General features: G+C 66.5%; 61 protein-coding genes and 1 tRNA gene (2 of these 62 running past the window's edge). 33 read left to right on the top strand and 29 right to left on the bottom strand.

Annotated elements, in window-relative coordinates:
• Positions 1–193, bottom strand: partial view of a type IV pilus twitching motility protein PilT gene (locus CR919_RS06090; protein ID WP_004147099.1) — the beginning only. It extends 845 nt beyond the left edge of the window; only the first 193 of its 1038 coding nucleotides appear in the window; the start codon lies at positions 191–193; its stop codon lies off the left edge, out of view.
• An 87-nt stretch (positions 194–280) separates the two neighbouring features.
• Here CR919_RS06090 and CR919_RS06085 point away from each other — a divergent pair, with 87 nt between their 5' ends.
• Positions 281–958, top strand: a complete 678-nt coding sequence (locus tag CR919_RS06085; protein ID WP_099819389.1) for a YggS family pyridoxal phosphate-dependent enzyme — start codon at positions 281–283, stop codon at positions 956–958.
• A 16-nt stretch (positions 959–974) separates the two neighbouring features.
• Positions 975–1796 (top strand): pyrroline-5-carboxylate reductase, encoded by an 822-nt coding sequence (gene proC / locus CR919_RS06080; RefSeq protein ID WP_099819248.1) that lies wholly within the window; start codon positions 975–977, stop codon positions 1794–1796.
• 121 nt (positions 1797–1917) lie between these two features.
• Here the strand turns inward: proC and CR919_RS06075 are convergent, their stop codons facing one another.
• Positions 1918–2793: a LysR family transcriptional regulator gene (locus tag CR919_RS06075; RefSeq protein ID WP_099819247.1), complete on the bottom strand. Its 876-nt coding sequence runs from the start codon at positions 2791–2793 to the stop codon at positions 1918–1920.
• A 98-nt stretch (positions 2794–2891) separates the two neighbouring features.
• On the opposite strand from CR919_RS06075, the gene CR919_RS06070 reads away from it, so the two are divergent.
• A complete protein-coding gene (locus tag CR919_RS06070; protein WP_099819246.1) occupies positions 2892–3494 on the top strand; it encodes a short chain dehydrogenase in 603 nt (200 codons plus the stop codon).
• A 37-nt stretch (positions 3495–3531) separates the two neighbouring features.
• Here CR919_RS06070 and soxR read toward each other — a convergent pair whose 3' ends face one another.
• On the bottom strand, positions 3532–3966 hold the full coding sequence (gene soxR / locus CR919_RS06065) for a redox-sensitive transcriptional activator SoxR (RefSeq protein WP_032951587.1): 435 nt from the start codon (positions 3964–3966) through the stop codon (positions 3532–3534).
• Positions 3967–3995: 29 nt separating this feature from the next.
• Here soxR and CR919_RS06060 point away from each other — a divergent pair, with 29 nt between their 5' ends.
• On the top strand, positions 3996–5417 hold the full coding sequence (locus tag CR919_RS06060) for an MFS transporter (RefSeq protein ID WP_099819245.1): 1422 nt from the start codon (positions 3996–3998) through the stop codon (positions 5415–5417).
• Between the two features lie 20 nt (positions 5418–5437).
• On the opposite strand, the gene CR919_RS06055 is transcribed toward CR919_RS06060, so the two are convergent.
• Together CR919_RS06055 and CR919_RS06050 are read right to left on the bottom strand one after the other, a co-directional pair.
• A complete protein-coding gene (locus CR919_RS06055; protein ID WP_099819244.1) occupies positions 5438–7480 on the bottom strand; it encodes an alpha/beta hydrolase in 2043 nt (680 codons plus the stop codon).
• The gene (locus tag CR919_RS06050) at positions 7477–8454 is read right to left on the bottom strand and encodes a DUF4105 domain-containing protein (RefSeq protein WP_099819243.1); all 978 of its coding nucleotides are present in this window, start codon (positions 8452–8454) and stop codon (positions 7477–7479) included. Before CR919_RS06050 ends, CR919_RS06055 begins: the two co-directional genes overlap by 4 nt.
• Before the next feature lie 165 nt (positions 8455–8619).
• Here CR919_RS06050 and CR919_RS06045 point away from each other — a divergent pair, with 165 nt between their 5' ends.
• On the top strand, positions 8620–9024 hold the full coding sequence (locus CR919_RS06045) for a GFA family protein (RefSeq protein WP_099819242.1): 405 nt from the start codon (positions 8620–8622) through the stop codon (positions 9022–9024).
• A 443-nt stretch (positions 9025–9467) separates the two neighbouring features.
• Here CR919_RS06045 and CR919_RS06040 read toward each other — a convergent pair whose 3' ends face one another.
• Positions 9468–10982: an MFS transporter gene (locus CR919_RS06040; RefSeq protein ID WP_243379938.1), complete on the bottom strand. Its 1515-nt coding sequence runs from the start codon at positions 10980–10982 to the stop codon at positions 9468–9470.
• Positions 10983–11087: 105 nt separating this feature from the next.
• Between CR919_RS06040 and CR919_RS06035 the strand changes: the two genes are divergently transcribed.
• Entirely contained in the window at positions 11088–11984 is an 897-nt protein-coding gene (locus CR919_RS06035) for a LysR substrate-binding domain-containing protein (protein ID WP_099819241.1), read from the top strand.
• A gap of 464 nt (positions 11985–12448) precedes the next feature.
• Here the strand turns inward: CR919_RS06035 and CR919_RS06030 are convergent, their stop codons facing one another.
• The 3 genes from CR919_RS06030 to CR919_RS06020 all read right to left on the bottom strand — a co-directional run bounded on the left by CR919_RS06030 (position 12449) and on the right by CR919_RS06020 (position 15217).
• Positions 12449–13336 carry a LysR family transcriptional regulator gene (locus CR919_RS06030; RefSeq protein WP_099819240.1) on the bottom strand — a complete coding sequence of 296 codons (888 nt, stop codon included), beginning with the start codon at positions 13334–13336 and terminating at the stop codon, positions 12449–12451.
• A gap of 39 nt (positions 13337–13375) precedes the next feature.
• Positions 13376–14257, bottom strand: a complete 882-nt coding sequence (locus tag CR919_RS06025; RefSeq protein ID WP_099819239.1) for an SDR family oxidoreductase — start codon at positions 14255–14257, stop codon at positions 13376–13378.
• A gap of 96 nt (positions 14258–14353) precedes the next feature.
• Complete coding sequence (locus CR919_RS06020; protein WP_099819238.1) at positions 14354–15217, bottom strand: DMT family transporter; 864 nt, start codon at positions 15215–15217, stop codon at positions 14354–14356.
• Between the two features lie 133 nt (positions 15218–15350).
• Between CR919_RS06020 and CR919_RS06015 the strand changes: the two genes are divergently transcribed.
• Positions 15351–16730 carry a PLP-dependent aminotransferase family protein gene (locus CR919_RS06015; protein WP_099819237.1) on the top strand — a complete coding sequence of 460 codons (1380 nt, stop codon included), beginning with the start codon at positions 15351–15353 and terminating at the stop codon, positions 16728–16730.
• 82 nt (positions 16731–16812) lie between these two features.
• Positions 16813–17514 (top strand): hypothetical protein, encoded by a 702-nt coding sequence (locus CR919_RS06010; protein WP_133119591.1) that lies wholly within the window; start codon positions 16813–16815, stop codon positions 17512–17514.
• Between the two features lie 11 nt (positions 17515–17525).
• On the opposite strand, the gene CR919_RS06005 is transcribed toward CR919_RS06010, so the two are convergent.
• Positions 17526–17999, bottom strand: coding sequence for a hypothetical protein (locus CR919_RS06005; RefSeq protein ID WP_133119590.1), 474 nt, complete (start codon positions 17997–17999; stop codon positions 17526–17528).
• Between the two features lie 117 nt (positions 18000–18116).
• Here CR919_RS06005 and CR919_RS06000 point away from each other — a divergent pair, with 117 nt between their 5' ends.
• On the top strand, positions 18117–18800 hold the full coding sequence (locus CR919_RS06000; RefSeq protein WP_099819234.1) for a class I SAM-dependent methyltransferase: 684 nt from the start codon (positions 18117–18119) through the stop codon (positions 18798–18800).
• A gap of 15 nt (positions 18801–18815) precedes the next feature.
• Here CR919_RS06000 and smqnr read toward each other — a convergent pair whose 3' ends face one another.
• From smqnr to CR919_RS05970, 6 genes are all read right to left on the bottom strand, one after another.
• The gene (smqnr, locus tag CR919_RS05995) at positions 18816–19463 is read right to left on the bottom strand and encodes a SmQnr family pentapeptide repeat protein (protein ID WP_099819233.1); all 648 of its coding nucleotides are present in this window, start codon (positions 19461–19463) and stop codon (positions 18816–18818) included.
• 214 nt (positions 19464–19677) lie between these two features.
• Complete coding sequence (locus tag CR919_RS05990) at positions 19678–21231, bottom strand: PepSY-associated TM helix domain-containing protein (RefSeq protein ID WP_099819232.1); 1554 nt, start codon at positions 21229–21231, stop codon at positions 19678–19680.
• 11 nt (positions 21232–21242) lie between these two features.
• Positions 21243–23381 carry a TonB-dependent receptor gene (locus tag CR919_RS05985; protein ID WP_099819231.1) on the bottom strand — a complete coding sequence of 713 codons (2139 nt, stop codon included), beginning with the start codon at positions 23379–23381 and terminating at the stop codon, positions 21243–21245.
• 120 nt (positions 23382–23501) lie between these two features.
• Positions 23502–23888 carry a DUF2946 family protein gene (locus CR919_RS05980; RefSeq protein ID WP_099819230.1) on the bottom strand — a complete coding sequence of 129 codons (387 nt, stop codon included), beginning with the start codon at positions 23886–23888 and terminating at the stop codon, positions 23502–23504.
• Between the two features lie 226 nt (positions 23889–24114).
• On the bottom strand, positions 24115–24369 hold the full coding sequence (locus tag CR919_RS05975) for a hypothetical protein (RefSeq protein ID WP_099819229.1): 255 nt from the start codon (positions 24367–24369) through the stop codon (positions 24115–24117).
• 11 nt (positions 24370–24380) lie between these two features.
• Entirely contained in the window at positions 24381–24605 is a 225-nt protein-coding gene (locus tag CR919_RS05970; RefSeq protein ID WP_089239225.1) for a hypothetical protein, read from the bottom strand.
• A gap of 487 nt (positions 24606–25092) precedes the next feature.
• Here CR919_RS05970 and CR919_RS05965 point away from each other — a divergent pair, with 487 nt between their 5' ends.
• The 23 genes from CR919_RS05965 (at position 25093) to CR919_RS05855 (ending at position 43837) form a co-directional block, all read left to right on the top strand.
• Positions 25093–27429, top strand: a complete 2337-nt coding sequence (locus CR919_RS05965) for a VapE domain-containing protein (RefSeq protein WP_099819228.1) — start codon at positions 25093–25095, stop codon at positions 27427–27429.
• A gap of 346 nt (positions 27430–27775) precedes the next feature.
• The gene (locus CR919_RS05955; protein WP_099819227.1) at positions 27776–28003 is read left to right on the top strand and encodes a hypothetical protein; all 228 of its coding nucleotides are present in this window, start codon (positions 27776–27778) and stop codon (positions 28001–28003) included.
• A 41-nt stretch (positions 28004–28044) separates the two neighbouring features.
• Complete coding sequence (locus CR919_RS05950; protein ID WP_099819226.1) at positions 28045–28581, top strand: hypothetical protein; 537 nt, start codon at positions 28045–28047, stop codon at positions 28579–28581.
• Positions 28582–28749: 168 nt separating this feature from the next.
• Positions 28750–29133, top strand: coding sequence for a hypothetical protein (locus CR919_RS05945; protein ID WP_099819225.1), 384 nt, complete (start codon positions 28750–28752; stop codon positions 29131–29133).
• 361 nt (positions 29134–29494) lie between these two features.
• Positions 29495–29923, top strand: a complete 429-nt coding sequence (locus CR919_RS05940; protein ID WP_243379935.1) for a Mor transcription activator family protein — start codon at positions 29495–29497, stop codon at positions 29921–29923.
• Positions 29920–30270: a hypothetical protein gene (locus CR919_RS05935; protein WP_099819223.1), complete on the top strand. Its 351-nt coding sequence runs from the start codon at positions 29920–29922 to the stop codon at positions 30268–30270. Before CR919_RS05940 ends, CR919_RS05935 begins: the two co-directional genes overlap by 4 nt.
• Positions 30267–30752: a glycoside hydrolase family 104 protein gene (locus CR919_RS05930; RefSeq protein WP_099819222.1), complete on the top strand. Its 486-nt coding sequence runs from the start codon at positions 30267–30269 to the stop codon at positions 30750–30752. The genes CR919_RS05935 and CR919_RS05930 overlap by 4 nt, the downstream gene beginning before the upstream one ends.
• An 11-nt stretch (positions 30753–30763) precedes the next feature.
• Positions 30764–31126, top strand: a complete 363-nt coding sequence (locus tag CR919_RS05925; protein WP_243379933.1) for a hypothetical protein — start codon at positions 30764–30766, stop codon at positions 31124–31126.
• Positions 31101–31379 carry a hypothetical protein gene (locus CR919_RS21180; RefSeq protein ID WP_165787243.1) on the top strand — a complete coding sequence of 93 codons (279 nt, stop codon included), beginning with the start codon at positions 31101–31103 and terminating at the stop codon, positions 31377–31379. The genes CR919_RS05925 and CR919_RS21180 overlap by 26 nt, the downstream gene beginning before the upstream one ends.
• Before the next feature lie 119 nt (positions 31380–31498).
• Complete coding sequence (locus tag CR919_RS05920; RefSeq protein WP_099819220.1) at positions 31499–32053, top strand: hypothetical protein; 555 nt, start codon at positions 31499–31501, stop codon at positions 32051–32053.
• Positions 32050–32640, top strand: coding sequence for a phage baseplate assembly protein V (locus tag CR919_RS05915; RefSeq protein ID WP_099819219.1), 591 nt, complete (start codon positions 32050–32052; stop codon positions 32638–32640). Before CR919_RS05920 ends, CR919_RS05915 begins: the two co-directional genes overlap by 4 nt.
• A 52-nt stretch (positions 32641–32692) precedes the next feature.
• Positions 32693–33031 (top strand): GPW/gp25 family protein, encoded by a 339-nt coding sequence (locus CR919_RS05910; RefSeq protein WP_099819218.1) that lies wholly within the window; start codon positions 32693–32695, stop codon positions 33029–33031.
• A 2-nt stretch (positions 33032–33033) separates the two neighbouring features.
• The gene (locus CR919_RS05905) at positions 33034–33930 is read left to right on the top strand and encodes a baseplate J/gp47 family protein (protein ID WP_099819217.1); all 897 of its coding nucleotides are present in this window, start codon (positions 33034–33036) and stop codon (positions 33928–33930) included.
• The gene (locus CR919_RS05900) at positions 33923–34702 is read left to right on the top strand and encodes a phage tail protein I (protein WP_099819216.1); all 780 of its coding nucleotides are present in this window, start codon (positions 33923–33925) and stop codon (positions 34700–34702) included. Before CR919_RS05905 ends, CR919_RS05900 begins: the two co-directional genes overlap by 8 nt.
• 7 nt (positions 34703–34709) lie before the next feature.
• Positions 34710–36680, top strand: coding sequence for a tail fiber domain-containing protein (locus tag CR919_RS21175; RefSeq protein ID WP_099819215.1), 1971 nt, complete (start codon positions 34710–34712; stop codon positions 36678–36680).
• 1 nt (position 36681) lies between these two features.
• Positions 36682–37341, top strand: a complete 660-nt coding sequence (locus CR919_RS05890) for a hypothetical protein (protein WP_099819214.1) — start codon at positions 36682–36684, stop codon at positions 37339–37341.
• 106 nt (positions 37342–37447) lie between these two features.
• Complete coding sequence (locus CR919_RS05885; RefSeq protein ID WP_099819213.1) at positions 37448–38650, top strand: phage tail sheath C-terminal domain-containing protein; 1203 nt, start codon at positions 37448–37450, stop codon at positions 38648–38650.
• Between the two features lie 2 nt (positions 38651–38652).
• On the top strand, positions 38653–39156 hold the full coding sequence (locus CR919_RS05880) for a phage major tail tube protein (RefSeq protein ID WP_093817501.1): 504 nt from the start codon (positions 38653–38655) through the stop codon (positions 39154–39156).
• An 83-nt stretch (positions 39157–39239) separates the two neighbouring features.
• The gene (locus tag CR919_RS05875) at positions 39240–39530 is read left to right on the top strand and encodes a phage tail assembly protein (RefSeq protein WP_089239186.1); all 291 of its coding nucleotides are present in this window, start codon (positions 39240–39242) and stop codon (positions 39528–39530) included.
• 120 nt (positions 39531–39650) lie between these two features.
• The gene (locus tag CR919_RS05870) at positions 39651–42104 is read left to right on the top strand and encodes a phage tail tape measure protein (RefSeq protein WP_099819212.1); all 2454 of its coding nucleotides are present in this window, start codon (positions 39651–39653) and stop codon (positions 42102–42104) included.
• Positions 42105–42106: 2 nt separating this feature from the next.
• The gene (locus CR919_RS05865; RefSeq protein ID WP_099819211.1) at positions 42107–42574 is read left to right on the top strand and encodes a phage tail protein; all 468 of its coding nucleotides are present in this window, start codon (positions 42107–42109) and stop codon (positions 42572–42574) included.
• The gene (locus CR919_RS05860) at positions 42558–42773 is read left to right on the top strand and encodes a tail protein X (protein WP_089239180.1); all 216 of its coding nucleotides are present in this window, start codon (positions 42558–42560) and stop codon (positions 42771–42773) included. The genes CR919_RS05865 and CR919_RS05860 overlap by 17 nt, the downstream gene beginning before the upstream one ends.
• The gene (locus CR919_RS05855; RefSeq protein WP_099819210.1) at positions 42764–43837 is read left to right on the top strand and encodes a contractile injection system protein, VgrG/Pvc8 family; all 1074 of its coding nucleotides are present in this window, start codon (positions 42764–42766) and stop codon (positions 43835–43837) included. Before CR919_RS05860 ends, CR919_RS05855 begins: the two co-directional genes overlap by 10 nt.
• A gap of 82 nt (positions 43838–43919) precedes the next feature.
• Here CR919_RS05855 and CR919_RS05850 read toward each other — a convergent pair whose 3' ends face one another.
• On the bottom strand, positions 43920–44300 hold the full coding sequence (locus tag CR919_RS05850; RefSeq protein ID WP_099819209.1) for a tautomerase family protein: 381 nt from the start codon (positions 44298–44300) through the stop codon (positions 43920–43922).
• A gap of 566 nt (positions 44301–44866) precedes the next feature.
• On the opposite strand from CR919_RS05850, the gene CR919_RS05845 reads away from it, so the two are divergent.
• Positions 44867–45295 carry a hypothetical protein gene (locus tag CR919_RS05845; RefSeq protein WP_099819208.1) on the top strand — a complete coding sequence of 143 codons (429 nt, stop codon included), beginning with the start codon at positions 44867–44869 and terminating at the stop codon, positions 45293–45295.
• 54 nt (positions 45296–45349) lie between these two features.
• Here the strand turns inward: CR919_RS05845 and CR919_RS05840 are convergent.
• The 12 genes from CR919_RS05840 to CR919_RS05785 form a co-directional block, all read right to left on the bottom strand.
• Positions 45350–45424: transfer RNA gene (locus CR919_RS05840), tRNA-Val, on the bottom strand.
• A 134-nt stretch (positions 45425–45558) separates the two neighbouring features.
• Positions 45559–45912, bottom strand: a complete 354-nt coding sequence (locus CR919_RS05835) for a PilZ domain-containing protein (RefSeq protein ID WP_099819207.1) — start codon at positions 45910–45912, stop codon at positions 45559–45561.
• Positions 45909–46865, bottom strand: coding sequence for a DNA polymerase III subunit delta' (locus CR919_RS05830; RefSeq protein ID WP_099819206.1), 957 nt, complete (start codon positions 46863–46865; stop codon positions 45909–45911). Before CR919_RS05830 ends, CR919_RS05835 begins: the two co-directional genes overlap by 4 nt.
• Positions 46862–47527: a dTMP kinase gene (gene tmk / locus CR919_RS05825; protein WP_099819205.1), complete on the bottom strand. Its 666-nt coding sequence runs from the start codon at positions 47525–47527 to the stop codon at positions 46862–46864. The genes CR919_RS05830 and tmk overlap by 4 nt, the downstream gene beginning before the upstream one ends.
• A complete protein-coding gene (mltG, locus tag CR919_RS05820) occupies positions 47524–48585 on the bottom strand; it encodes an endolytic transglycosylase MltG (protein WP_099819204.1) in 1062 nt (353 codons plus the stop codon). The genes tmk and mltG overlap by 4 nt, the downstream gene beginning before the upstream one ends.
• 227 nt (positions 48586–48812) lie before the next feature.
• Positions 48813–50177, bottom strand: coding sequence for an aminodeoxychorismate synthase component I (locus CR919_RS05815; RefSeq protein ID WP_099819203.1), 1365 nt, complete (start codon positions 50175–50177; stop codon positions 48813–48815).
• A 92-nt stretch (positions 50178–50269) separates the two neighbouring features.
• Positions 50270–51532 carry a beta-ketoacyl-ACP synthase II gene (gene fabF / locus CR919_RS05810; RefSeq protein ID WP_099819202.1) on the bottom strand — a complete coding sequence of 421 codons (1263 nt, stop codon included), beginning with the start codon at positions 51530–51532 and terminating at the stop codon, positions 50270–50272.
• A gap of 145 nt (positions 51533–51677) precedes the next feature.
• Positions 51678–51917, bottom strand: coding sequence for an acyl carrier protein (acpP, locus tag CR919_RS05805; RefSeq protein ID WP_025874077.1), 240 nt, complete (start codon positions 51915–51917; stop codon positions 51678–51680).
• 152 nt (positions 51918–52069) lie between these two features.
• Positions 52070–52813, bottom strand: coding sequence for a 3-oxoacyl-ACP reductase FabG (gene fabG, locus CR919_RS05800; RefSeq protein WP_025874078.1), 744 nt, complete (start codon positions 52811–52813; stop codon positions 52070–52072).
• Between the two features lie 82 nt (positions 52814–52895).
• Positions 52896–53840: an ACP S-malonyltransferase gene (gene fabD, locus CR919_RS05795; RefSeq protein WP_099819201.1), complete on the bottom strand. Its 945-nt coding sequence runs from the start codon at positions 53838–53840 to the stop codon at positions 52896–52898.
• Between the two features lie 148 nt (positions 53841–53988).
• Positions 53989–54771 (bottom strand): hypothetical protein, encoded by a 783-nt coding sequence (locus CR919_RS05790; RefSeq protein ID WP_032977357.1) that lies wholly within the window; start codon positions 54769–54771, stop codon positions 53989–53991.
• Between the two features lie 73 nt (positions 54772–54844).
• Positions 54845–55490 carry the 3' portion of a beta-ketoacyl-ACP synthase III gene (locus CR919_RS05785; RefSeq protein WP_099819200.1) on the bottom strand. Its footprint extends 332 nt past the window's final position, so 646 of the gene's 978 nt are visible here — the last part of the coding sequence; its start codon lies beyond the right edge, outside the window — the gene reads right to left on this strand; its stop codon occupies positions 54845–54847.

Raw genomic sequence — 55490 nt, 5'->3', positions numbered from 1 at the left:
CCTCGTAATCGCGGCGCTGCTTGTCGGACATGATGTCGTACACCAGCGCGTGGACCTGCTTGTGGTCCAGGGCTGGAATGTTGATCCGGCGAACGTCGCCGTCCACGCGGATCATCGGCGGCAGGCCTGCGGACAGATGCAGGTCGGACGCTTTGTTCTTTACGGAAAACGCCAACAGCTCGGCGATATCCATGAGCGGCTACTCCCCAATAACGGCTTCGACTGGAAGGATCTTTCCCCGGGCGGCAGTATAGCCTCCTGATTGAACGGAACGCGTTACGTGGCCACTCCCCTGCCCCAGATCCTGAGCAACCTGCACAACGCCGCCGATGCCGCCGGGCGGCCACCGCCGCGCCTGCTGGCGGTGTCCAAGACCCAGCCGGCCGAGGCCGTCGCCGCCCTTGCCGCGCAGGGCCAGACCGCCTTCGGCGAGAACTACGTGCAGGAGGCGCTGGCCAAGATGCAGGAACTGCAGCAGTTGGGCCTGGAATGGCATCTGATCGGCCACCTGCAGTCGAACAAGGCCGAGCCGGTGGCCACGCACTTCGACTGGGTGCAGAGCGTGGACCGGCCCAAGCTGGTCACCGCCCTGGCCCGCTACCGACCCGCTGAACGTGGCCCGCTGAACGTGCTCATCCAGGTCAACATCGATGACGAATCGAGCAAGCACGGCTGCGTGCCGGAGGACGTGGAGGCACTGGCCGCAGCCATCGCCGCCGAACCGAAGCTGCGGTTGCGCGGCCTGATGGCGATTCCTGCGCCGTGGCCCGAAGCCGAGCGCCGACGCGATGCGTTCGTGCGCATGCGCACACTTTTCGAGGCGCTAGCGGCCCGTCATCCGCAGGTGGACACCCTGTCGATGGGCATGAGCAGCGACTACGCTGACGCCATTGCCGAAGGTGCCACCCTGGTGCGCATCGGCACCGCCCTGTTCGGCGCGCGTCCGCGCCCGGCCTGATTCCAAGGAGATTCCCATGGCAGCTGATTCCATCACCTTCATCGGCGGCGGCAACATGGCCCGCAGCCTGATCGCCGGCCTGATCCGGCAGGGCGTGCCGGCCACGCACATCCACGTGGCCGAACCGGTGGCCGGACTGCGGGAAGCACTCGCTGCCGATTTCGGCGTGCAGACCCATGACAACGCGGCCGACGCGGCGGCACACGGCGACACGTGGCTGCTGGCGGTGAAGCCGCAGGTGCTGCGCGATGTCTGCCAGTCACTGCAGGTGCTGGCGCAGGCGAGCAAGCCCTTGGTGATCTCGATCGCCGCCGGCATCACCAGCGCGCAGCTGCAGCGCTGGTTGGGTGGCGCGCTGCCGGTGGTGCGCGCGATGCCCAATACCCCGGCGCTGCTCGGTGCCGGGGTTACCGGTCTGTATGCAACGCCGGCGGTGGATGCGCAGCAGCATGCGCAGGCCGAACGGGTTCTGGCCAGCGCGGGACGCACGGTGTGGATCGACGACGAAGCGCAGATGGATTCGGTCACCGCCGTATCCGGCAGTGGCCCGGCCTATGTGTTCCTGCTGGCCGAAGCGATGGAAGCGGCGGGGATCGCACAGGGCCTGCCTGCAGAGGCGGCGCGCACGCTGGTGGTGCAGACGCTGCTGGGCGCCTCGCGCATGCTGGACGAAGCCGGTGAAAGCCCGGCCGAACTGCGTCGCCGGGTGACCTCGCCCAATGGCACCACGCAGGCGGCGATCGAGAGCTTCCAGGCAGGCGGGTTTGAAGCGCTGGTGGAAAAGGCACTGCGTGCGGCGCAGGTGCGCGGGCAGGAATTGTCAGCGGCCAATGATTGAAACAGGTGTGCCGACCAACGGTCGGCACCCACCGCCATCCACGCATGGCGTGGATCTACTGACACCTGTCGCCGCTGGAATGCATGGTGCTCTTCAGTAGATCCACGCCATGCGTGGATGCTCATTGCCCCAATGTGGCCATGACGAAATCGACGAAACACTGCAGCCGCGGTCGAGGGCGACGATCGGGCAGATAGATCAGGTGCATCGGCCGTGGCTCGGGCAGATGGTCGCGCAATAGTGGCTTCAATCGTCCTGCCGCGATTTCACCGGCAAGCAGCGCGGTCGGCTGCAGCACCAGGCCCGCACCCGCCACGGCTGCTTCGCGCAGCGCGTAACCGTCATTGCTGGTCAGCCGCGCTTCCCAGTCCACCTGTTCGCCGTTGGCCAACTGCCAACCGTGGCCACCGCGCCAGGCCAGGTGGCTCAGGCAATCATGTCCTTCAAGATCGGCCGGCGTGCGCGGCGTGCCGCGGCGGCGCAGGTACGACGGTGACGCGCACAGGCTCATCGCATACGGCGGCAGCGGCCGCGCCACCAGTTCCTGCGACGGCAGCGGACCGACGCGGATCGCTGCATCGAAGCCATCCTCGATCAGATCGATGCGGCGATTGCTCAGGTCCAGTTCGAGGTTCAGCAGCGGCTGTGCCCGCAGCAGCTCGGCCAGCAGCGGTGCGAGTACACAGCTGCCCCAGGTGGTCGGCGCACTGACCCGCAACAGTCCGCGTGGCTGCACCTGCAGCCCGGCCACGTCCGCCTCGGCCTGCTGAACCTGTTCCAGCACCTGCCGGCACCCGGCCAGATAGGCGTTGCCGGCCTCGGTCAGGCGTTGGCGCCGGGTGTTCCGCTGCAGCAGCGCGGTGCCCAGGTGCGTTTCCAGCTGCTGGATGTACTTGCCGACCATCACCCCCGAGACATGCAGCTGGCTGGCGGCGGCGGAAAAACTGCCGTGTTCGGCTACGGCGACGAAGGCCTGCATGCAGCGCAAGGTATCCATTGCAAACCCATGGTTAGGAATATGCGAATCATACGCCCCTTACCAAACTGCCCAATGACGGCGCAGACTGCGTCCATTCCCTCTCGCAAGGAGCTGTCATGAAGATTCTTCTCGTCGGTGCCAGCGGCACCCTCGGCCAGGCCGTTGCCCGCCACCTGGGCCAGCAGCACGACATCCTCGCTGCCGGTCGCCGCAGCGGCAGCCTGCGCGTGGACCTCACCGACGACGCCAGCGTGCGCGAGCTGTTCGCACAGACCGGCCCGGTCGATGCAGTGATTTCCACCACCGGCAAACTGCATTTCGGCCCCCTGCAGCAGATGACACCCGAACAGTTCAACATCGGCCTGCAGGACAAACTGCTCGGTCAGGTGCGCCTTGCACTGGCCGCGCAGCACCACCTCAATGCTGGCGGTTCGATCACCCTGACCAGTGGCATCGTCAGCGCGCAGCCGATCCGCGATGGTGCCAACGCCACCGCCGTCAACCATGCACTGGAAGGTTTCGTGCGCGCGGCGGCGCTGGAACTGCTGCCGCGCGGGCTGCGCATCAACGTGGTCAGCCCGAACGTGCTGGTGGAATCGATGGAGGCCTACGCTCCGTACTTCCCCGGCTTTGAAGCAGTAACCGCACAGCGCGCGGCGCTGGCCTTCCAGCGCGCGGTGGAAGGCATCCAGAGCGGCGAAACGATCACCGTCTGGTAACGAGCGTGCCGACCAGGGGCGGCACCCACCAGCACGGTCAGCCCCAGCGCATCGGGCCGTCGCCGCGCTCGCCGAGCACGTCATCCGGGTTGGCCAGGCGGCAACGCTTCAGTGACAGGCAGCCGCAGCCGATGCAACCGGTCAGCTCGTCGCGCAGCAACTGCAGCATGTGGATGCGTTCTTCGAGCTCCACCTGCCAGCGTGCCGACAGCTTGGCCCAGTCGGCCTTGGTCGGCGCCCGCCCCTGCGGCAGGCTCTCGAACGCACGCGCCACCGCCTCCAGCGGCATGCCCACGCGTTGCGCCACGCGGATCACCGCCAGCCGCCGCAGCACATCGCGGGCGTAGCGGCGCTGGTTGCCCGACGTGCGCAGGCTGCTGATCAACCCCTTGCGCTCGTAGAAATGCAGCGCAGAAACCGCTACGCCACTGCGGCGGGCGACATCGCCGACGCTCATGTCCTGTGCCAGCATCGATTGACCTCAACTTTGGTTGAGGTGGCATGCTGCTACCATCGCCGCCAGATGACAAGCGCGGCCCGTCCGCCACCCGCAGGAACCCGATGCCCTCCCCCGCTGCCACGGCCGATCCGGTCGACGCCTCCATCCTGTCCGCGCGCTACCGCGCCACCACCGTGGGCATGGTCGCCCTGGTCTCCCTGCATGCCTTCGAGGCGCTCGCAGTGGCCGCCGCGATGCCGACCGTGGCCGAGGCCCTGGACGGCCTGCGCCTGTATGCACTTGCCTTCGGTGGCACCTTGGCCACCAGCGTGATCGGCATGACCCTGGCCGGCCGCTGGGCCGACCGCCACGGGCCGGCACGGCCGCTGTGGTGGGGCCTGGCATGCTTCGTGCTGGGCCTGCTGCTGGCTGGCTTCGCGATGCGCATGGGCATGCTGGTGGCCGGCCGTCTGCTGCAGGGCCTCGGCGCCGGTGCCATCTCGGTCTCGCTGTATGTGATGGTCGGCCGCACCTATCCCGAGCATCTGCGGCCGAAGGTATTCGCCGCGTTCTCTGCCGGTTGGGTGGTGCCCTCGATGATCGGCCCGGCATTGAGCGGGGTGATCGTGCAGCACCTGGGCTGGCGCTGGGTGTTCCTGGCGGTGCCGCTGCTGGCGATACCGGCCGGCCTGCTGCTGCGACCGGCGCTGGCGCGCATGCAGGCGCCAGCGACCGATATTGCCGATGATGGCCGCGGCAGCATCGTGCGCTGGGCCACCGGCGCGTCCCTGGCTGCCCTGCTGCTGTATCTGGGTGGGCAGCAACAGGGCGTGCCGGCGCTGGTGTGCATCGGCGTGGCAATGCTGGCGCTGTTGTTCTGCGTACATCGCCTGTTGCCCGCCGGCACCCTGCGCCTGCGCCGCGGCCTGCCCAGCGTGATCGCGTTGCGCGGTGTGGCCGCTGCTGCATTCTTCGCCTGCGAGGCCTACCTGCCCCTGCTGCTGCAGCGCGAGCGCGGGCTGTCGCCCAGCTGGGCCGGTGCCGTGCTGAGCCTGGGCGCACTGGGCTGGTTCACCGGCTCGTGGCTGCAGGGTCACCAGCAGCGCGGCTGGTCGCGGCAGCAACTGCTGCGCGTTGGCACGCCGCTGATGACCGTGGGCATCGCCGCAACGCTGGCGGTGCTGTTCACTGCGGTGCCACTGCCGGTCGCCCTGGTCGGCTGGACGCTGACCGGTTTCGGCATGGGCATGATCTACGCCAGCCTGTCGGTGCTGACGTTGTCGTTGTCACCGCCGCACGAACAGGGCGCGAACACCTCGGCCCTGCAGTTGAGCGAAGCGCTGTCGGTGACCACCGCACTGGCGGTATCCGGCGCGCTGTTCGCGTTGTTCGTGGAACGCGCCCCGCATACCGGTTACATCCTGTGCCTGGCCATCACCCTGGGCCTGGCCGCGTTCGCCACGGTGATCGCCAGGCGGGTGTAGGCGCCGCGGAGAGCATCCCGTTATGGCCGCGCCACCGTGCCCACTTCATCGATGTCCTGGTGCAGGATGCGGCGTACTTCCAGCACCGCCTGCGGGGTTTCCTGCACGCTGTGGCCGGAGATGATCACCTTCTCCGACAGCGCGCCGGGCAGGTGCGAGCTCCAGTACGGCACCAGCCCATCGTCGGACTTCTCCACCGGCAGTTCCGGTTTGCGCTGGGCGATGATCGAGTGGTACTTCAGGCCCGGCGTGATCGGCAGCTGTGCAGCGGCTTTCACGAACGGGTCGCTGGCCTTGAGGTTGTCGATGCTGTTGGGGATCTTCGGCTTGGCCGTGCCGTCCACCTGCTGCTCGGCCTGCGCCAGCGCCAGGAACACATCCTCGAACTTGCCGAGGATGGTCAGCGGCAGGCGAACGAGGCGGCCGATCAGGCGGCCGACCTTGTTGCCGGCGATGTCCGTGCCCTGGTGCGGGGCGGCGATGAAGATCGCACGCTCCACGTTCGGTTCGGCCTTGAAGTGCAGCAGCGGACCGAGCTTGGACTGCACCCGCTTCAGGCGTTCGCCCTTCAGGTTGTAGTTGGCCAGCAGATCGTTCCACAGCACGTCGCCGGAGTCGCTGACCAGCAGCCGCGCCAGCACGCCGCCCATGCTGTGGCCGATGTAGACCATGTCCCTGGAGGCACGGGTGCTGCCGTTCGGGTCGAAATGCTTCAGCGTGTCGTTGAATGCGTTGGCAATCTCATAGCGGTTCAGCGCAATCGGCGCATTGGTAGGGTAGTACACCTGCCACACCTGGAACTGCTGGCGCAGTTCGGGGTCACCCATGATCTCGTTGGCCAGGTTCACCCACGCTTCCGGGCTGCTGCCCAGGCCATGCAGCATGAAGATGATGCGGCGGTTCGGATCCCACGGCTGCATGAGGTAGATGTGCGGCTCTCCGATGCCCTCGCTCATGCCGAACAGGGTACGCAGCGACTGCGTGGCGAACCCGCTCTGCGCCAGCCACAGGCCGTAGGCGGCAGTGAAGTTGCCCGCCAGCGGCACCTCTTCGCCATGCAGGCTGATGCGCTCGGTCGCCTCAGGCGAATAGCCATCCAGCAGCACCTGGCGGGTGCGCATCACGTCTTCCAGCGTGTTGCCTTCAAAACGCAGCAATGCGGTGACGTTGATCGAGGACATCTCGCTGTACTCGGGCACCGAATCGTCGTGCTGGTGGCGGCGTCCGCGACGGACGCCCTCCTCCTGCTCGTCCTTGATGGCCTGCGCCTGTGCCGTTTCGGCCTTGGCCCCCTCCGCGGCGACTGCCGGCACCACCAGTTTCGGCGGGTCCATCACCATCACCAGCTCGGCACCGAAACCATCGCGGCGATAGGTGCTGCGCATGCCGACGAAGCTGACGGTACCGGCCGGCACCAGCTGCTTGGGAATGCTCTTCAGCGACAGCCGCTGGAAATCGGAAGCCAGCGTCCAGCTGCCTGCCGACACCGGCTTGGTGTAGTCCTCGCCGGCCAATGCGGCGGCGCGCGCGCGCGCGAACAACACCACGGCGGCCTTCTCCGCAGCGTAGTTGTAGTAATCGCGCACCTGCGTCTGCCGGTCCTCGAACGCGCGATCGGAGGGCGAGCGTCCGCTGTAGAACAGATAGGCGTAGCCATAGCGCGCCGCCTCCAGCCACGCATCCAGCGCTGCATCGCTCATCGGCGGTTCGTTGGCCGCCTGCTTCTTCGGCGTCAGTGCCAGAGCGGCCTTCACCCACAGCTCGGACAACGTCGACAAGCGCTGCTCGACGTTGAGGTCATCGGTCATCAACAGCGTGCTGCGGCAGACCAGGAAGTCCTTCTCGCACTGCGATTCGTCCAGCCCGGCCGCACTCAGCGTCTCGCGCGAGGCGGGGCTGAGCTTGCCGGTGTTGAGCACGTCGGCACGCTTGTTGACCAGGTAATCGCTGGACGCCACCTGCTTGACGGTGACCATCGCGCAGCCGCTGCCACCCAGCAGCAGGAAGGCAGCAAACAGCGCCGGCAGCACGCGCTGCCAGCGGAACAGGATCATCGGGGTCATTGCTGCGGGTCCTGCTCGGTGCCCGGGATGCCCTGGCGGATCACGGTGGAGAAATCATCGTCGGATGCCATCTTCAGCGCGCGCTCAGTGATGCGGCCCTTGGCATGCAGTTCGGCGTACGCCACGCCAGGCGTGAGCGCGCCCACCTCCTGCGCGTACTCGGCCAGGTAGCCCGAAGCCAGCAACCGGTAGTCCAGCGGCAGGCGCGGGGCGATATGCCGTGCCAGATCGAAGACGATCGTGGTGCAGTTGCTGGTCAGCGTGTTGTAGAAACCGGGCGCGGCATCGAGCTGATGCGCCTGGTCGATGTAGGCAGCGAACAGGGTCTTGAGCTGGTTGCGGTCCATGCCGTGCAGGCGGTACAGGTAGACATCCTCGCCGCGGGCGTTGGTGCGGGTGCGGATGATGTCGGTTTCTTCGGACGCGACCAGCGTCATCTCGAACTTGCGGAAGAAGCCGCCCAGTGCCGAGAACGATTCACCACGCTCCTTGCGGATTTCCAGCGAGAACACCAGATGGCGCCCGTCCTCGAATCCAAACGAGACCAGGGTGTGGGCGATCGCCGGCCCCATCCAGTACGACAGCACCAGGTCGGCCGAACGCAGCTGGTCCAGGTCGTAGCTGCGGCGCACCCAGCGCGCGTCGTAGTCGGTCTCGGTGCGCCAGGTGAAATCGCGCACGTTGTCCAGCACCACGTGGCGGCCATCGAAGGATTGCACGTGCAGGCGCTGCGCCACGTCATCGGCCCAGTCGCGGTCCTGGCGCGGGGTCAGCAGCAGCCACCACAGCCCCGCAAGCGCCAGAGCGCCGGCAAAGGCCGCCCACAGCCTGCGCGTGCCACGGCCGCGCGCCACCTGCCAGGCCGCCCAACCGGCCCCCAGCAACCACAGCAACGCCGCAGCACCGCCCAGCCAGCCCGGCCCGGGCATCTGGTAGGTCAACAGACCGGCCACCCACAGCGCCAGCAGCACCATCACACATCCTGTCATCCATCGTCCTGCGGCTTTCACTGGCATCCTGTCGGGGTCCCGGGGCGGCATAGTTAGCCACAAGCCGCCTCACGGCGACATCTACAACCGGTTCAGGCTGGCGCGGCCGGGGGCATACTGGCACCCACCAAGGGCGCGCAGGGAGCAGAGATGGGCATCACCACCGTGGCCGGCGTCGCCGTGCAGGCGCAGCATCGGGCCAGCTGTCATTGCGGCACGGTCGAGCTGCTGCTGGACCTGCCCGAGGGCATCGTCGACCCGCGCCGCTGCGATTGTTCGATGTGCCGGCGCCGCGGCGCCATCGCCGCCAGCGTGGCGCGGCACGGGCTGCAGATCGTGCGCGGGCAGGACCATCTGCGCCTGTACCAGTTCAACACCCACGTCGCCGAGCACTACTTCTGCGGGATCTGTGGCATCTACACGCACCACCGCCGCCGCTCCAACCCGGACCAGTACGGCTACAACGTGGCCTGCCTGGAAGGCATCGATCCGTTCGCGCTGGGAACGATTCCGGTCAATGACGGAGTGAACCACCCCGCCGACCGTACCGGTTAGTGCCGGCTGCGCCGGGGCGGCGGCGCGATCTTCTGCCACGGCGCCATGCTGGCCCGGCCGACGCGCAACGGGCGCTTCAACGGCGCTCGACGCGCGGGAGTGTCCGCTGCAGACGGCAGCGTCTCAGCGGGCAGCACAGGGCGCGAGGGCCAGAGTCGGTCGAGCAACCACATGGCAGGTCTCCGTGGGGGACGGGGACGCTCTACCCTACCGATGCCCGGGCCAAGACCGGGTGACGGCGCTGCGGCAGGCAGGTGACCGCCAGACACATTGTCCATGTGGCGGCCGCGCACCTCACCGTCACTGCGGCTTTCACGCGCAACGAAGCTGAAGTCAGCGCAGCAACATTGGAAGTGGGCGAACACCTGAATGACGAGCTGCCACACCTTGCCGCGCCTTCGGCGATTGTTTCGCCGGCTCCCCCCGTGCGGTCACCGCCACCATCAGCTACCGGCTCCGGGCACGGCAACGGCCGTTGAGCGCCGCAGCAGCACATGCAGCAGCAGGGCGCTGCCGGCTGTCAGCGCTGACAGCATGTGCAGCAGTTGCGCCAGCGCCTCGCCGCTGGCGCGCTGCAACTGCAGGGCCGTTGCTCCGGGCAGCAGCGGTTGGGCCGAATGCAACGCACCGGTAGCCAGATAGGCCGCCGCCCTGCCCAGTGCTGGAGCAGATGTGCCCTGCAGGCGGTGGCCGATGAGCGTCGCCAGCAATGCGGTCACTGCCGCCAGTGCGATGCCCTCGCCCGCTACCCGCACCGTGCCGAAGATCCCCGCCGCCATGCCCGCGCGTTGCACCGGCACCACACTGACCGACAACCCGTCCATCAACCCCCAGGGCAATGCGGTGCCTGCACCGATCAGCAGCAGCGGCGGTATCCATTGCGCAGGCAGCGGATGTACCGCCTGCCGCGACAGCAGATACAGCCCCAACGCGCAGAGCAGCAACCCAGCCACGCACAGGCGCGTGCTTCCCATCCGGCCGGCCCAGCGCGCGGCCAGCAGTGGCAGCACCAGCATCGGCGCGGACAGCGCCAGCATCTGCACGCCGACGGTGGCGACGCCCTGGCCATGCACGCCCAGCAGCTGCAGCGGCAGCAGCACCAGCAGCACCACGTAGCCGAAGCAGGTTGCCACCGGCAGCAGCTGCACACCGACGAATGCCCGCTGCGCGAACAGCGAAAGATCCAGCAACGGCGCCGGCTGCCTGCGCTCGATCAGTACGAACGATGCCGCCAGCAGCACGGTCGCCAGCGATGCCCACCGTACCCGCGCTGCGGGCAGGCCGAATTCGCCCAACCACAACAGCGCCAGGGTCAGCATGCTCAGCGTCAGGCTGAAAGCCAGCATGCCCGGCACGTCCAGCCGCCCGGCCTGCCCGCGGCTCTCTGGCAGCACGCGCACTGCCAGCATGCATGCCAGCAGAGCCAGCACACCACCGGCGGCAAACACGCTTCGCCAACCCATCGCCTCGAGCAGCGCGCCCGCAAGCAGCGGCCCCAGCGCCAGGCCGGCGCCAAAGGTGGTGCCCAGCAGGGCAAACGCACGCATACGGGCCTGGCCGTGCCACGCCTGCGCCAGCGCCGCGCTGCCCGATGCCAATGCCGCGGCAGCGCCCACGCCTTGCAGACCGCGCGCCAGGTCCAGCCAGAACAGATCCGGCGCCATGCAGACGAAGAACGTCGCCAACGCGAAACTGCCGCTGCCCAGCAGGAACAGCCGGCGTCGCCCATAGCGGTCCGCCAGTCCCCCTGCCGCCAGCAGCAGGCTGCCGAAGCTGAGCATGAAGGCATTGGTCACCCAGGCCAACGAAGCGGGCGAGCTGGCCAACTGGATGGCCAGCACCGGCACCGCTACCGCGCCGGCCGAGAACGACAACGGCAACGCGAGCGCCGCCAGGCACACCGACACCAGGGCCCAACGCCCTTGCACGGGCCGGGAATCCATCAAGAAACGGGCCATCGGGGCCTCCTGCAATCGGGGCATTGATGATGAACAGGCCGCGATCGGGTAAAAACCGGCTCACAGGCGTTTGATTACGGCCAGATGTTCCGCAATCATCCCGCCATGGATTCCATTTCCGCACTACTGGCTTTCGTCCGCACCGCCGAGGCCGGCAGCATTGTCGGTGCCGCGCGCGTACTGGGCCTGTCCGCTTCGGCGGTGGGCAAGCGGATCGCCCGCCTGGAACAGGACCTGGGTACGCGACTGTTCCACCGCACCACGCGGCGCATGCACCTCACCGACGAAGGCGACCTGCTGCTGCAGCGCTGCCGCCGTGCATTGGATGAACTGTCCGAGGCCCAGGCCGACCTTGCGCAGCGTCAACTCGCTCCCCGCGGGCTGCTGCGGATTGGCCTGCCCACCATCGGCTACCGTTTTCTGCTGCCGGTGCTGCCCGGCTTCCAGCAGCGCTACCCGCAGGTGCAGTTGGAACTTGATTTCAATGACCGCCTGGTCGATGTCGTCAGCGAAGGACTGGATGCGGTGATACGCAGCGGTGAACTGGCCGACTCCAGCCTGATGTCTCGGCGCCTCGGCAGCTTCCACTTCGTGCTGTGCGCAGCGCCGGTCTACCTGCGAACACACGGCTGGCCACAGTCGCTGCCGGAACTGCGTACGCTGCAGGCGGTGCGTTTCCGCTTCCCGACCACCGGCATGCTGCAACCCTGGAGCCTGCCCGGCGTCGATGGCGACGCCGGCGCCGCTCTGACTACAGCAATGACCTGCAACAACATGGAAGCGCTGCTGGCCGCTGCAATCGGCGCCATGGGCGTCGCCTGGATGCCCGACTTCCTGGCGGCCGAAGCACTGGCCGATGGCCGGTTGCAGCAGGTGTTGCCGATGATGGAGCCGCAGCGCGGGCAATTCTCACTGCTCTGGCCCGGCAATCGTCACCCCAGCGCCCGCCTGCGGGTGTTCATCGATTACGTGGCCGACCATCTGTTCGCCCGTCCTTGTTGAGCAGACAGATGCACCGCCCGCCGCCGCTCCCCATGCACGACGCGCATTGCCACCCCCGAGGCAAGCGCGATCAACGCATTCGTGCCTGACCACGCACAGGCGGCGGGCGATGCGGGTTGGCGTACCGGACAACTCTGGGACTGACCGGCGGATCATGGTGATCCCCACACATCGCCCACCACGGACAGCGGGTCACGTGATCGGCAGGCGCCATCCGTGCGCCTGCCGATCACGTGCCAGAGTTGATTGTGGGACGCCAATCCCAGCCGGCCGATGATGGCCGACGGGGACATGCTGGTCGTTGCCGCCGAGGCGGTATGTAGGAGTTACCCGCGCCCGTGCCTCAGGCTTGCTGCAGGCGCGATTCCCCAGCGCTGAACTGCGAGCCGAATCACATTCCAGAGGCGCGCACGACGTGGGCCAACTCCCTTCCCGCGCCTGCAGCAGGGATACTCAACCGGCAATCACGACACTGCCGGTTGTGCAGCCATCGCCAGGAAATTCTGCAGCACCGGCGTAGGCGATTCCGGGCGCATGCAGAACTGCAGTTCGAACGCCGCATTGCCTCCGTCCAGCGGTCGATAGACGATTTCTTCGGGACGGAACCCGCTCATGCTGGCCGGCACGATTGCCACGCCCGCTTCCACGGCCACCAGCGACAACACCGCGTGCATGCCCTGCGCTTCCTGCACGACCCGTGGCGTGAAGCCGGCAGCCGTACACAGGCCCAGTACCTGTGCATGGAAGCCGACACCTTCGGCCGATGGCCATGAAACGAAAGGCTCGTCCATCAGGTCTGCGACGTCCAGCCGTTGCCGTGCGACCAGCCGATGCGCGCGCGGCAGGGCAATGGCCAGTCGATCATGGTCGAACGCCTGCAGATGCAGTTCTGCGGAAATGATCGGTGGAATCAGGATACCCAGGTCGATGCGCCCCTCGCGCAGCCACTGTTGCTGCTGCCGCGAGGTGGCTTCGTGCAGATGCAGCTGCACCTGCGCAAACGCATGGCGGAACTGGCGGATCAGTGCCGGCAGGCGCCCATACAGTGCGCTGCCGACGTAGCCTACGCGCAGGCTGCCGGTCTGCCCTGCCGCCGATTCGCGCGTGCGCTGCAGCGCCTGTTCGGCCTGTTGCAGCGTCGCGCGCGCCTCCACCAGCAGCGTCTGCCCCGCCGCGGTCAGGCCCAGCGTACGGTTGCCACGCACGATCAAGCCCGTGCCCACTTCGTCTTCCAGGCGCCGCATCGCCGCCGTCAATGGCGGCTGCGACATGTGCAGGCGCGCAGCGGCGCGATGGAAGTGCAGTTCTTCGGCCACCGCCACGAACTGGCGGAGCAGGCGCAGATCGATCATTTCATCGCAGGCAGGTGGAGACCCGCCTAGGGTACGCGCTCAGCCGCGCGCGTCGACACTCGGCCGTGCAATGACCGGCCACTGCAGCGCCACCGATTCGATGCTGTCGGCGGCCACGGCGCGCAGGTCGCGTGGATAGTCCACGTTCTCTGCTTCCTGCAGCCGCAGTGCATGGAACTGGCCATTGCTGGCACGCAGAATCCAGCCACCCTGCCGGCAGCGCGTGGAAACCAGGAAGGCAACACCGGTAGCCACGGCATCGGGATGCAGTTCATCCGGCTCCCCGTCGATGCCCCACATGCGGGTCTTGGCCACCGGCGATACCGCGTTGACCACGATGCCGTGCTCGGCGCCTTCCAACGCCAGCACATTGACCAGCCCCTGTGCGGCCAGCTTGGCCATCGCGTAGCCACACAGGCCGCGCTGCGCATACTGCGGGTACAGCGCGCGATCGGAGGTGGTCAGCACGATGCGGCCGCCGCCGGCAGCACGCATCGCCGGCCATGCCGCCTGTGCCAGCCACAGCGGTGTCTTCGCGGCCAGGCACAGCATCTGCTCCAGCGCATCATCCTCCACCGCTTCGATAGCGGCGTAGGCCACCCAGCCGGCGTTGTGGATGATGAAGTCCAGGCGACCATGGCGCTGCAGAATGTCCTGCACGAGCGCATGGCAACCGCTGCGCTGGTTGATGGGGCCGCTGGCGGCCTCGACCGGCAGGCTCTGGGCACGCAGTGCCGCCACCGCCGTGGCGATGCGCTGCGGATCGGCGCCCGTGCCATCCGTTGCAGCGCCCACGTCATGCATCACTACATGCGCGCCACGCTGGGCGAGCAGGCGGCTGTAGGCCAGGCCCAGGCCACCGGCGGCACCGGTCACCAGGCCCACCTGGCCTTCGAACGAGATACTGGAATTGGGTTTCATCCGGCCAGCATCGGCGAGCGCCATCGTCCTCGGCCAATACTGTTTGCACACCCGCGTGATACGCCAACGGTATCGCGCGGCGATGGCGCTGCGCGGTCAGCGGCTGAAGCGACGGGCTCCGGCCACGCAGATCACCGCCGCCACGGTCACCAGCAGCATGCCCGCGCTGACGGTCTCGTGCAGCAACATTGCCGCCAGTGCCAGGCCGAAGAACGGCTGCAGCAGCTGCAGCTGGCCGACTGCGGCGATGCCGCCCTGGGCCAGACCGCGATACCAGAACAGAAACCCGATCAGCATGCTGAACACCGCCACATACCCCAGCGCCCACCATGCAGAAGCAGCGACCGCCGTGAACGAGACCGGGCGCATCGCCACCATCAGCGGCAGCATGACCGGCAATGCCAGCAGCAGTGCCCAGCTGATCACCTGCCAACCGCCAAGATGTCGGGCAAGGCGGCCGCCCTCTGCATAGCCGAGCCCGCACACCACGATTGCCGCCAGCATCAGCAGATCGGCCTGCAACGAGGCCTCGATGCCGTTGCGTGCGGCGTAGCCGACCACGCAGGCACTGCCCAGCAGCGAGAACACCCAGAATGCCGGCCGTGGCCGGTCGCCGCCGCGCAGGACGCCGAACACCGCCGTGCTCAGCGGCAGCAGGCCGAGGAACACGATGGTGTGTGCCGACGAGGCGTGGCGCAGGGCGAGCGCGGTCAGCAACGGAAAGCCCACCACCACGCCCAGGCTGACCAGCGCCAGGCCTGGCAGATCGCTTCTGACCGGGCGCGGCTGGCGCAATGCCAGCAGCAGCACCAGCCCCAGCAACGCGGCGATGCTGGCGCGTGCGGCGGTCACGAAGCTGGCGTCCAGCTCCATCACCGCCAGACGGGTGGCCGGCAATGAGCCGGCGAAGATCACCACACCGATGAAGCCATTGATCCACCCGCTTGCCGACCGTTCCACACCCTGCTCCAGAAGTGCCGGGCAATGGCCGGCTGTGCCCGTCATTGGGCCACCGGGCATCGGCGATACACAGCTACAATCCAGTACAGTCACAAGTAACTGTACTGCCCACAATCCCCTTACAGTCACGCGCATGTCCCGACCGCCCAGCCGCATCGACAGCGTCATCCACGCCGTCCGCTCCCGCATCAGCTCGCGCCTGGATGGCCCGGGCAGCCGCCTGCCTTCGGTGCGCGCGCAGGCGGCGACGATGGGCGTTTCCGTGTCCACCGTGGTCGAGGCCTACGAACGTCTGGCGGCAGAAGGCGTGATCGCCGCGCGCGCCGGCTCCGGCTTCTACGTGGCTGGCCCGGCAGCGCCGCTGGCACTGGCCGAGATGGAGCCGCGCCTGGATCGCGCGGTGGACCCGCTGTGGGTGTCGCGGCAATCGCTGGAAACCCCGTCCGGCCACCTCAAGCCGGGCTGCGGCTGGATGCCCAGCGACTGGCTGTACCACGATGGCCTGCGCCGTGGCCTGCGCCGCATGGCGCGCGCCGACGCCGCGCACCTGGTCGACTACGCGGGGCCGCTCGGCCTGCCGGCATTGCGACAGACGCTGCAGCGACGCGCGGCCACGCTGGGCATCGAAGCATCGATGGAGCAGTTGCTGCTGGCCGAATCGGGGACGCACGCGATCGACCTGATCTGCCGCTTCCTGCTGAAGCCCGGCGACTGCGTGCTGGTCGACGACCCCAGCTATTTCAATTACCACGCGATGTTGAAGGCCCATCAGGTGCAGGCCATCGGCATACCGTACACACATACCGGGCCGGATCTGCAGGTGTTTGCCAGCGCGCTGCAGGAATACGTGCCGCGCCTGTACATCACCAACGCCGGGCTGCACAACCCGACGGGCGCGGTGCTGTCGGCGACCACCGCGCATCGCCTGCTGGGCCTGGCCGACCGCAGCGAACTGATCATCATCGAGGATGACATCTTCGCCGACTTCGAGCTGCGCCCGGCGCCGCGGCTGGCGGCGCTGGATGGACTGTCGCGGGTGATCCATGTCGGCAGTTTCTCCAAGGCCATCTCGGCGGCATCGCGCTGCGGCTACATCGCCGCACGCCCTGACTGGATCGAGGCACTGACCGATCTGAAGCTGGCCACCAGCTTCGGCGGTGGGCACCTGGCCGCGCACCTCATGCAGATCGCACTGACCGACAGCGGCTACCGACGGCACATGCAGGCGGTGCGCACGCGCCTGGCCGATGCGCGCAAGCACACGCTGCGGCAGGTGCAGAAGCTGGGCATCACACCATGGCTGCAACCGGAAGCAGGACTGTTCCTGTGGTGCCAGCTGCCCGATGGCCGCGATGCATCGGCAGTGGCACGGCAGTGCCTGCGCGAGGGCATGGTGCTGGCGCCCGGCAATGCCTTCAGCCAGTCGCAGCGCGCTGCCGACTACGTGCGCTTCAATGTGTCGCAGTGCCAGGACCCGAAGATCTGGCAGGTACTTGGGAAGGCGCTGCAATAGAACAGCTGGAGCATTACAGTGCGTTATCCTGCCGGCCATCCAAGCAAGGAGCGCCCGCATGCGTCGATGGATCGGCATCGCCTTGGCCTGCAGCCTGACCGGTGGCTGCATCACGTTCGGGCCCCGCGACGGCTCGCTGCAGGTCATTGGCTATGCACCCACGGACGGGAACTGCCAACTGCAGATCACCGCGCCGGGGGCATCCAACGCGGATGCCGCGCCGGTGCAGGGGTATTTTCAACGGCAGCTGATGGTTCATTCCAGCAGGCCCGGTCGCGTCGCGCTGCTGTGCAATGGCAGGCTGCAGGCCGAACGCAACTTCCGTTACGGCCGCGACGTGAGGTTCGGCGAGGTTCTACCGCTCCTTGTTTTCGAGCGCAGCGCGCTCGATCTGGGCGGCAGCACACCGGTGGCACGCATACGTGCTTTCCAGTCCGATTTTCTGGACTGGAACAATGCCTCGCTTGCAGAGGTGACAGAACATGGCTCGTCACACGGACTGGCGTTGGCCAGTGCGACGTACGCAACGCTGGTGGAGCACTACGCCTTGCCTGGCACCCCGCGCAACGTCATGCAACGGCCCAGCGTTGAGTCACCGCATGATCCGGCACTGGAACAGGTAATGGCCGTGCAGATCCTCGGCGACGCAGCGTCGATACGTACCGCACAACAGCGCCGCTCCAGCGTCCTCATCCATGAGTACCGGCTGCAACGCGTGCAGGATGACTGGCGATTGACCGGCCTGTATCGACTGGAAGCAGACGGAATGAAGCCGGCGCTCTGAATACCTCGGACTCAATCGGCGAGGTAGGTCTCTGCGGGAATGTCCAGCAGCTCTGGACCTGAAAGCGTCGCGCCCTGCAGATCGGCGCCGGCGCTCAAGGCATTGTCGATCGCATTGAGCAGCGAACTCCGCTGGCAGATCGCCTTGAACGCAGCGCGCGGGCCTTCGTGGTACATGGCCAGGGCGCGCTGCAGGCCATCGACGAATACCGGTTCGCGCTCGAGCAGCAGTTCATGCCGCTCACCCTGCGCGTCAGAGGCGGTGAATGTACGCGGCAGCAGCACACCCAGTTCCATGTGCCCGATCAGGGCCATGGCGAATGCTTCAGGCAGCCACACCAACAGGCGGCGCATCTGCCCGTGTTCGCTGCCGAGCGCGAGCAGTGCCTGCTCGGCGTGCTCCTCATCCACGTCCTCGCGTCCAAGCAATGTCAGTGCGAGTTCGAAGGCTTCCGCCAATGGCATCGGGGGCGTGCGAGGGTTCATTCGCGATCTCTGGAATACAGGCAGGCGCAGACCTTAAGCAAAGGCGGGCATCCCTGCAATCGACACTTGCGCAGCGCGGTAAAGTGGATGCTCGCCATTGCTGCAGGAATGCTTCCGATGTCCTTCTCCGATCCCCACGCCGTCGCCCGCTACGCCGACGGCCCGCTGCGGCAGGTACCGGGTTTCCTCGGACTGCAGCAGATGACCCACCTGCTGCTGGCCGAACATGTGCCCGACGATGGCCAGGTGCTGGTGCTCGGCGCAGGTGGCGGCCTGGAGCTCAAGGCCTTCGCCGAAGCGCACCCGCATTGGCGGATGCTCGGTATCGACCCGGCCGCACCCATGCTCGCGCTGGCCGAACAGACCCTGGGGCCATTGATGGCACAGGTCACGCTGCTGGAAGGCTACATCGACGATGCCCCGCACACCGTCTTCGACGGCGCCACCTGCCTGCTGACCCTGCATTTCCTCACCGTTGAACAGCGCCTGCACACCCTGCACGAACTGCGGCAACGGCTGCGGCCGGGTGCGCCGCTGGTGGTCGCCCACCACAGCGTGCCGCAGGATGCGGCCGGCAAGCATCGCTGGCTGCAACGCTACGCCGCATTCGGCGAGGCCTCCGGTATTCCACGTGCCGATGCGCAACGCGCAGCCGCCGCGATCGCCGAGCGCCTGCCGCTGCTGTCGCCCGAGCAGGAAGTGGCGTTGCTGCAGGAGGCCGGATTCGACAACGTGGAATTGTTCTACGCCGGCTTCAGCTTCAAGGGCTGGGTGGCCCATGCGCCGACCGCGCCGGCATAGCGCCGCCACGCACGCTCATGGCACCACGGTGATGCCGATCCGCTGCATCAGCAGCGCGACCTGCTGCACATCGAGCGTGGCGCCACGCAGGTTGGTGCTGCGCACATCCAGCTCGCCCAGTTCGGAGTTGGTCAGGTCGCAATCGGTGAAGTTGGCCGTGTTCCAGTCGATGCCATCGAACTGGCCGCCGGACAGGTCCGATCCGGCGAAACTGGCGCCGCTGATGTTGGCCCCGTCCCAACGGTTTTCCCACAGCTCGCACTTCTCCAGCGTAACTCGCGAGAAGTTGGCATAGCGCAGGTTGGTCTTCTTGATGAAGGCGCTGCAGAACCAGCTGCGCGTGGTGATCTGGTTCATGAAACTGGCGTTGCTGAAATCGGCGCCCTGCGCGCGGCACTCGCTGATTTCCAGCCCCAGCGCCTTGATGAAGTTGAAGTTGCACATGCTGATGTCGCACTGGCGGAAGCTGGCTTCCTTCAACGTGGCGCCACTGAAACGGCACCCGGTGCGGGTGTCGGCGTCGTAGAAGCCGCAGTTCACGAACTCGGTGGCGGTGAGGTCCGCGCCGGAAAAGTCGCACTCATGGAACTGCTGGTCGACCACCTTCTGGCCGGTGAACTGATCGACGCCAATGCGCAGCTTGTGGTGAACGGTGGAGGACATGCGGGATTCCGTGCCGGGTGCCTCGCCATGATGCCGCGTCCGGCCGGGCGGCGGTAGAGCGTGGCCATCGCGGTTCATGGCTGCTGCAGTCGGGATGTGTACAGCGCCAAGGCGGGCTCTCCAGCGGTCCGGCCCGATCGGCAACTGCACGCCTTCATGCACCCGAGCGCGGCTGACGTCCTTGTCATGCCATGGACGGCGCGGGCGTACGCCATCAGAGGCGAGGCAGATCCCTGCGACTGCGCTCAGAGAACGGAGCATGCCAATGGCGCTTGCGCCGGAGTGTCATCCGCAAGCGCCGATAGCCGATGACGGTCGCCGTCGCACACAGCGCGGTACCTGCCAGGCTGAGCAACAGCAGCACGACCAGGCGGCTGTTCGGCTGCCGCAGCAGCGCGGGCAGATCCCAGCTGTGCAGGAAGGAAAACAGCCAGCGCCCAACCCGCTCGCGCCTGCCCATCGTCAACAGCGGATCGCCGGTAGCCAGGTCGACATAGACGCGGGTAGCCTCAGCATCATCGAAGTCGGCCACCGCCACCGGAAAGCGACGTACCGCGGCGCCATTCATCGCCTCCGCAGCGCGCGGGTAGAAGTAGGCATCGGGCGCCTGCAGAATGGTGAATCTGCGCAGGCGTGCGTCGGACATCGCCTCTACCCTGCCCTGCAACCAGTCTGCACCGAATGCAGTGGACACCTGCAGTGCGCCGTCACGCTCCGTGACCACGCGTGAATCGGCATTGCCATCCAGGACTACCGCGAACAAGTCACCGCCGATCCGTCGCCACTGGATCTCCACCGGCGCGAACTGCGGTGTGTGCACTGCAGCCAGTACCGCCGCCGGTTGCGCGATAGCGCCTGTATCCGCCGGCGCTTCCCCCTGATAGCGCGCAACGTCGAGCGAAGCGCGTGCGCTGCTGAAGACCCCCAAGGGATTCATCGACATCAATCCACTGAAGATCCAGGTGAACACGAATGCGCTCGCCATCAACCCGATCAGGTGATGCCAGCGCATCCACGGTTCCTGGTACGGCGTCTTCGACCCTGACCGGTACTTCCCGCGAAACCGCCAGCGCCAGATGCCGACCACGATCCCACTGATCGCGGCCAGCGTGCACAGCGCCGACAGCACGATCACCGTCCAGGTCCACACCGGATCCACCGACTGCATGCGCAGGACGTACAGCCAGTGCAGCCACGCACCCACATAGTTCCAGCGCTGCTGCAGGCGGGGTGCATCCAGCACCACCTCGCCGGTACGTGAGGACACGTAGACATCACCGGGCTGTGCACCACCGACGCCGACACGGTACAGCGGCCGATGCGGATCAAGGCCGCGCGAATGCGTCCAGCGATCCTCGTCCAGCGGCATGGCACCAACGAAAGCCGGCCCACCGGCGAACTGCGCGGCGGAGACTTCGGCCAGCTGCGCCGATACTGGCGGCAATGCCTGACCGGTAAGCGCCGACCACGCGCCCATGTTCGCCCCGGAGCGCACCACGTAGGCGGGCTCGCCACGCAGCGTCGTCAACACGATCCGCTCAGGCTCCTGTCGCACCGCATCCGGCAGCACGGAAAGTGCCTGCCAGCCGCGCGCATCAGCCAGTGTGGGCAGCGCGGCCAAGCGTTCTCCCGGCGTCAGCTTCGGGTAACCGATGAACAGCATCACCATGCCGCTGACGAACCACAGCACCATCAGCAGGCACCCACCGATGCCGAGCCAACGGTGCACCAGGTAGGTCCAGCGCTTGGCAGTGGAGCGCAGCGACATGGCGGCCGTCCTCAGAAGCGATGGTCGAAGGTGAATTCGACGCGCCGGTCGGCGCCCAGCAGCCACTGCGTACTGGTGTAGTAGGCCGTGGCGTAGTACGCCTTGTCGAACACGTTGAACACGCGTGCGGTCACCCGTGTACGCGGCGCTGCCTGCCAGGTCAGTGCCAGATCGGTGGTGGTGTAGCCCGGCAGCTGCAGCGTGTTGGCGTTGTCGGCATAGCGCTTGCCCACGTAGCGCACGCCGCTGGCCACGCTCCAGTCGGGCAGGAACTGCCAGCTCAACCAGACGTTGGCCAGGCGCTCGGCCACGTTCGGCGGCACGTTGCCATCACGCGAGACGATCACCGCCGGCGTGCCGGTAGCTTCCAGGAAGTCCTCGAACTCGGCCTTGAGCAGGGTCGCGTTGGCATCCAGCGACCACTGCGGCGCGAAGGCCCAGTTCAACGAGGCTTCGATTCCCTTCGAGGCCTGTGCACCCACCTGCACGCGACGGTCCGGTTGCAACGGGTCGCGGCTGAGCAGCCCGGTCTTGCGGATGCGATAGGCCGCCAGCGTCCATTCGCCCCCATCGAAGGCCTGCTTCATGCCGACCTCGATCTGCTTGCCCTTGGCCAGATCGAACACGCCGTTGGCCGGGCTGATCATCAACAGCCCACTGACCGGGTCTGCCGCCTGCGAGTACTGCGCATAGAGGGTCATCGACGGCTGTATTGCGAACACCGTGCCCGCTCGCCAGCCGGTGCTGCTGTAGGTCTTCGAGAACGACCGCTGGCCGCTGACCAGATCATTGCGGTCTATCGTGGCGCGATCGTGGCGCAAGCCAGCAAGCACCGACCAGCGCTCGCTCAGTTCCAGCCGGTCCTCCAGGAACAACGCGACCTGCTCGGCGCTGTTGCGGTAGCGCGGCAGGTTGGGTGCATCGCTGACGAACCCGCCGGGCACCGGGTTGAAGGGATCCACCGGCCCCGAGCTGCCCGCATAGGTGTTGTTGGTGTGCTTGAAATGCGCACGGTTGGCATCGAGGCCGACGGCGAAACTGTTGGGCAGACCACCCGCATTTCCCAGCAGGCGCAGCGTGGAAGTGAGGCCGGTCTGGTCCTGGTTGTGGGTGATCTGGGTGTTGCCGGAGCGGTCGATCAGGCCGGTGCGCTCGTTGTAGACATAGGCCTCGGCGTTGCGCCAGTCGCGCTGGCTGTCGATCTGGTAGACGCGCGTGCGCCATTCCACGTTCTCGCTAGGCGTCCACAGCGCATCAAGCTGGGTCCAACGGTCGCGGAAACGGATCACGCTGTCGACCACGTTGTAGTTCTCGTGCCGCAGTGCATCCAGCTGCCGCCCATCGATCAACGGCGTACCGAAGTAGCGCATCGGCTTCTGGTAGCCCTGCGCATGGGTCAGCGTGAACTGCAGATCCGCCCCTAGCTGCCACAGCAACGCACCGGAAAACGTGGCATCGCCGTTGCGGCCGCGGTCGACCCACCCGCTGCTGTAGTTGCCGCTGACGTCCACGCGGTAGGCCAGCGCCGGCGTGAGCGCACCGCCACTGCCGAATCCGAGTCGCGCGGTGTCTTCGCTGCCCAGGGTGACGCTTACCTCGTTCTCGACGGCACCGCGCGAAGGCTTCTTCGGCACGATGTTGACCACGCCGCCGATGGCACCATCACCATGGATGACCGATGCCGGCCCGCGCAGCACTTCGATGCGCTCGATCGACCAGGTATCGAACGGAAAGGTGACGCCCACGCCGCCGTACTGGCGCAGGCCATCGTACAGGCGCATCACCGAGGCGCCATCGGTGAAGCCACGGCTGGACAGCGCACTCAGGCCGTTGCCCGGATGGGGAAGTGCACTGATCGCACCGGCGCGGGTGATCGCGTCGTTGAGAGTGGAATCACCGCGCTGCTCCAGTTGCGCGCGCGAAATCACGGTCAGGCTTGCCGGGGTCTGCAGCACGCTCAGGCCGAGGGCCGAACCAGTGCTCGCGGTGGAGGACAGCGAACCGCTGCGGGTATCCACCACGCGGACGGTATCCAGGGTGGTCGGCGATACGGCATCTGCGGCAAGCGCAGGCGTTGCCTGCAGGAAGGATGCGCACAGCGCAGTCAGCGTCGCCCAGCGCAGGGCGACGAGGTTGGAGTGTTTTTTCATTTTTTCACGGCATGCGGTACTGCCCCGTCCAGCGGGACAGCAGGAAGAAGAACGCACGCAGTAGTGCCAGGCCATGCCTGGCAGCTCCATGGGAATCGACTACGTTGCTGCGTGCGCGGCTCAGCCAGCGAATGCCGCCGGTGGCCCACGCGCTCCCAGCGTGCCGCAGATCCGCTGCGGCAAGGTCTGCACCGCACCACGCAGCGCGCGGCACACCGGTGCCAGCGGCATCATCAACAGCAGCGCCGCCACCAGCAGGGTGATCAGCCGTGCGGCAATCAGGCAGTAGTCGCAGTCCACGCCCATCTCGTGGTCGGCGTGTGGATCGGCCGGCGGCTTCGGTGCCGCTTCGCCATGCTGCATTGCCATCGCGTGGTGGTCGTGGTGCCCTTCCATCGCGTGCTGCGCGTGCAGGGTGTGGTCCATGACCGCCACCGGTGCAGCAACAGCAACGTGCGCATGCGCCAGCCAGCGGCTCACCAGCGGGGCAAGCAGCACCAGCAGCATGGCAAGCCATGCCAGGGTCTGGAACCGGCGGTGGAGAACGGAGCGACGCACGCGGCCATTCTACGGGGGTGTGGCCAACCTTGGACCATGTTCAGGGTTGCTGGTGCGGACCTGCGACATCGTGACGCAGGGGCCCCCTGCAGATCCACACCATGCGCGGATATCCGCCGGAGGGGACGGAGGAGCGACCGATGTGACAGCCCCCTTCCGTCCCCTGGCGGCAACGTTAGAACCGCGCCGGTTGCTGCACAGCGCGTTCCAGGAACATGACGCCCGCCTGCAGGCTGTTGCGGGCGTTCTCCAACCAGCGCTCCGGATCGGCTACCGCGAATCGCTCCTGTGCATCCACATCCCCGGAGTCAGCCAGGTCGGCCAGCTGCAGATGGATGTGGTGCTCCACCAGGCTCATCAATACAGCGAGCTCGGCCGATACCACGGCGATGCGTTCGGTGAAGCCAGCGTCGTTGCTGTTCAGAGACATGTCCCCTGTTCCTATGCGTTGCGGTGTTGATGGATGGCTTCGAAACGCTCGGCGCAGGCAGGCCCACAGAACAGCCTGGCCGGATCGTTTTCGAAGTCTTCGCTGCAGTCCGGGTTGTGGCACTCCCCAGTGGGTGTGAGAGGGGCAACGTTGCTGGCCCGCACTGCGTGCTGGGCCAAGGCGCGTTGCAGGTGGCGCGCTTCCAGTTCCTGCGCTTCGTCGATGGTGTCCGTCATGCCAGTCGTATTTTATCGGGAGGTGGTCGCACCGATTGAGAACGTCGCGACGATCATGCGCGGCATGCGCGCGGCGTCGGACAGGCGTATTTCATCGGGTTCGTTTTCAGGCATGCGGACTCCTTGTGCATGGCGCCCGGGGCGGGCAATGAGAGAGAGCGAAGGGCCGTGTCGAACGGCACCGCCATCATCGGAAAATGCGTTCTCGCCGGCTGCGACGCATCGTCGCAATGACCGCGATCTGCGACTGACATCGCAGATCCCTCGCGGACAAACAGACGCTGCAAGGCCAGGGATGCAAGGTGTCAAAAGGTGTTGCAAAAGCAAGTTCATTCCGACACCATGACGGCGTCACCACCTTCCATCACCCACTGACCACGTTGCGTCGGGCAGCCGCCGCATGTCCCGCGTACTGCGGGCAGCAGACAGCACCATGGCCGCAACCGGCCGCGGTGAACCGAACCATGCTTCAAGGGGGCCCCGCCGAATGCAGACACCGCACCCAGTGCAGGACATCGTTCCGGCATTCCTGCAGGCCATGCACGCGCACGGCATCGTGCCTGATGCGCGTGGCCGCGATGCACTCAATGCGGACGGCACGCTGGTGCGCTTCCACGTCGAGGGGGATCGGCGCGGCACCCGCAATGGCTGGGCCGTGCTGTTCGGCGACGACGTGCCGGCCGGCGAGTTCGGCAGCTGGCGTACCGGCCTGCGCCATGGGTGGTGCGCGAAGTCGCCAACCTCGTTGACCGCCGCCGAGCAGCGTGCGATCCGGCAGCGCCAGGAAGCGGCCCGCGCCGACCGGGAAAGACTGCAGCGCGAGCGCGAGGACGCGGCAGCCAAGGCGGCCAATGTCCTGTGGAGCCGTGCCGTGCCTGCCGATGCCAGCCATCCGTATCTTGTGCGCAAGGGCATCCAGCCGCACGGGCTGCGCGTGGCGGCGTGGCCGGTGCGCAACGGCGATGGCCTGGTGTTCCGGCACATCGACAACGCACTGCTGGTGCCGGTGATGAATGCAACAGGCCGCATCGTCTCGCTGCAGGCGATCTTTCCACGCATGGATCTGGCGCTTGGTCGCGACAAGGACTTCCTGGCTGGCGGCCGCAAACAGGGCTGCTTCCATGTGCTCGGCAAGCCGCTGTCCAGCCAGCCCATCGCCATCGCCGAGGGCTATGCCACCGCGGAGTCCATCCATCAGGCGACCGGCTGGTGCGTGGTGGTGGCCTGGGACGCCGGCAACCTGGCCTCGGTCGCCCGTGCATGGCGAACCGCCATGCCCGAGGCAAGCTTCGTGATCTGTGCCGACAACGACCAATGGACCCGGCAGCCGCTGGACAATCCCGGCGTCACCCAGGCAACGCATGCCGCTGCGGACATCGACGCACGCGTGGTGTGGCCCGAGTTCGCCGTTCTGCACGACGAGGATGACCGCCCCACCGACTTCAACGATCTGCATCTGCGCGAAGGATTGGAAGTTCTGCGTGCGCAGTTGATGCCCGCTGCTGCCGCCACCGGGGATGAAGCCGCCACAGAGGATGACGCACCGGCAACGGCCGCCGCGCGCTATCTGGTGCCTGGCAATCTCTCCGCCTTTGACACCTTTACCCCGTTCCCCGACTGCAGCGCGCGTGGCCGACCATTGCCGACCGCACGCAATCTGGCCGAACTGTGCCGACGCACCGGCGTGACCGTGCGCTACAACGTCATCCGCAAGGATCTGGAAATCCTCGTCCCCGGCCTGCAGACCACGGTGGACAACGCCAAGGAGGTCGCCGCCGGCGAGGTGATGGACTGCATGCATCGCGCCGGCATGGCCATCGCCAGCTTCGAGACCAACCTGTGCCAGGTGGCCGAAGCCAATCCATACAACCCGGTCGCCAGCTGGATCAGCTCGCGGCCATGGGATGGGCAATCACGCCTGCAGGCGTTCTTCGATACGGTGCAGGAAGCCCAGCCCACTCGCATGGCCGACGGCCGCATCCTGAAGGAGATCCTGATGCGACGCTGGTTGATCTCCGGCGTTGCCGCCGCCTTCGAGCCCGATGGCGTGGTCGCCCGCGGCGTACTGACCTTCGTGTCGAAGCAGAACCTGGGCAAGACGCGCTGGGCGCGGCAGCTGGCGCCGGCCGAGCTGCAGCTGATCGCCGATGGCGTGGTGCTCGATCCCGCCAACAAGGACAGCGTCAAGCAGGTCATCTCCAAATGGATCGTCGAGCTGGGCGAGGTCGATGCCACGTTCCGCCGCACCGATATCGCCGCGTTGAAATCGTTCATCTCCCGCAGCCATGATGAGATCCGGCGCCCCTATGCGCGCACCGAATCACGCTACGCGCGGCGCACGATCCTGTTTGCCAGTGTCAACGACGAACGCTTCCTGCGCGATGCCACCGGCAACACACGCTGGTGGACCGTGCACGCGGTGGCGCTGGGCGAACCGGCACGGATCGACATGCAGCAGGTCTGGGCCGAGGCCCATGCGCTGTATTGCAGCGGCGAAACCTGGCATCTGGCCAGCGATGAGCTGGACGCGCTGAACGGCACCAACAGCGAACACGAACCGATCTCGCCGATTGCCGAGCTGATCGACCGTCACTTCGACTGGTCATTGCCCGCCGAGCGCCGGAGCACGCCCTATCGTGCTACCGAAATCGCCATTGCAGTGGGCATCGACAAGCCCAATCGGCGTGACGTCAACGAGGCAGCAGCCTACGTGGTCAAGCGCCATGGCGTGCGTACCAGGCTGATCGGCAAGGAACGGGCGAAGGTGTGGCTGATGCCACCGCGCAGCCGCAGCATCGCCGAGCACGCAGCCGGACCGTTCTGATGCCGCGAACCCACGACGGACGTGATGTCTGCAGCGGCAGTGTCGAGTGGCGTTTGGACTGCGAGGCACGGCATTTGCTGGGGCTGGACGGCTACCACTGCATCGATGCGCGCGGACGCAGGATCAGGATCGGTCCGCGCCGACACCGCCAGCAGTACCTCCAGCGCGTGCAGGTGGCACGCGGCCATGCCGAGCGCGATCGGCTGGCAGCGGCCGCGCTGCGGCTATGGGACGCAACAGCCCCGCGCGTCGAAGATTGGATGCAAGTAGATGAAAGGTGTTGACTGAAGAGGCAGGCAAAGGCAAGATACCGGCAACGGCCACGCCACCTCCCAGGAGCCCAGCCATGCCTCGCGCCCGCCTGCACGCCTTTGAAGGCGAACAGTTGACCGTGCAGCAGATCCATCAACGCGTACCCGTTCTGTCGCAACGGACCATCCGCGACCACCTCGCCGCCGGCCGCCGCACGTCCACGGCGATGCTGTGCTTCGACCCCATCGCCGCCGCAGCACGCGGTGGCCGCATCACCCAGCGCATCCTGCGCGCCCGCAGCAGCACCGGCAGCGATTGTTGACTGCCGCCGCACCTGTGCATTCCCCCAGGAGTAGACACCGCATGATCCCCGCCTCGCTCGACAGCAGCCAGCGCATGATCGCCGACACACTGGCCGCATTCCGCTGCGGATCCGCCTTTGGCAGCGCGCCGCTGCGATCCGCCCCGTTGACACGGCAACCGCTGTACATCGGCATCGCCGGCGGCAAGGGCGTGGGCAAGGACACCCTCGCCAACGGGCTGGCCTCTGCGCTGGCACTGCCCTGTGACACATTCGCTTCCCGGCTACGGCAAAGCAACGGCGCCGAAAGGGGCCGCGAACACGTTCATCCGGAGCTGTGGGTACGCTCACTGTTCTCGCGCCTGCCCGCAGGTGGCCTGGTTCCCGATGTCCATTTCGATGACGAGGCACGCGCCATCCGTCGCCAGGGCGGCGTTGTCATCCGCATCACCCGCCCCGGCCACGACAGCGTGGACCTGCATGCCGGCGGCCAGCCGCTGCCCGCCGCGCTGATCGATATCGAGCTGCACAACGACCGCAGCGCGGCCGATCTGGTGCGCACGGCACTGGACCAGTTGATGTGCCGTGGCGTGGTCTGAACGGCCTGCCGGAACCGCCGCCGCGCGACGGGCCGGTCCGTTGCTTTTTTCATCCATAACGCAGGTTCCGGCCCATCATCGGCGAAAATGATGTAAGGTCGTCCCCCATCAATGACGGCACCTGCCGTCACCCTGCATCCCCAACCGCTTTCGCAGAGAGGAAATGTCATGGAGGTCGAACAGTTCACGTCGACACGCCAGAAGGCCATCGCGTTGTTCAAGTCGCAGCCCAAGGGTGGCAAGGACATCGTGAGTCTGGATGCGATCTTCATTTCGCTGTGCTCGCTGGCCGGCGCCCAGCCCGAGGCCGCTGCCGCCAAACAGGCGCGTACCGCCGCCCGCCCCGGCAACCAGCAGCCCCCCGCACCGTGGTTCATCGAGACGCTGGCCGCGCTCAAGGGCAAGGGCGAGTCGATCACCGTGGCACGCTTCCTGATGTTCGCCAACCGTTTCCCGGTCAAGCGCATGGACCAGGTCAATGCAGCCCGCTGGCTGCGAGATGCCGGCTATATCCCGCGCAAGACCGGCGGCAACCTGGTGTTTGACCTTTGACCCAGCGCCACCTGCAGTCCTGAAGCCCCGGCATCGTCCGGGGCTTTTTCGTTTCAGAGCCCGGCGCACCCGGCACGAGGATCTACCCTGTGGCCGTCCTCACCCTGTACCTGCCACCTTCCCTTGTCCTGCGTCTGTTTCCAGCACATGAGGACAAGGAGTACTACAGAACCAGCAAAAAGGGCGGGCAAGGCTGGACGGCAAAGCATGGCGACTCGCAAACCTGCGCATGCAGGTCCTCGCCGATCCTCGCGCACGCATCTGAACGCCTTCAGCCGACAGATCCAGAAGTAGATGAAAGGTGTTGACTTGATCGACGGGATGGCAACAGTGGATACCAATGCCACTGACCAACCTCGCCATGAACGCCCTGCCCGACAGCATCCAGACCCTTGCCGAGGTCATCGGCGAATCCGCAGCCCTCACGCTGGTGCGTGCGTGGCCGCCGACCACCTCCAGCACCACCGGACGCAACCGCGTCATTGTCTACGTCCCCTCCACCCTGCCCGATCAGCATCGACTGATCGACATTCTTGGGCTGGAGATGGCCCAGCGCCTGGTCGCCCACTTCGGCGGTGAACTGCTGTTCCTGGCGTCCTGCTTCGCCGCCAGCGCACATGAGCGTCGCGAGCAGATCGCGCGCGCGGTGGCCAGCGGCATGCCCCGCGAGCACGTGGCGCAGGAATTCGGCGTATCGCAGACCACCATCAAGCGCGCCCTCCGCGGTGCGCGCTCTGCCCCGGCCCCTGCCGTCCATCCGGCCCTGTTGAAGGGGTACGCACGCGCATGAACGAGAGCGACCTGCTGGCCGGTGTGCCGGACTGGGCCAAGTACCTGGGCGGCACCTCCGGGGTACTGATCGCAGTGTCGTTGTGGCTGCGGCAATGGCTGTCGTCGGCCAAGGTCGACCGCACCGCCGATGAAGCCACCAGCAACACCCTGCGCACCCTGCAGGAACAGCTGGCCGCCGAACGCACACGCGCCGATGGACTGATGCACGAACGCGAGGCCATGGCCCAGGAGATTGGCCAGCTACGCGGTGAAGTCAGCGCCCTGCGCGCGCAGATTGCCCAGCAGAGCGTGCAGATCGATGCGCTGCTGGACCTGGTGCGCAAGCGTTCGGGAGCGACTGCATGACCGCCGCCGCAGCCAGCGCCCTCGGTGGCGCCAACGTGGCCGCGTTCCTGGACATGCTGGCCGTATCCGAAGGCACCGATATTCCCGGCCAGCGCTCCCGCAATCGCGGCTACGACGTGATCGTCGGCGGCCAGCTTTTCAACGATTCCCGCGACCATCCGCGCGTACTGGTGTCGCTGCCACGCTACGGCATCACGTCCAGCGCCGCCGGCCGCTACCAGTTCCTGCGCAGCACCTGGGACGACCTGCGTGCACGTCTGGACCTTCCGGACTTCGGCCCGGTCTCGCAGGACCGCGCGGCGGTGGCGCTGCTCAAACAATGCGGTGCCTACGATCTGATCCGCCTGGGCCGCTTCGATGCCGCGGTCGCCGCCGCCCGCCGCATCTGGGCGTCGCTGCCGGGCGCCGGCTACGGGCAGAAGGAGCATGCACTGGAAACGCTGCGCACCGCCTATCGCGCTGCTGGGGGGCTTCTGCAGTGATGCCGATTCCCGTGAGGCTTCGCATCGCCCTGCTGGGCCTGGTTGCCAGCCACGTGGGCTGCGCCTGGCTGGGCTGGGAGCTGCGTGACCGCAGCGCGGATCTCGCTGCCGCCAGCGCACAGGTCGCGCAGCAGACCAGACGTGCCGACACCGCACTCGTCGCGCGCCAGCAGGACCACACCAACGCACAGGCTGGTGCACAGGCCGAATCACAGCGCCTGGCCATGCAGTCCGCGCGCACCCGGCAGTTCGTCATGCTGCAACAGGACATCGACACCCATGCCAAGACTCCTGGCCGCGACCGCGGCGATGCTGATGCTGAGTTCGTGCGCATCTGGCGCGAAGCCAATGCCGGCCGCCCTCGTCATCCCTGACATCAGTATTGCACCGGCACAACTGCGCGCGCCGCAGGAACTGCCCGATCTGCAGGCCGCCGATGACGATGCGCTGCTGCGCAACCACGTTGCCGTGGCGCGCCAGTACCACGAACTGGCCGACCAGATGCGCGCGCTGCTGTGCAGCCTCGGCAGCCAGCAAGGTTTCACCGTCAATGGTGCACCACCACCGAGGCCTGCGGGCTGCATCGCTGATGGCAGTGCCAGCGCTCACGGACCGCGCCGGCCCTGATCGAGCCAGTCACGGCCACGCGTGCAATGCCCCGCGCCCCTGCCGATGGCAACACTGCATGCAGAAAGCGCGTGCCGCGGCCCGCCGCGTTCTTCCTTCCATTCATCGCATGAGCTGACATGGCAACCGACACCCCCTCCTCCACCCTGGACGCGCTGCACGCCGCCATCGAAGCGGCGATCCGAGCACGCTTCGCCGACTTCGCGACCGTCGAGTTCTATCGCGACGTCGACAGCGGCAGTCTGGCCACACCCGCGTGCCTGCTGGCGATGACCCGCTGTGACCGTGGCAAGGACAGCGATGATGGCAGCGGCCAACTGCAGGCCGTGCTGCGCTTTGAAGCACGCATCTCCGTGCAGTCCGCGGCAGCCGGCTCTGCCCTGCAGCTGCGCAGGGCCGCCGTGACCCTGGCCACCTGGCTGCATCAGCTCGGCCGTTTTCCCGGCGTACCCAGTGGCGCGATCGAGGTGATCGCCGCGCTACCCGAGGATGCCGCAGCCGCGCAGCCGGATCTGCGCACCTGGATCGTCGAATGGTCACTGCCCATCGCGCTGGGCAGCAATGCCTGGGAGGGCGCCGATGGCGTGGCACCGCAGGCGTCCTACAGCTTCGCACCGGAGATCGGCCGGGCCCATGAGTCGCGCTACCAACCGCTCGCGGAGGACGCACCATGAGCGCTGAACATGCCCGGTTGATCGGCAACCTGTTGATGATCGGCGTCGTGCGCGAGCTCGATGAAGCCGGCAGCCGCGTGCGCGTGGATGCCGACGGCATGCTCACCGACTGGATCCCCTGGCTGGAACGCCGTGCCGGACCGGGCATGCGCAGCTGGTGCGCACCGGAGCCCGGCGAACAGGTGGTGCTGGCGTGTCCGTATGGCGACCCCGGCCAGGCGCTGGTGCTCGGCAGCCTTTACCAGAATCGCTTTCCCGCACCGGCCGACACACGCCAGCTGCAGCGCACGCAGTACGCCGACGGCAGTCTCGTCGAGTACGACCGCCAAACCACCACGCTGACGATCACCGTCGGAGCCGGCAAGGTCATCGTCAACTGCGCCAATGCAGAAGTGCATGCCAGCGAATCGGTACTGCTCGACACGCCGGCGATCAAGGCCACCGGTGATCTGGACGTCGCGGGTGCGATCACCGCGGGCAAGGACATCAGTACGTCGGCAGACGTCAAGGCCGGTGCCATCAGCCTGAAGTCACACAAACACACCGCCCAGGGCCCGACTGCTCCCACCACGCCGGCACAGGCGTGATGGGCCATCGCTGCAATGCCCTGGAAACCCGTACTCCACGACGATAGAGACCATGCGAGGAATCAACGCCAACACCGGCAAATCACTGGATGGGCTGGCCCATCTGCACCAGTCCGTGCGTGACGTTCTCACCACGCCCCTTGGCTCCCGGGTCCTGCGTCGCGAGTACGGCTCGCGCATCTTCGAACTGATCGATGCGCCAACCAACCGCTCGCTGCGCATGGACCTGATCGCGGCCACCGTCGACGCACTCGCGCGATGGGAACCGCGACTGCACGTCGAGAACGTCGACGTCTCCCTCCCCGCCCCCGGCGTGATGATCCTGGCAGTGACCGGGATCCACCTGCCGGACGGCGAGGCCATCACCATCGAAGGAATCGAGGTTCGCTAACCGTGGCATCCGGCTCGTTCACCAGTGTCAATCTCTCCCAGCTGCCGGCCCCTGCGGTCATCGAAGTGCTCGATTTTGAAGCCATGTTCGATGAGTCGCTGACTGCATTGCAGGCGCTGGACCCCACGTTCGACGCGCTGCTGCCGTCGGATCCCGCCTTCAAGATCCTCGAAGTCTGCACCTACCTGCGCCTGCTCGACCGACAGCGCGTCAACGATGCCGCGCGTGGCGTCATGCTGGCCTACGCCGTGGGCAGCGATCTGGATCAGCTGGCGGCGATCTTTGGCATCGCACGCCTGGTACTCGATCCCGGCAAGCCGCAGGAGGGCATCCTTCCTCGCTATGAAAACGACGAGGACTTCCGTCGCCGCATCCAGCTGGGACCGGAAGGCTTCAGCGTGGCGGGGCCGGAGGGCGCCTACGTCTTCCATGCGCTGAGCGCGGATCCGCGCGTGCTGGATGCCAGCGCCACCAGCAGCACGCCCGGTGAGGTGGTGGTGTCGGTGCTGTCGCGTGAAGCGGACGGCACCGCCACCCAGGGCCTGCTTGACGTGGTCGAGGCGAAGCTGAGCGCAGATGACGTGCGCCCGTTGACCGATCACGTGCTGGTGAAAGCGGCCAGCATCATCAACTACGCCGTCGCCGCCACGCTGTACACCTTCGCCGGCCCGGACTCGCAGGTCGTGTTGGCAGAAGCACGCACACGCCTGGATCGCTACATCGTCGAATCGCACCGTCTCGGTCGCGACGTGACCCGCTCCGGGTTGTTCGCTGCGTTGCATGCCGAAGGTGTACAGCGCGTGGTGATCGACAGCCCCGCCACGGACGTGGTGGTGGACCGCACCCAGGCCACGTACTGCGCCGCCGTGACGCTGGCCCACGGTGGCAACGATGAGTGAGGCCACCACGCGCCTGGTCAATGCGCGCCTGCGTGGCGCGATTGATGGGAAGAACCAGGTGTTCCGCCATCCCGGCGGCATGCTGGCAACGGTACAGGCGGTGTATCGCACGGATGGGCAGGGACGCCGACGCCTGAACGATGTGTCCATCAACGGTGGCGTGGTCACCCTCGCAGCCGCGCCTGTGCCCGGCGTGACCATCGACGCCGACGCACAGGTCCGGGTGCCGTCGTCAGCCAACCTGCTGCCGCCCAATGCCACCCAGGCCGAGCGCGCACTGTCGCAGGCGATCGTTGCCCGCCCGCTGCCGGTGGACATCACTGCCCTGTGGGACGCCGATCGCTGTCCGGCCGCGTTGCTGCCTTGGCTGGCATGGGCGCTCTCGGTGGACGAATGGAAGGCCTACTGGCCCGAACCGGTGAAACGCGCGCGGGTACGCGCAGCGATCGCCATCCAGCGCCGCAAGGGCACGGCCGGCAGCGTGCGCGACGTGGTCGCTGCATTCGGGGGTTCGGTACTGATCCGCGAATGGTGGCAGCTGCAGCCGAAGGGACCGCCGCACACCTTTGAAGCGGTGATGACCATTGCCAACCAGGGCGGCACCGCGGCAACCGCCATGTTCGTCGACGACGTCATCGGAGAGATCACTCGCACCAAGCCGGTGCGCTCGCATTTCACCTTCACCCAGGGCATGCAGGCCGACGCAGCAATCGGCGCGCTTGCAGCCGCACACGCCACGGCCTTCCGCCGCATCCAACTGATCGGAGAGTAAACCCCGCATGCGCTTGAAAATCACCGACGCCGGCTTCGCCAAGCTGGTCAATCCGCCAAATACCGGCACCAATGCCGTTCTGGTTACCCAGATCGGCCTGACGTCCACTTCTTTCACGCCTTCGGCCGGCCTGACCGCGCTGCCAGGCGAGATCAAACGCGTCGCCACCTTCGGCGGCCAGGCCGTGGGCGATGACACGCTGCACGTGACCATCCGCGATGACAGCACGACAGCCTATTCGCTGCGCGGCTTCGGCCTGTACCTGGCCGATGGCACGCTGTTCGCCACTTACGGCCAGACCGATCCGATCATGGAAAAGTCGGCGGCCTCGATGTTGTTGCTGGCCACGGATGCACGCTTCACCGACGTGGACATCACCCAGATCCAGTTCGGCAACGCCGAATTCATCTACCCGCCGGCCACCACCGAGGTGCTGGGCGTGGTCGAGCTGGCCACCAACACCGAAGCGGAAGACGCGGCCGACACCCAGCGCGCGGTGACTCCGCGCGGCCTGCGTGCATTCACCGACAAGCGCTTTGGCGCGGCCGCACCGACGGCACTGGCCAGGACCCTGCTGTCTGCCGCAACCACGGCCGCCGCACGCACCGCGTTGGAGCTGAAGGGGGCCGCGCTGAAGGACACCGGCCATGGCAATGGCCTGGATGCCGATACCTTGGATGGCAAGCACGCATCCGCGTTCGCCCTGGCGGGTGACTTCGCTACGGTCGGCCACAAGCATGTCATCGCAGATGTGACCGGGCTGCAGACTGCCTTGGACGGCAAGGCATCCAAAGGCACGAACAGCTTCACCGACCAGCAGTTTGTCGGCGGAACGTATCCGCTGGTGGGCTTTGGCGCCCAGGGGGCAGAGCAGTCGTTCATCGGCGGCTGGGCCAACGCGGGCCTGTGGCGGGTATGGAGCAATGATCGCGCGGCCAGCAGTGAGATCACCATCAAGCACGGCGACACCCCACGCTGGAACGGCTCGGCGATGTGGCATGCCGGCAACTTTGCGCCGGAGTCGAAGATGGATGTAGCGGGCGGTACGTTCACCGGCGCGGTCTCCGTCAAGAACAATTCCCTGCGCGTTTCAGGGTGGGGGAGCATTGCAACCGACGGCGTTGTCTACTTTGGCTCGGGTGACAGCTATCTATTCAAGAGCGGACCAGCATTCAGCTTCCGCAACAGCGAAGGAGCCTTCGTCGCCAACCTGAACTCGGGAGGCTCGATCTGGACCAGTGATAGTTTCAATCCGAGCTCAAAGGTCTCCAAAGCCGGGGACACCATGTCCGGCACGCTCAGCATCTACACCGGAGCGGTAAACACCCAGAACGTTCCACTGCGATTTGGCTGGAACAACAATATCCAGCGCTTTGCCTTCGCGATGGAATCCAGTGCATCGCTGTCTCTTTACGGGTACGACGCAAACGGCGGCACTCCAACACGCAAGGCAAACATCAGCAACGACCCATATCGCACACTCGCGGTAGATGGCGGCATTTGCTCCACAGGCGGGGCTTCTGCACTGGTGGTGCAAGATCGTCTAAATAACGGCATCGAATATCACCTCTACTGCGCCGGGAACGCATTCCGCGTTTGGTCGTCAACCGCTCAGGGGGTCGATCGTTTGACGCTGACCGACAGCGGAGTCCTCATAACGAGCGGTGGCTACGACTTCGGCTCCTCGCGCAAACTGAAGGCTATCGATGGCCCCGTGCCCTATGGCCTGGCCGCCGTCGAGCGCATGGAACTGGCTACGGGCCATTACAAACCGGAGTACAACAGCGACGGCCGTCGCCGCCTGTTCTTCGTCGCCGAGCAGCTCGCGGAGCTGGTACCCGAAGCTGTCGACCTGGAAGGCGTCGAGTTCAACGGCGAACGCGTTGCCTCGATCAAGCTGGATCAACTGCTGCCGGTCATGGCCAAAGCCATCCAGGAACTGGCCGCTGAAGTGCGCGCACTGAAGGCGGAGCGCTGACATGGCCAGCGGATACCGCTCGGCAGGCGTCGACTTCGACGACCTGTTCGATCCCTACGCGGAGGGCCCCGTCGCGCAGGATTGCGGCCTGCGCGTGGGCGGCACCGACCTCAGCCGCCGTTACGCCCACATCCAGTACGGCAGCAAACGCGGTGACGTTGGTTACCGCGTCGGCGGCATGGACGTATCCAACCTGTGGGCTGCGCGTGGCAGCGCCAGCTATCGCCTGCCGTTCCATGGCCAGGGCTACTCGGCAAGCAACGGTGCCAAGACCAACTCGACCGGATCGGCATCGGCATCGGTCTCGATCGACATGCTGTCCGATGGCAACTACAGCATCCGTCGAAGTGTCACCGGCGGTGGCAACAACAGCAACACGGTCGTTGCCTCCGGTCGTTGGCTTCCGGCAGGCGCGAATGCCTCCGAGTACGACGTGCAGTTCAGTGTAAGCAACCAGGGAGCGGCGTACTTCAGTAACAGTGCACCGTCGTTCGCCTCGCTGGCGTCTTCGCAATCTGCAGGCGTCTCCATCAGCGTGCCCGCCAGGTCCACCAGTTTTGAAAGCGCCTCCACCAGCATCAACGTCCACCTGCGTCGTGCCGGCGGCAACGCGCAGGTCTCCAGCTTCAGCGCAAGCGTCAGCGCCTCCGGCTGGGTCTGATCGATCACCGGGCCACGGCTGCAATTATCGCCGCCGTCGCCTTTCCCGAAGATATACACGTCGCCTGCATCTGCAGGCACACCACCACACCGAGGAACCTCTCCGAATGACCGAATTTCTCCATGGCGTACAGGTCGTCAACATCGACACCGGTGCCCGCTCGATCGCCGTCGCCTCCACCAGCGTGATCGGCATCGTCGGCACCGCACCGCTGGCTGACGCCGATGCATTCCCCATCAACACTCCCGTCCTGGTGACCTCGCCATCGCAGGCGGCCAAGCTGTCGGCCAAGACCGGCACCGAAGCCGGCACCCTGCCGGGCGCACTGGACGCGATCTTCGACCAGTCGTCGGCCGTCGTGGTCGTGATCCGTGTCGAGAGCGGCGCCTCCGACAGTGCCACCCTGGCCAACGTCCTGGGCGGCGTGAACGCACAGACCGGCGCTTACTCTGGCGTGCACGCACTGCTCGCCGCCAAGTCCATCGTCGGTGTGAAGCCGCGCATCCTGGTGGCACCGGGCTTCACCCACGTGCACCCGGCCGACCCGGCCAGTCCGGACACCGTGCTGGCCAACCCGGTCATCGCCGAGCTGCTCGGCATCGCCGACAAGCTGCGCGCGATCATCATCAAGGATGGCCCGAACAGCAACGACGATGCGGCCAAGACCACCACCGCACTGACCGGTTCCAAGCGTGTCTACGTGGTCGACCCGGCCGTGCTGGTGCAGCAGGGTGAAGCGATCGTCAGCCGCTATGCCTCCGGTGCCGTGGCCGGTGCCATCGCCCGCAGCGACAACGAACGCGGCTGGTGGGCGTCGCCGTCCAACCAGGAGCTGTACGGCATCGTCGGCACTGCGCGTGCGATCGATTTCGGCCTGTCCGATGCGACCAGCCGCGCCAACCTGCTGAACCAGGCCAACGTGGCGACCATCATCCGCGAAGGCGGCTTCCGCCTGTGGGGCAACCGCACCGCCAGCATCGATCCCAAGTGGCAGTTCCTGTGCGTGGTGCGCACCGCCGACATCATCGCCGACAGCCTGGAGGCTGCCCACCTGTGGGCCGTCGACCGCGGCATCAGCAAGACCTACGTCGATGACGTGCGCGAGGGCGTCAATGCCTTCCTGCGTGGCCTGAAGACGCAGGGCGCGATCCTCGGCGGCAACTGCTGGATCGACCCCGAACTGAACGCAGCGGACAGCGTGGCCCAGGGCCGCTTCTACTGGGACTTCGACTTCACCCCGACCTACCCGGGTGAACAGCTGACCTTCCGCATGCACATGAACAACAACTACGTCTCGGAGATCTTCTAAGCATGGCGCGCAAGATCCGCAAGAACTTCAACTTCTACGTCGACGGCAAGGGTTTTGCCGGCAGCGTGATGTCCTTCACCGCCCCCAAGCTGTCGCTGAAGACCGAGGACTTCCAGGCCGGCGGCATGCTTGCCCCGACGGAGATCGTGCTGGGCCACGACAAGCTCACCGCCGAGGTCACCTTCGCCTCCGATGACGCGGAGATCATGTCCAAGTTCCACGTCATCGAGAGCAAGGAGTACGGCTTCACCGCCCGCGAGGCGCTGGAAGCCGACGATGGCTCGGTCACTTCGGTCGTGCACAACATGCGCGGCAAGGTGAAGACCCTCGACCGCGGCGAGACCAAGGTCGGCGAAAAGGGCACGGTCAAGGTCTCCCTGGCACTGAGCTACTACAAGCTGACCCATGGCGTGCAGGTCGTGCAGGAGATCGACGTGACCAACATGATCGCCCGCCAGGGCGGCGTGGACGCACTGGCCGGCATCCGCGGCGCACTGGGTATCTGATTCCCGGCACCGCCTCGACGTACACGGGGGCGCACAGCGCCCCCGGATCCACCGCATCTCCATCGACATCCGGGAATACATCCATGTCCAGCAAGACCAAGACCAGCGCCGACACCGTCATCGAACGCGACGGCTACGCCGAAATCACCCTTTCCCGCCCGCGCCAGGTCAACGGCGTGGACACTGCCGTGCTGCGCATGCGCGAACCGACCGTGGAAGACATGGAGCGCTACCAGGACGACAAGGGCACCGACGCCCAGCGCGAAGTACGCATGATTGCCAACCTGTGCGAGATCGCACCGGATGACGTGCGCAAGATGCCGCTGCGCGACTACGCCCGCCTGCAGGCCGGCGTCGCGCTTTTTACCACCTGACCCTGCCGCAGATCAGGCAGGGAGCGCTCGCCCTGGCCGGCCATACCGGCTGGGGCCTGCGCGAGATCATGACGCTGCGGGTGTCGAAGTTCATCTGGTGGATACAGGGATTGCCGGTACATGGCGAGTAACGTTCAAACGACAACGATCACGATCGGCGGCTCGGTTTCCCGGTCGTTGCAGGACGCACTGTCCTTCAGCAACGATGGCCTGAAACGCCTCGGCGATGAAGCCGACAAGCTCGAGCGCAAGCTCAATTTCATGGGCAGATCGAGCAACCAGTTCGTCCGCATGCGTGCCGAGGCCGATGCGCTGCGCGCTTCGCAGGAAGCGCTGCAGCGGATCGAAGACAAGCGCACCGCGAATCTGGAGAAGCGCGAGAAGCTGGGTTCGGCGTTCGGCGATGCACGCGGCATGCTCGGCAGCGCCATCACCACGCTGGCCAAACCGGTGGAGAACGCCGCCGGCTTCGCGCGCGAGAACCAGGCCATCGGCAACGCCGCCAACCTGACCCGCGCGCAGGTCGCGGCGCTGGGCCAGACCATCCTTGCCGAATCCGGCCGCACCCACCAGGGCGCGGGCGAACTGCAGCGTGCGGTCAGCCAGCTGGTCGCTGCCGGTCTCGATGCACAGACCGCACAATCCAGCCTCGGCGCAATCGGCCGCACCACCACCGCTACCGGCCAGAGCATCGACGACGTCACGCTGGCGGCGTCGGGCCTGCAGCAGGCATTGAAGATCAATCCGGCCGGCCTGCAGTCGGCGCTGGATGTGCTGGTCGTAGCGGGCAAGGACGGCGGCCTGGGCCTGAAGGACATGGCCGCTGCACTCCCGGTGCTCGGCGGCGCATTCCAGTCGCTGCAGATGCACGGCAACGCGGCCGCGGCCACCATGGGCGCAGCCCTGGATGTCGCCCGGCAAGGGGCCGGCGGTGCGGACGAAGCGGCCGGCAACATGCAGCGCTTCATGGCCAGCATCCTCTCGCCCGACCTGCAGGCCCGCGCCAAGAAGGGCTTCAAGCTGGATCTGCGCAGGATCATCAACGAAGCGCAGAGCAGCGGCGGCAATCCCTTCGACGCGGCGATGCAGGCAATCATCCAGGCCACCGCCGGCGACCAGACGAAGATCGGCAAACTGTTCGGCGATGCACAGGCGCAGAACTTCGTGCGCCCGATGATCCAGAACTGGGATGAGTACATCCGCATCCGCGACAAGGCGCTGAACTCATCTGCAGGCACCACCGACAGTAGCTTTGCGGCCAAGCTGCAGACCGACCCGGAGAAGATCGAAGGCGCGAAGATCGCCGTGGACAACCTGTCCAAGGCCTTCGGGACCGCGCTGCTGCCAGCCGTTGGCGAAGCAGCAATGAAGCTGACCGAACTGCTGAACGGTGTTGCATCGTTCGTGCAGGAAAACCCGAAGCTGATCGCCAATACCACCCAGGTTGTGGTCGGCCTGATGGGCATGCGTACCGCTGTGCTCGGCGTGCGCTACGCCTGGACATTCCTGCAGGGCCCGATCCTGGCGGTGCAGAAGGCCTTCGAGCTGTTCCGCGGCGGCAGCCTGCTTGCGCAGATGGGGCAGTTCGGCCCCACCGCCATGCGCCTGGCATCGGGCTTCCGCGTGGTAGCGACTGCCGTGGGCGCGATTGGTGGTGGTCCCATCGCCATCGCGGTCGCCGCCATCACCGCCGGTGCACTGCTGGTGCGCAAGTACTGGGAGCCGATCAAGGCTTTCCTCGGTGGCGTCTGGGATGGCCTCAGCGGCGCCGGAAGCGCCGCCATGGGCGAACTGATGCGCGCCGTCGAGCCGCTGCGCCCCGCCTGGGAGGTCATGGCCGGGCTGATCGGCCAGGCCTGGGACTGGCTGTCGAAGATGCTGGAACCGGCGCAGTACACCGGCAATGAACTGTCACGCGTCGCCGAGATCGGCTCGCTGGTTGGCGAAGCGTTGCTGACCAACTTCCGCATGGTCATCCAGGTCATCGGTGGCGTCGTGCAGACCGTGGTCTGGCTGGGTGAAATGCTCGGCATCGCCGCCGGCTGGATCACCGTCACGTTGGGCGGGGCCTGGGACGCGATCATGGCATCAGCAGGAGCGGCCATCGACTGGATCATGGGCAAGCTGCAGCCGTTGCTCGATGGCATCGGTTGGGTGTCGGAGAAGGTGGGCGGTGGTCTGGGCTTCCTCAAGGACAAGGCGGTCGAAGGCGCCGGCATCGCCATGGACCGGGCAAACATGGGCAAGGCGGTCTACGGCTCCATGGCAGCCAACGGCGGTGGTGGCATCGGTGACATGGCGCGCGTGGCATACGCGGTCGGCACCAATGACAACGACGGTCTCAAGCGCCGCATGACAGACCTGGGAGGCGCGCAGCAAGGTCGCCCGGCACCGCCGATGCCCTCCTCTGCCACCGCACGCGCACCCACCACCGTGCAACAGCAACAGACCAACAACATCACCATCCACCAGCAACCCGGTGAATCCAGCGAGGCGCTGGCACGGCGGACCGCCAACGCGCTGCAGCACCAGCAGGCCGTGCAGGCCCGCGCCACCCTGGGAGACAGGAACTAAGCATGAAGCGCGAGTTCGTAACCGGCGCAGTGGACAAGCTGCTGTCGCAATTCAAGAGCAACGATTCCGGCAACGCACCGGTACTGCTGATGCTGGGTGGATTCAAGTTCAGCCTCAACACGGCTGTATTCCAGCAGATCCAGCAGTCCAACGATTTCCGCTGGCAGGCACAGGATCGCGTCGGGCAGATGGCTGCACTGCAGTACACCGGCCCGGGCTCGGCCACCATGACCCTGCCGGGCGTTGTCTACCCGCTGTTCCGTGGCGCCGGCAACGAGATGTCGCAACTGCGCAAGCTGGCCAGCCAGGGAAAACCGCAGCGTCTGCTGACCGGCAAGGGCGGCAATCTGGGGCTGTGGGTCATCGAGAAAATCGACGTCACCTCCAGCGAATTCACCGTCGACAGCCAGATCCAGAAGCAGGACTTCACACTCACTCTGCGGAAACACAGCGATGGCACGAACGTATAACACCCGCGACGGCGACGTCGTCGACCGTATTGCCTACGCGCATTATGGCGAACAGTCACCGGCGATCCTGCGCGCGGTGTTCGATGCAAACCCCGGCCTGGCCGCACGCGGCCCGGTGCTCACTGCTGGCGTGGCGATTGTGCTGCCGGACGTGCAGCGTCCCGCCAATGAACGCAAGGGAGTATCACTGTGGGATTGAACATCGCACCCGCGTTCCGCGTGGTGGCCAACAGCCAGGACATCACCGACAAGATCATGTCGCGCTTCAAGTCGCTGCGCATCACCGACGAGACCGGCAACAGCGCCGACACGCTGGAACTGCAGCTGGCCGACCATGATCCGAACGATCCGATCCAGCTGCCGCCGGTGGGCGCGGAGCTGGAGGCCTTCATCGGCTACGACGGCGAAGTGCGGCGCATGGGCCTGTACATCTGCGATGAGGTGGAGATTTCCGGCTATCCCGGCAGCATGACCCTGCGCGCCCGCGCCGCGCCGTTCGAAACCAGCAAAGGCGGCAAGAACGATCTGCAGACGCAGAAAACGCGCAGCTGGAAGAAGGGAACGACGATCGGCGACATGGTCCAGCGGATGGCGGCCGAGCACGGACTGACCGCGGCGGTGAGTGCGTCGCTGGCATCCATCGTGCTGCCGCTGACCGTGCAGTCGCAGGAGTCGGACATGAACCTGCTGCTGCGCCTGGCCACGCAGCACGATGCCATCGCCAAACCGGGCGGCGGCCGGCTGGTGCTGGTCAAGCGTGGTGAATCGACCACCGCCAGCGGCGAACGCATTCCGGACGTGACCCTCACCCCGGCCGATGGCAGCAGCTACCGCGTCACCATCGCCGCCCGCGACGATGCCGGCACCACCATCGCCTACTACCGCGATGTGCGTGGCGCGCAGCGCCAGGAAGTGAAGGTGGGCAGCGGCGAGCCGATCGTGCGCCTGCGCATGGCCTATGCCGACCGCGAAACCGCCGAAGCCGCCGCGCGCGCCAAGCATCGCGAGCAGGCCCGGCAGACGCGTACGCTGAGCTACAGCCTTCCTGGCCGCGAAACGCTGATGGCCGAGGCTACGGTGGTCATGCAGGGCTTCCGCGATGGCGTGGACGGCGAGTGGCTGGTCAAGCGCGCCGAGCACAGCATCGGCAGCGACGGCTATCGCACCAGCATCGAATGCGAACAGCCCAACAGCGCCGACTCAGTGAAGGCCGCCAGCAGCGCAGCGGTGAAGCAGACCCCGCAGGTGGGCAGCGAAGTGTAGATCCACGCCACGCCTGGATTGGCCTCTTAGCCCCTGCCGGGCTCCCAGTAGATCCACGCCATGCGTGGATGCGCTTCGCGCATCAACTCACGTACTGCGCCTCACCGTTCCCGAACGACCAGTTCTCCTTCTTCACTTCCACCAGATTGATGAACACATCCTCGCGGCGGATACCCACTGCCGCATGCAGGCCATCGGCAATGCCCAGGTACAACGCCTTTTTCTGCTCCAGCGTGCGCCCCTCATTCCAAGTGATCTGGATGCAGATGAAGTCATCGCTGCGGGCGATGCCGAGGTAACCCGGGTCGTACACGAGCGTGCCGACGTCGTGCTCCTGGAAGATCTGGAAGCGATCGTTCTCCGGCACGCCGACCGCGCGCATGGCCTGATAGATCGCCTCGCCGACGCGCTGGCGATACTCGACGGATTTACCTTTGCGAAGATCGATGCGGGCGAGCGGCATGGTGGCACTCCAGAGTGGATGGGCAGGGCGACGCGCTGAGACTACGCCTGCCCCGACCAGTAGCACAGCGCATGGATGGAACCCTCTGCCTCCATCCATGGCATGGTCCCGCCAGGACTGCGCGAGGTGACGCGATCGCCGTGGCGACGCTCCTGCGGAGTCGTCATATGCACGCCCGGCAGGGGCGGCGATTTGCGCCATCAGTGATGGGCTGCACAGCGGGCTGGTGCTCGACGGCACAGAACAGAGCACGCTTGGCCTGCTTAGGGGTAGTTGAGAACTTTCCTTACAGACCGACGTGATTGTTCGACTTGATGATCGCCACGCCGAGGCAGATTGCCTGGGCCGGGATTGGCGTCTCGAATAAACGAACAGGCTTCAAGGACTGCGAGAGCAATCGCAGTTGAGAGAATGCACCGACTGCCCTCAATGGCGGGCGGTGTGTGGGGATCGCAAGATCCGCCAGGCCTTCTTCTCCCTTGAAGCTTGTTTGCCTTGGCACGCCAACCCGCACCGTCCGCCACCTTCTTTTGGGAGGGTGGCCCTACGCCAGTGAGGGTTCCGCCATGACCGACCGCACCGCCATCCATCCCCGTCTGCACGCCCTGATCGGCGACATCGCCACCGATGTTCCCGAAGACCTCGCACGCGAGATCGAGTGCGCGCTCAAGGAGCAGCAGCTCCCGCCCCCACAGCCGATGTTCTTCACCTTCCTTGATGCGATACGCAAGGGAGATGGCGAAGACGGCCAGCCCTGCACCACGCAGATCCTCACCCCGCACACCCTCGCCTCCCTCGGCCGTTCACTGTCCGCACTGAATGCCGTGCTCGATCTTCTGCACGCGGCAGAGCACACGCGCATGGACGGAGGTGCCGACGAGCAGATTGGCGACTTCCATCGAAACGGGCTGCTGCTGGCCGCACGCCAGATCGCGCATGCCGCGCAGACAGGCCTTGGCGATGCGATCACAGCCGGGGGAAAGGAGCCCGGTTGAATCACGGGCAACAAAAAAGCCCCCACTGCTGGAGGCTTTTTTCGTTCTGCAACATGGTGGGCGGTACAGGGATCGAACCTGTGACCCTTGCCGTGTGAAGGCAATGCTCTACCGCTGAGCTAACCGCCCGGTGTGTTGCTGAGCCGCTCATTATAGGGCGGTTTTTCAGGGCGTCAACACCTTTTCACATCGTGTTTCCCGGCCCATTTCCCCTAATCAGCCAGGCATGGCCTGGCTCTACCGGGAGGGGCAATCCGCCCACATCACATCGTATGCGTCGGCTTGTCCGAACCGGTCAGGCCGGCCAGGATCGTCTCGATCTTGTGCCGTACGGTCTCGCCTTCCTGCCCGTCTGCCAGCTGCACGCCGATGCCGGCCGCGCGGTTGCCCTGCGCGCCAGCGGGCGTCACCCAGATCACCTTGCCGGCCACCGGCAGGCGCTCGCTGGAATCGGGCAAGGTCAGCAGCAGGAACACCTCGTCGCCCAGGAAATAACGCTTGGGCGTGGGCACGAAGATGCCGCCATTCTTCACGAACGGCATGTACGCGCTGTACAGCGCGGCCTTGTCCTTCACAGCCAGGGACAGGATGCCCTGGCGGGCGTTGCTGGCACTCATCGATTTCCCCTTGCGGCAGGCCGCTCGTTCACCTTGTTCCAGGCCAGCAGCAACTCGACCACCGCAAGGTCTGCGCGCACCGTGGTGCGCAGCAGGTCGCGGGTGCGGTTGGCCGCATCGAACCAGGCTGCAAGCTTGTGCAATCGCTCCGGCGTGGTCAAGGCATCGGTGCTGGCCTGGGCCAGCGCCAAGTCGGCGGCGAAGCGCAGGCGCAGCGCCGCGTTGTCATCGGCGCACCACTTCTGCGCCAGTTCCACCGCACCGGTCTTGCCGGCGGCCAGCTGTTCCAGCTCGCGGCCGACGTCACGACGCAGGCTCAGGCCATCTTCGCGCAGCCAGTTATCAGCCTGCCCGGGATGGCCGCGTGCTGCATCCAGTGCCTCACGCGCGGCCGCTTCACTGTGGCCCTGCTGCTGCAGCCAGGCCAGTGCTTCCTCGCGCGGCGGCAGCTTGAATTCCAGGCGCTGGCAGCGGCTGCGTACGGTCTGCGGCAGGCGCGCCGGGTCGCTGCTGATCAACCACAGGTAGCGCCCGGGTTGCGGTTCTTCCAGGGTCTTCAGCAGCGCATTGGCGGCCGAGCGGTTGATGGCATCGGCCGGGTCGACGATCACCACCTGCGCCACGCCGTACTGCGGGGTCAGCGCCAGCTTGTTGGTGATCTCGCGCACCTGCTCGATCACAATCTCGGTGCGCAGCTTGTCGCCGCTCTTGTTCGGAATGAAGCTGATCAGCTGCAGGTCGGGATGGGTGCCGGCGGCAATCAGCTGCCGCGTGCGGGTGGCGTGCGCGGCATCACCACGTGCCAGCACATGGTCGGCCAGCGCGAGCGCCACTTCACGCTTGCCCAGCCCGGCCGGGCCACAGATCAGCAGGCCGTGGCCCAGCCGATCCGCATCCAACGCGGCCACGGTCTGGTCGAACGCGCGCTGCTGCCAGGGCGAAAACGTACTCATGCGCCCTGCCCTTGCTGCAGCCAGCGCTCGACACGCGCGACCACATCAGCCGCTACGCGTTCCTGCACCTGGCCGGCATCGACCAGCGCGAAGCGCTGCGGGTCCTGCTGTGCGCGACTGCGGAACACCTCGCGCACGCGCTGGAAGAAATCGTCCTGCTCGCTTTCGATGCGGTCCGGCCACAGATCGCGGCCATTGGCACGCGCGCGGCCAACGGCCACGTCCACATCCAGCAGCAAGGTCAAACCGGGCAGCAGGCCGACGGCGCGGCGTTCCAGGTCTGCGATCCACTGCGGGTCGAGGCCGCGGCCACCGCCCTGGTAGGCGTAGCTGGAATCGGTGAAGCGATCGCTGAGCACGTAGGCGCCGCGCTGCAAAGCCGGCTGGATCACCTGGCGCACATGCTGCGCACGTGCGGCGAACACCAGCAGCAGTTCGGCCTCGGCACTGAGCGGTTCGGCAGCGATCTCGGCATCGGGCTTCAGCACCAGGCCGCGGATGCGTTCGGCCAGCGGCGTACCACCGGGTTCGCGGGTCAGTACGACCTCATGGCCGTGGCGGCGCAGGCACTCGCGGATGGCGTTGATGGCCGTGGTCTTGCCCGCGCCCTCGCCGCCTTCCAGGCTGACGAAACGGGGATGGCGAAGCAGCGCGGAACTCATTGCGCCGGGGTCTCCTGGGTGCGTTGCTGGCGCAGCTGCTGCAGGTAGCGGGCTACGGCGGCGTTGTGTTTGTCCAGGCTGGGCGAGAACACGTGTGCGCCGCTGCCATCGCCCACGGCGACGAAGTACAGCGCATCGCCCGGTGCCGGTTGTGCAGCGGCCATCAACGCATCGCGGCTGGGCATGGCGATCGGGGTCGGGGTCAGGCCAGACCGGGTGTAGGTGTTGTAGGGCGTATCGGTGGTCAGGTCACGGCGGCGGATGTTGCCGTCGTACGCCGCACCGATGCCGTAGATCACGGTGGGATCGGTCTGCAGGCGCATGCCGATCTTCAGGCGGCGCATGAATACGCCGGCAATCTGCGGCCGCTCGCTGGCCAGCGCGGTTTCCTTTTCGATGATCGACGCCAGCGTCAGCAGCTCGTACGGCGTATTGATCGGCAGATCCGGGGCGCGGCTTTCCCAGGCGTCGTCCAGCGCCTTCTCCATCGCGCCGTGGGCACGCTTGAGCACGTCCAGGTCGCTGTCGCCGCGCTGGTAGACGTAGGTCTCCGGCAGGAAGCGGCCTTCCGGATGCTGGCCGGCGAAACCGAGGCGATCCATCAGCGCGGCGTCATCGAGGGTGTCGGTGGTGTGCAGCAGCGGATCGGCACGCTTGAGCGCGGCGCGCAGCTGGCGGATGTTCCAGCCTTCGATGATGGTGACGCGGTGCTGCAGCACCTTGCCGGCGCGCATGCGCAACAGCAGCTCGCGCGGGGTCAGGTCCCTGCTCAGCGCGTACTCGCCCACCTTCAGCTTGCCGGCGGCGTCCAGCTGGCGCGCCAGCAGTTGCCACTGGGTGTCCTGGCCCTCGTCCACGCCGGCCTCGCGCAGCTTGCGCAGCACGCTGTTCATGCCATCGCCGCTGGCGATGACCACGCTGTCCGCACTGGGGGTCAACGGTACGTCGGCAAACTGGCTCTGGTTGTAGAAGAACCACGCGCCCGCGCCGGCCACGATGGCGACCAGCACCAGCAGCAGCGTTACCACCCACAGACACCCGCGCTTGGCTCCCGCCATGGACTACCTCTGAACTCGATTCCGTCGTGCAGGATACCGTGCCGCCGGTGTGGGGTCATGACCGGGGCCACACACCCGTGCCGACCAACGGTCGGCACCCACCAAGAGCGATACCCCGTAGATCCACGCCATGCGTGGATGAACGACCATGGAAGCATCCATGCCGACCGACGGTCCGCTCCCACCAGGCCCGGTAGCGCCGGGCCATGCCCGGCGGCGGCAATCGATCAACCCTGCTGCCCAAGCGCCCGCAGCAGGCCACGCGCCTTGGCCCGGGTTTCGTCCAGCTCCTTGTCCGGGTCCGAGTCGACCACGATGCCGGCACCGGTACGGAAGCTGACCTCGTTGCCATCCACTTCGGCGGTACGGATCAGGATGTTCAGGTCTAGGTCGCCATCGCGGTTCAGCCAGCCGAACGCACCGGTGTACGCGCCGCGCGGCACCTGCTCCAGCTCGCTGATGATCTGCATGCAGCGCACCTTTGGACAGCCGGTGATGGTGCCCCCAGGGAAGGTGGCAGCGATCACTTCGCCCGGGGTCACGTCCGCGCGCAGATGGCCGCTGACGTTGCTGACGATGTGGTGCACGTGCGCGTAGCTTTCCACGGTCATCAGCTCGTCCACGACGACCGTGCCGGGCAGGCAGATGCGGCCCAGGTCGTTGCGCTCCAGGTCGATCAGCATCACGTGCTCGGCGCGCTCCTTGGGATGGCCGACCAGCTCCTGGATGCGTGCGGCATCGTCGTCGCCCTCGAAGCGCGGGCGGGTGCCGGCGATCGGGCGGGTCTGCGCGTGGCCGCCGTGCACCGAGACCAGCCGTTCCGGCGACGAGCTGACCACATGCCGGCCATGCGCACTGAACAGGCCGGCAAACGGCGCCGGATTGGCGCGTCGCAGCTGCGCGTACAGCGCCTGCGGACTGACCGCCGTGGCGAACTGCGCGCTCCAGCGCCGCGACAGGTTCACCTGGAACACATCGCCGGCGCGCAGGTACTCGATCACCCGGCGCACGCCATCGGTGAAGCGCTGCGGCTCGTCTTCGCTGACCGATTGCGGCGGTTGCCAGCCCTGCCCGGCCTGCGGCAGTTCGCCGGCCACCAAGGCGACCAGCGTGTCCAGCAGCGCCTGCTCGCCCGCTTCGGCAATGAGGAAGCTGGTGTCGGTCTGGTGGTCATGCAGCACGGCGGCCGGGCAGCGCAGGGCGAGCGCGGTCGGGTGACCGTCATCGCGCGCGCGCGCCGGCAGCACCGGTTCGACCTGGCTGGCCACTTCGTAGTCCAGCATCAGCGCCCAGCCACCCCGGAACGGCAGCGCGTGGCCGCCGTCGTGCGGCAGCCGCTGCGCCTGCCATGCGCGGTCCAGCGCTTGCAGGAAACTGCCGGGCTGCACCGCACCGTGCTGGTCGCGCACCTGGCCATCGGCGTCCAGCTGCAGGGTGTCACCCTGCGCGGCCAGCAGCAGGCTCCAGCGGCCCTGGGCGGTACCCGAGGCGGTGGACTCCATCAGCAGCGGGAAACGCGCCGGGTCGCGCTGCTGCAGGGCCAGCAGGTCGATCGGGTGTGGCAGCGGATGGATCAGCGGGGCGTGGGTCATGGCGGCCAGTTCGGGAGACGGATACACGGAAGCCGCCTTGCGGCGGCCTCGTGGTTGGCGGAGTCGAGCCTGGCTCGACGCTGCCGGTGCGATCAGACGCGCTTGAAGATCAGCGTGCCGTTGGTGCCGCCGAAGCCGAAGCCATTGGACATCACCACGTCGACCTTGGCCTGGCGTGCTTCGTTGGGCACGTAGTCCAGATCGCAGCCTTCGCCCGGCTGCTGCAGGTTGATGGTCGGCGGAATCACGTTGTCGCGCATTGCCAGCACCGAGAAGATCGCTTCCACGCCGCCGGCAGCGCCGAGCAGGTGGCCGGTCATCGACTTGGTGGAGCTGACCATCATCTTGTAGGCGTGGTCGCCGAAGGCGGTCTTCATCGCCATGGTCTCGCCGAGGTCGCCCAGCGGGGTCGAGGTGCCATGTGCGTTGAGGTAGCCGACCTGCTCCGGGGTGACACCCGCATCCTTCATGGCCATGGCCATGCAGCGCGCAGCGCCTTCGCCGTTCTCGCTCGGCGCGGTCATGTGGTACGCGTCGGAGCTGGCGCCGAAACCGGCCAGCTCGCAGTAGATCTTCGCGCCACGGGCCTTGGCGTGCTCGTACTCTTCCAGGATCAGGATGCCGGCGCCGTCGCCCAGCACGAAGCCGTCACGGTCCTTGTCCCACGGGCGCGAGGCCTGTTCCGGGGCGTCGTTGCGGGTGCTCATCGCCTTCATCGCGCAGAAGCCGCCCAGCGCCGTCGGCGAGGAACCGCGTTCGGCACCGCCGGCCACCATCACGTCCGCATCGCCGTACTGGATCATGCGCATGGCGGTGCCGATGGAATGGTTGGAGGTGGCGCACGCCGAGACCGCCGAGAACGACGGGCCCTTCAGGCCGCTGATGATGCTCAGCTGGCCCGGCAGCATGTTGATGATGGTCTTGGGCACGTAGAAGGGAGAGATCTTCTTCCCCTCGTGGAACTCGATGGTCTGCTCTTCGATGCCGAGCAGGCCGCCGATGCCGGCGCCAACGATGGCGCCAATGCGGTCGGCGTTGGCGTCGGTGATCTCCAGGCCCGAATCATGCAGGGCCATGAAGGCGGCACCGAGGCCGTAATGGATGAACGGGTCCATCTTCTTGGCATCCTTGCCGCTGACCCGGTACTTGCCGAACAGTTCGTTGTCGGCGGTGATGTCAAAGCCTTTGACCTCACCTGCGATCTTGGTGGTAAACCGTTCCAGGTAGGCATCAGAAACGTTGGTCAGCGGACCGATGCCCGAACGACCGTGGGTGATGCCTTCCCAGCTGCTGGCCAGATCATTGCCCAACGGCGAGACCATACCCAGGCCGGTTACGACGACGCGACGCTTCATTGCTGATTCTCCTGACCCGAACGTTCTTTGCGGGTAACGCGGTTTACTTCGGTGTGGTACGCAAACACACGGGGCCGCAAACAGCGGCCCCATGGGGTGTCGTGCGCGGCCAGCTCGACGCCCGCGCGCGCACTGACGTCCTGCATCAGGCCTTGACGTGGGCCGTGATGTAGGTGATCGCAGCCTGCACGGTGCTGATCTTCTCGGCTTCTTCGTCCGGGATCTCGCACTCGAATTCTTCTTCCAGCGCCATCACCAGCTCGACGGTGTCCAGCGAGTCAGCGCCCAGGTCATCGACGAACGATGCGCTGTTGGTGACTTCTTCTTCCTTGACGCCAAGCTGTTCGATGACGATTTTCTTGACGCGTTCTTCGATGGTGCTCATGGGATATCGCTCCAGATGGAGTAGTGGTTCAAAAGTGGTCGCCATCAAAGGCGATGGCCGTGGGATAGTGTAGTGGAAACCGGCGTGACCTTGCATTGCAGCAAAAATCCTCGCAGATCAACCACTTGCGGCGCGATCCCTGCGCCCCTTGCTTACGGCATGTACATGCCGCCGTTCACATGGAGAGTTTCGCCGGTGATGTAGCCGGCAGCCGGGCTGGCCAGGAAGGCCACCGCGTGGGCGATGTCCTCCGGAGAACCCAGGCGTTCGAGGGCGATGTCGCCGATCAGCGCGGTACGCGCCTCTTCCGGCAGTGCCTTGGTCATGTCGGTGTCGATGAAGCCCGGCGCGACCACATTGACGGTGACGCCGCGCGAGCCGATTTCCTTGGCCAGCGACTTGGAGAAACCGATGATGCCGGCCTTGGCGGCGGCGTAGTTGGCCTGGCCGGCGTTGCCGGTCACGCCCACCACCGAGGCGATGTTGATGATGCGGCCCTTGCGCGCCTTCATCATGCCGCGCATGACCGCCTTGCTGGTGCGGAACACGCTGGTCAGGTTGGTGTCGATGATCGACGCCCAATCGTCTTCCTTCATGCGCATCAGCAGGTTGTCGCGGGTGATGCCGGCGTTGTTGACCAGGATCGAGATCGGGCCGAATTCCTTGGCGATGCCGTCAAGCACGGCGTCGAGCGCGGCAGCGTCGGTGACGTTCAGCGCACGGCCGTGACCGCCGTGGGCGGCCAGGCGCTCGCCGATCGCGGCGGCGCCGGAATCGGTGGTGGCGGTGCCGATGACGGTGGCGCCCTGGGCGGCCAGCAGATCGGCGATGGCGGCACCAATGCCACGGCTGGCACCGGTAACCAGTGCGATTTCACCCTGCAGGGGCTTGCTCATGATGTTTTCCTCAGGCTGGGGCGGCCGCCGCACCCGTGCCGCTTGCAGCGGCCACCGGCGCGGTCGGCAGGAACAGGGGCAATCAGGCCGACCACGTCTCGCGGGCGGTTTCGAAGTCGCCCGGGGTGGCCAGGGAACGGCCGTCGATGGCCTTGTCGATGCGCTTGACCAGGCCGGTCAGCACCTTGCCCGGACCGCACTCGGCGATCTGGGTGACGCCACGGGCGGCCAGGGCCTGCACGCAGCCGGTCCACTGCACGGGCTGGTACAGCTGCTGCACCAGCGCGGCGCGGATCGCGTCCACGCCGTCGTGCACCTTGGCGTCGACGTTCTGCACCACCGGCAGCTGCGGCAGCTGCCAGGACAGGCCGGCCATCACTTCGGCCAGGCGGTTGGCGGCTTCGCGCATCAGCGGGGTGTGCGAGGGCACGCTGACGGCCAGCTTGACCGCCTTGCGCACGCCCTTCTCGGCCAGCAGCGCCAGCGCACGGTCGACCGCGGCAGCGTCGCCGCCGATCACGATCTGGCCCGGCGAGTTGAAGTTGGCCGGAACCACCACCTGGCTGCCGGCGGCTTCCGCGCAGACGTCCAGCACCAGCTGGTCTTCGGCGCCGAGCACGGCGGCCATGGCGCCGACACCGGCCGGCGCGGCGTCCTGCATCAGCTGGCCGCGCAGGCGTACCAGGTGCGCACCGTCGTGCAGGCTGAGGGCGCCAGCGGCGACCAGGGCGGTGTACTCGCCCAGGCTGTGGCCAGCCAGAACCGACGGACGCGGACCGCCCACGGCGTTCCAGGCGCGCCACGCGCCGATGCTGGCGGCCAGCAGGGCCGGCTGGGTGTATTCGGTACGGTTGAGCATTTCCTCCGGGCCACCCTGGGACAACGCCCACAGGTCGACGCCGGCACCATCGGATGCCTCGGTGAAGGCCTCACGCACCTGCGGGTGCAGTTCGGCCAGCTCGGCCAGCATGCCCACAGACTGCGAGCCCTGACCGGGGAAGACAAAAGCGAGGGTGGATAGGGTCACGCGGTCATCCGCTTGTTGCAATCGAAGCGGGCCATGATAAGGGGGAACATGCCGTGTCGTCTGTACGTGCGCGTATGCACGGCGTATGGATCATGGGCGGGGTCGGCTCCCTTTTCCTGCGGAAAAGGGCTCTGACCCCTGTCCGCAATCAGCAGAGCAGCTGCAGGATGTCCAGCTCGCCGTCGGCAAACCAGTCCATGCACAGGCCGACCACCATCAGCAGGCCCAGCGTGGTGGCGCCGTGGGTGATGAAAATGGAGTGGGCCAGCGCACGCGCCGAGCGCCCCAGCTTCATGCACACCCGCGCCAGGCGCTGCAGGCGGCCACTGACGGCATGCACGTGCGCACGCACCGGTGCCTGCACCCCGTTCATCGCCTCGGCCATCATCGCCTGCAGGCTTTCGGGGCGGTCGGCGTAGTACTTGGCCACGCCGTAACCGAACATCAGCCAGTCACGCGCCTGTGCCTCGGCCAGGTCCATGACTTCCAGCGGATCTTCTTCGAAGTCGATGAAACCGACGTTCTGGCCATCCCAGGTGAGGTTGCGCGGCAGCGGCTGGCCGAAATAGGCGCCACGCGCGTGCGCTTCGGCAATGGCCTGCATCGCTGCAGCCACGAGGCGATCGCGGCCGGCATCGTCGGCCTCGCGCAGGCAGGTATTGAACGAGCTGCCATTGTCGCCGATCACCAGCGCGGCATGGCCGCTGCCGATCACCGCGGGAACATTCACCCCCTGCGCCTGCAGTTCGGCCAGCCGGCGGGCCTCGGTTTCGCGCGCGGCGTCGCCACCGCGGTGCGGCGGCGGGCGCAGGGCATCGAGATGGAACCGGCGGGCAACAAAATTGAGCAGGCCCAGGGCCACTGCTCGGCTTCCTTCGCCGTACTGCTTCAGCCAGGCGCGTTGCCCTTCGATGACGATGGGCTCAACCATGACAGTCTCCTTTAACGCATTACGGCCCCAGAGGGGCCGTAACGACGGTTTCACGTTGTCGTAACTCGCACTATCAATAGCGCAGCAGTGCCGAACCCCACGTGAAGCCACCACCGAATGCTTCCAGCAGCAGCAGCTGGCCGCGCTCGACCCTGCCGGAACGCACAGCCGCATCCAGCGCCAGCGGCACCGAGGCGGACGAGGTATTGCCGTGCTTGTCGACAGTGACCACGACCTGGTCCATGGACATCTCCAGCCGCTTGGCGGTGGCCTCGATGATGCGCAGGTTGGCCTGGTGCGGGATCAGCCAGTCCAGGTCGGACTTGGTCAGACCGTTGGCGTCCAGGGTTTCGTCCACGACCGAGTCCAGCGCCTTGACGGCGTACTTGAACACGTCGTTGCCCTTCATGTTGATGGTGCCGCCACCGTTGTTGCCTTCACCGAAACCGACCGAGACGCCGACCGGGTTCCACAGCAGCTCTTTCTTGCTGCCATCCGAATGCAGGTGGGTGCTGAGGATGCCGGTTTCTTCGTCGGCCTTGAGCACGACGGCGCCCGCGCCATCACCGAACAGCACGCAGGTGGTGCGGTCTTCCCAGTCGACGATGCGGGTCAGGGTTTCCGCGCCGATCACCAGCACATGGCGGGCATCACCGGAACGGATGAATTTGTCAGCCACGCTGAGCGCGAACACGAAGCCCGAGCAGGCCGCGTTGACG

The organism is Stenotrophomonas sp. LMG 10879 (assembly GCF_002750935.1).
GTDB lineage: Bacteria > Pseudomonadota > Gammaproteobacteria > Xanthomonadales > Xanthomonadaceae > Stenotrophomonas > Stenotrophomonas lactitubi_B.
The sequence above is the reverse complement of the archived record's forward strand: the minus strand, read 5'-3'. Positions and strand labels throughout refer to the sequence as shown.

Coding starts and splice junctions, on each gene's coding strand:
- proC (WP_099819248.1), top strand. CDS start 975: ATGGCAGCTGATTCCATCACCTTCATCGGCGGCGGCAACATGGCCCGC.
- CR919_RS06075 (WP_099819247.1), bottom strand. CDS start 2,793: ATGGATACCTTGCGCTGCATGCAGGCCTTCGTCGCCGTAGCCGAACAC.
- CR919_RS06070 (WP_099819246.1), top strand. CDS start 2,892: ATGAAGATTCTTCTCGTCGGTGCCAGCGGCACCCTCGGCCAGGCCGTT.
- soxR (WP_032951587.1), bottom strand. CDS start 3,966: ATGCTGGCACAGGACATGAGCGTCGGCGATGTCGCCCGCCGCAGTGGC.
- CR919_RS06060 (WP_099819245.1), top strand. CDS start 3,996: ATGCTGCTACCATCGCCGCCAGATGACAAGCGCGGCCCGTCCGCCACC.
- CR919_RS06055 (WP_099819244.1), bottom strand. CDS start 7,480: ATGACCCCGATGATCCTGTTCCGCTGGCAGCGCGTGCTGCCGGCGCTG.
- CR919_RS06050 (WP_099819243.1), bottom strand. CDS start 8,454: ATGGTGCTGCTGGCGCTGTGGGTGGCCGGTCTGTTGACCTACCAGATG.
- CR919_RS06045 (WP_099819242.1), top strand. CDS start 8,620: ATGGGCATCACCACCGTGGCCGGCGTCGCCGTGCAGGCGCAGCATCGG.
- CR919_RS06040 (WP_243379938.1), bottom strand. CDS start 10,982: ATGGCCCGTTTCTTGATGGATTCCCGGCCCGTGCAAGGGCGTTGGGCC.
- CR919_RS06035 (WP_099819241.1), top strand. CDS start 11,088: ATGGATTCCATTTCCGCACTACTGGCTTTCGTCCGCACCGCCGAGGCC.
- CR919_RS06030 (WP_099819240.1), bottom strand. CDS start 13,336: ATGATCGATCTGCGCCTGCTCCGCCAGTTCGTGGCGGTGGCCGAAGAA.
- CR919_RS06025 (WP_099819239.1), bottom strand. CDS start 14,257: ATGAAACCCAATTCCAGTATCTCGTTCGAAGGCCAGGTGGGCCTGGTG.
- CR919_RS06015 (WP_099819237.1), top strand. CDS start 15,351: ATGTCCCGACCGCCCAGCCGCATCGACAGCGTCATCCACGCCGTCCGC.
- CR919_RS06005 (WP_133119590.1), bottom strand. CDS start 17,999: ATGAACCCTCGCACGCCCCCGATGCCATTGGCGGAAGCCTTCGAACTC.
- CR919_RS06000 (WP_099819234.1), top strand. CDS start 18,117: ATGTCCTTCTCCGATCCCCACGCCGTCGCCCGCTACGCCGACGGCCCG.
- smqnr (WP_099819233.1), bottom strand. CDS start 19,463: ATGTCCTCCACCGTTCACCACAAGCTGCGCATTGGCGTCGATCAGTTC.
- CR919_RS05990 (WP_099819232.1), bottom strand. CDS start 21,231: ATGTCGCTGCGCTCCACTGCCAAGCGCTGGACCTACCTGGTGCACCGT.
- CR919_RS05985 (WP_099819231.1), bottom strand. CDS start 23,381: ATGAAAAAACACTCCAACCTCGTCGCCCTGCGCTGGGCGACGCTGACT.
- CR919_RS05980 (WP_099819230.1), bottom strand. CDS start 23,888: ATGCTGCTGGTGCTGCTTGCCCCGCTGGTGAGCCGCTGGCTGGCGCAT.
- CR919_RS05975 (WP_099819229.1), bottom strand. CDS start 24,369: ATGTCTCTGAACAGCAACGACGCTGGCTTCACCGAACGCATCGCCGTG.
- CR919_RS05970 (WP_089239225.1), bottom strand. CDS start 24,605: ATGACGGACACCATCGACGAAGCGCAGGAACTGGAAGCGCGCCACCTG.
- CR919_RS05965 (WP_099819228.1), top strand. CDS start 25,093: ATGCAGACACCGCACCCAGTGCAGGACATCGTTCCGGCATTCCTGCAG.
- CR919_RS05955 (WP_099819227.1), top strand. CDS start 27,776: ATGCCTCGCGCCCGCCTGCACGCCTTTGAAGGCGAACAGTTGACCGTG.
- CR919_RS05950 (WP_099819226.1), top strand. CDS start 28,045: ATGATCCCCGCCTCGCTCGACAGCAGCCAGCGCATGATCGCCGACACA.
- CR919_RS05945 (WP_099819225.1), top strand. CDS start 28,750: ATGGAGGTCGAACAGTTCACGTCGACACGCCAGAAGGCCATCGCGTTG.
- CR919_RS05940 (WP_243379935.1), top strand. CDS start 29,495: ATGAACGCCCTGCCCGACAGCATCCAGACCCTTGCCGAGGTCATCGGC.
- CR919_RS05935 (WP_099819223.1), top strand. CDS start 29,920: ATGAACGAGAGCGACCTGCTGGCCGGTGTGCCGGACTGGGCCAAGTAC.
- CR919_RS05930 (WP_099819222.1), top strand. CDS start 30,267: ATGACCGCCGCCGCAGCCAGCGCCCTCGGTGGCGCCAACGTGGCCGCG.
- CR919_RS21180 (WP_165787243.1), top strand. CDS start 31,101: ATGCCGGCCGCCCTCGTCATCCCTGACATCAGTATTGCACCGGCACAA.
- CR919_RS05920 (WP_099819220.1), top strand. CDS start 31,499: ATGGCAACCGACACCCCCTCCTCCACCCTGGACGCGCTGCACGCCGCC.
- CR919_RS05915 (WP_099819219.1), top strand. CDS start 32,050: ATGAGCGCTGAACATGCCCGGTTGATCGGCAACCTGTTGATGATCGGC.
- CR919_RS05910 (WP_099819218.1), top strand. CDS start 32,693: ATGCGAGGAATCAACGCCAACACCGGCAAATCACTGGATGGGCTGGCC.
- CR919_RS05900 (WP_099819216.1), top strand. CDS start 33,923: ATGAGTGAGGCCACCACGCGCCTGGTCAATGCGCGCCTGCGTGGCGCG.
- CR919_RS21175 (WP_099819215.1), top strand. CDS start 34,710: ATGCGCTTGAAAATCACCGACGCCGGCTTCGCCAAGCTGGTCAATCCG.
- CR919_RS05890 (WP_099819214.1), top strand. CDS start 36,682: ATGGCCAGCGGATACCGCTCGGCAGGCGTCGACTTCGACGACCTGTTC.
- CR919_RS05885 (WP_099819213.1), top strand. CDS start 37,448: ATGACCGAATTTCTCCATGGCGTACAGGTCGTCAACATCGACACCGGT.
- CR919_RS05880 (WP_093817501.1), top strand. CDS start 38,653: ATGGCGCGCAAGATCCGCAAGAACTTCAACTTCTACGTCGACGGCAAG.
- CR919_RS05875 (WP_089239186.1), top strand. CDS start 39,240: ATGTCCAGCAAGACCAAGACCAGCGCCGACACCGTCATCGAACGCGAC.
- CR919_RS05870 (WP_099819212.1), top strand. CDS start 39,651: ATGGCGAGTAACGTTCAAACGACAACGATCACGATCGGCGGCTCGGTT.
- CR919_RS05865 (WP_099819211.1), top strand. CDS start 42,107: ATGAAGCGCGAGTTCGTAACCGGCGCAGTGGACAAGCTGCTGTCGCAA.
- CR919_RS05860 (WP_089239180.1), top strand. CDS start 42,558: ATGGCACGAACGTATAACACCCGCGACGGCGACGTCGTCGACCGTATT.
- CR919_RS05850 (WP_099819209.1), bottom strand. CDS start 44,300: ATGCCGCTCGCCCGCATCGATCTTCGCAAAGGTAAATCCGTCGAGTAT.
- CR919_RS05845 (WP_099819208.1), top strand. CDS start 44,867: ATGACCGACCGCACCGCCATCCATCCCCGTCTGCACGCCCTGATCGGC.
- CR919_RS05835 (WP_099819207.1), bottom strand. CDS start 45,912: ATGAGTGCCAGCAACGCCCGCCAGGGCATCCTGTCCCTGGCTGTGAAG.
- CR919_RS05830 (WP_099819206.1), bottom strand. CDS start 46,865: ATGAGTACGTTTTCGCCCTGGCAGCAGCGCGCGTTCGACCAGACCGTG.
- tmk (WP_099819205.1), bottom strand. CDS start 47,527: ATGAGTTCCGCGCTGCTTCGCCATCCCCGTTTCGTCAGCCTGGAAGGC.
- mltG (WP_099819204.1), bottom strand. CDS start 48,585: ATGGCGGGAGCCAAGCGCGGGTGTCTGTGGGTGGTAACGCTGCTGCTG.
- CR919_RS05815 (WP_099819203.1), bottom strand. CDS start 50,177: ATGACCCACGCCCCGCTGATCCATCCGCTGCCACACCCGATCGACCTG.
- fabF (WP_099819202.1), bottom strand. CDS start 51,532: ATGAAGCGTCGCGTCGTCGTAACCGGCCTGGGTATGGTCTCGCCGTTG.
- acpP (WP_025874077.1), bottom strand. CDS start 51,917: ATGAGCACCATCGAAGAACGCGTCAAGAAAATCGTCATCGAACAGCTT.
- fabG (WP_025874078.1), bottom strand. CDS start 52,813: ATGAGCAAGCCCCTGCAGGGTGAAATCGCACTGGTTACCGGTGCCAGC.
- CR919_RS05790 (WP_032977357.1), bottom strand. CDS start 54,771: ATGGTTGAGCCCATCGTCATCGAAGGGCAACGCGCCTGGCTGAAGCAG.